The sequence below is a fragment of the Pseudomonas sp. MF6755 genome (assembly GCF_016405635.1).
Classification (GTDB): Bacteria; Pseudomonadota; Gammaproteobacteria; order Pseudomonadales; family Pseudomonadaceae; genus Aquipseudomonas; species Aquipseudomonas haemolytica.
Genome location: NZ_JAEKDA010000005.1, coordinates 57,174 through 114,149, shown reverse-complemented (window position 1 = coordinate 114,149; position 56,976 = coordinate 57,174). Strand labels below are relative to the sequence as shown.

54 protein-coding genes (2 of these 54 running past the window's edge) are annotated in these 56,976 nt (G+C 60.4%); 28 read left to right on the top strand and 26 right to left on the bottom strand.

The genetic code is table 11. The annotated features are described in order from the left end of the window. Positions 1-966, top strand: partial view of a glycine-betaine demethylase subunit GbcB gene (gbcB, locus tag JFT66_RS07700; protein ID WP_034116144.1) — the 3' portion only. The gene continues 135 nt to the left of window position 1, outside the view; only the last 966 of its 1,101 coding nucleotides appear in the window; the start codon falls outside the window, past its left edge; the stop codon is at positions 964-966. 117 nt (positions 967-1,083) lie between these two features. Here gbcB and JFT66_RS07695 read toward each other — a convergent pair whose 3' ends face one another. Continuing rightward, entirely contained in the window at positions 1,084-1,284 is a 201-nt protein-coding gene (locus JFT66_RS07695; RefSeq protein WP_198859064.1) for a hypothetical protein, read from the bottom strand. Positions 1,285-1,467: 183 nt separating this feature from the next. Next, a complete protein-coding gene (locus tag JFT66_RS07690) occupies positions 1,468-2,508 on the bottom strand; it encodes a threonine aldolase family protein (RefSeq protein ID WP_034116142.1) in 1,041 nt (346 codons plus the stop codon). Positions 2,509-2,598: 90 nt separating this feature from the next. Between JFT66_RS07690 and JFT66_RS07685 the strand changes: the two genes are divergently transcribed. The 8 genes from JFT66_RS07685 (at position 2,599) to fdhA (ending at position 12,484) form a co-directional block, all read left to right on the top strand. Continuing rightward, entirely contained in the window at positions 2,599-3,327 is a 729-nt protein-coding gene (locus tag JFT66_RS07685) for a TraX family protein (protein ID WP_198859063.1), read from the top strand. 236 nt (positions 3,328-3,563) lie between these two features. Next, positions 3,564-4,817, top strand: coding sequence for a serine hydroxymethyltransferase (glyA, locus tag JFT66_RS07680; protein WP_153837505.1), 1,254 nt, complete (start codon positions 3,564-3,566; stop codon positions 4,815-4,817). Between the two features lie 22 nt (positions 4,818-4,839). Then, entirely contained in the window at positions 4,840-6,090 is a 1,251-nt protein-coding gene (locus JFT66_RS07675) for a sarcosine oxidase subunit beta (RefSeq protein ID WP_010207084.1), read from the top strand. Positions 6,091-6,120: 30 nt separating this feature from the next. Then, a complete protein-coding gene (locus tag JFT66_RS07670; protein ID WP_034116139.1) occupies positions 6,121-6,423 on the top strand; it encodes a sarcosine oxidase subunit delta in 303 nt (100 codons plus the stop codon). Continuing rightward, complete coding sequence (locus JFT66_RS07665) at positions 6,420-9,437, top strand: sarcosine oxidase subunit alpha (RefSeq protein WP_198859062.1); 3,018 nt, start codon at positions 6,420-6,422, stop codon at positions 9,435-9,437. Before JFT66_RS07670 ends, JFT66_RS07665 begins: the two co-directional genes overlap by 4 nt. Before the next feature lie 145 nt (positions 9,438-9,582). Further along, positions 9,583-10,215: a sarcosine oxidase subunit gamma gene (locus JFT66_RS07660; protein WP_153837507.1), complete on the top strand. Its 633-nt coding sequence runs from the start codon at positions 9,583-9,585 to the stop codon at positions 10,213-10,215. Positions 10,216-10,225: 10 nt separating this feature from the next. Then, the gene (purU, locus tag JFT66_RS07655) at positions 10,226-11,083 is read left to right on the top strand and encodes a formyltetrahydrofolate deformylase (RefSeq protein WP_198859061.1); all 858 of its coding nucleotides are present in this window, start codon (positions 10,226-10,228) and stop codon (positions 11,081-11,083) included. Between the two features lie 201 nt (positions 11,084-11,284). Next, positions 11,285-12,484, top strand: coding sequence for a formaldehyde dehydrogenase, glutathione-independent (gene fdhA / locus JFT66_RS07650; RefSeq protein ID WP_153871414.1), 1,200 nt, complete (start codon positions 11,285-11,287; stop codon positions 12,482-12,484). A 49-nt stretch (positions 12,485-12,533) separates the two neighbouring features. Here the strand turns inward: fdhA and JFT66_RS07645 are convergent, their stop codons facing one another. The 4 genes from JFT66_RS07645 to JFT66_RS07630 form a co-directional block, all read right to left on the bottom strand. Continuing rightward, positions 12,534-12,896, bottom strand: coding sequence for a hypothetical protein (locus tag JFT66_RS07645; protein WP_198859060.1), 363 nt, complete (start codon positions 12,894-12,896; stop codon positions 12,534-12,536). After that, positions 12,897-13,871, bottom strand: coding sequence for a hypothetical protein (locus JFT66_RS07640; protein WP_034116133.1), 975 nt, complete (start codon positions 13,869-13,871; stop codon positions 12,897-12,899). Between the two features lie 121 nt (positions 13,872-13,992). Next, positions 13,993-14,253 carry a hypothetical protein gene (locus JFT66_RS07635; RefSeq protein ID WP_233094278.1) on the bottom strand — a complete coding sequence of 87 codons (261 nt, stop codon included), beginning with the start codon at positions 14,251-14,253 and terminating at the stop codon, positions 13,993-13,995. Between the two features lie 216 nt (positions 14,254-14,469). After that, positions 14,470-14,928 (bottom strand): anti-sigma factor domain-containing protein, encoded by a 459-nt coding sequence (locus JFT66_RS07630; RefSeq protein ID WP_034116131.1) that lies wholly within the window; start codon positions 14,926-14,928, stop codon positions 14,470-14,472. A gap of 136 nt (positions 14,929-15,064) precedes the next feature. Between JFT66_RS07630 and JFT66_RS07625 the strand changes: the two genes are divergently transcribed. Next, positions 15,065-15,637 carry a DUF2780 domain-containing protein gene (locus tag JFT66_RS07625; protein ID WP_034116130.1) on the top strand — a complete coding sequence of 191 codons (573 nt, stop codon included), beginning with the start codon at positions 15,065-15,067 and terminating at the stop codon, positions 15,635-15,637. Between the two features lie 185 nt (positions 15,638-15,822). After that, a complete protein-coding gene (locus tag JFT66_RS07620) occupies positions 15,823-16,410 on the top strand; it encodes a hypothetical protein (RefSeq protein WP_198859059.1) in 588 nt (195 codons plus the stop codon). Between the two features lie 37 nt (positions 16,411-16,447). Here the strand turns inward: JFT66_RS07620 and JFT66_RS07615 are convergent, their stop codons facing one another. Further along, the gene (locus JFT66_RS07615) at positions 16,448-17,338 is read right to left on the bottom strand and encodes an acyltransferase (protein WP_034116128.1); all 891 of its coding nucleotides are present in this window, start codon (positions 17,336-17,338) and stop codon (positions 16,448-16,450) included. A 171-nt stretch (positions 17,339-17,509) separates the two neighbouring features. Here JFT66_RS07615 and rloA2 point away from each other — a divergent pair, with 171 nt between their 5' ends. From rloA2 to creD, 4 genes are read left to right on the top strand one after another with little or no spacing between them, the layout of a single operon-like run. Further along, positions 17,510-18,025 carry a retropepsin-like aspartic peptidase RloA2 gene (gene rloA2 / locus JFT66_RS07610; RefSeq protein WP_198859058.1) on the top strand — a complete coding sequence of 172 codons (516 nt, stop codon included), beginning with the start codon at positions 17,510-17,512 and terminating at the stop codon, positions 18,023-18,025. 8 nt (positions 18,026-18,033) lie between these two features. Then, positions 18,034-18,702, top strand: coding sequence for a two-component system response regulator CreB (gene creB, locus JFT66_RS07605; protein ID WP_034116126.1), 669 nt, complete (start codon positions 18,034-18,036; stop codon positions 18,700-18,702). Next, on the top strand, positions 18,702-20,141 hold the full coding sequence (creC, locus tag JFT66_RS07600; protein WP_153837515.1) for a two-component system sensor histidine kinase CreC: 1,440 nt from the start codon (positions 18,702-18,704) through the stop codon (positions 20,139-20,141). The genes creB and creC overlap by 1 nt, the downstream gene beginning before the upstream one ends. Before the next feature lie 51 nt (positions 20,142-20,192). Beyond that, positions 20,193-21,542, top strand: coding sequence for a cell envelope integrity protein CreD (gene creD, locus JFT66_RS07595; protein WP_034116124.1), 1,350 nt, complete (start codon positions 20,193-20,195; stop codon positions 21,540-21,542). Positions 21,543-21,716: 174 nt separating this feature from the next. Here creD and JFT66_RS07590 read toward each other — a convergent pair whose 3' ends face one another. The 8 genes from JFT66_RS07590 to JFT66_RS07555 all read right to left on the bottom strand — a co-directional run bounded on the left by JFT66_RS07590 (position 21,717) and on the right by JFT66_RS07555 (position 30,633). Further along, on the bottom strand, positions 21,717-22,346 hold the full coding sequence (locus JFT66_RS07590) for a glutathione S-transferase (RefSeq protein ID WP_198859057.1): 630 nt from the start codon (positions 22,344-22,346) through the stop codon (positions 21,717-21,719). Between the two features lie 82 nt (positions 22,347-22,428). Then, a complete protein-coding gene (locus JFT66_RS07585; RefSeq protein WP_034116122.1) occupies positions 22,429-22,611 on the bottom strand; it encodes a hypothetical protein in 183 nt (60 codons plus the stop codon). Beyond that, on the bottom strand, positions 22,608-23,711 hold the full coding sequence (locus tag JFT66_RS07580; RefSeq protein ID WP_198859056.1) for a PepSY-associated TM helix domain-containing protein: 1,104 nt from the start codon (positions 23,709-23,711) through the stop codon (positions 22,608-22,610). Before JFT66_RS07580 ends, JFT66_RS07585 begins: the two co-directional genes overlap by 4 nt. Before the next feature lie 62 nt (positions 23,712-23,773). Beyond that, positions 23,774-26,203, bottom strand: a complete 2,430-nt coding sequence (locus tag JFT66_RS07575; RefSeq protein ID WP_153837519.1) for a TonB-dependent siderophore receptor — start codon at positions 26,201-26,203, stop codon at positions 23,774-23,776. Positions 26,204-26,422: 219 nt separating this feature from the next. Beyond that, positions 26,423-27,391 carry a FecR domain-containing protein gene (locus tag JFT66_RS07570; RefSeq protein WP_198859055.1) on the bottom strand — a complete coding sequence of 323 codons (969 nt, stop codon included), beginning with the start codon at positions 27,389-27,391 and terminating at the stop codon, positions 26,423-26,425. Next, entirely contained in the window at positions 27,388-27,906 is a 519-nt protein-coding gene (locus JFT66_RS07565; RefSeq protein ID WP_034116118.1) for an RNA polymerase sigma factor, read from the bottom strand. Before JFT66_RS07565 ends, JFT66_RS07570 begins: the two co-directional genes overlap by 4 nt. Positions 27,907-28,006: 100 nt before the next feature. After that, positions 28,007-28,714, bottom strand: coding sequence for a 3'-5' exonuclease (locus tag JFT66_RS07560; protein ID WP_162524803.1), 708 nt, complete (start codon positions 28,712-28,714; stop codon positions 28,007-28,009). Then, complete coding sequence (locus JFT66_RS07555; protein ID WP_198859117.1) at positions 28,711-30,633, bottom strand: putative nucleotidyltransferase substrate binding domain-containing protein; 1,923 nt, start codon at positions 30,631-30,633, stop codon at positions 28,711-28,713. The genes JFT66_RS07560 and JFT66_RS07555 overlap by 4 nt, the downstream gene beginning before the upstream one ends. 246 nt (positions 30,634-30,879) lie before the next feature. Here JFT66_RS07555 and JFT66_RS07550 point away from each other — a divergent pair, with 246 nt between their 5' ends. Further along, on the top strand, positions 30,880-31,326 hold the full coding sequence (locus tag JFT66_RS07550) for a response regulator (protein WP_034116116.1): 447 nt from the start codon (positions 30,880-30,882) through the stop codon (positions 31,324-31,326). A 109-nt stretch (positions 31,327-31,435) separates the two neighbouring features. Here JFT66_RS07550 and JFT66_RS07545 read toward each other — a convergent pair whose 3' ends face one another. Next, the gene (locus JFT66_RS07545) at positions 31,436-33,613 is read right to left on the bottom strand and encodes a malate synthase G (RefSeq protein ID WP_198859054.1); all 2,178 of its coding nucleotides are present in this window, start codon (positions 33,611-33,613) and stop codon (positions 31,436-31,438) included. 267 nt (positions 33,614-33,880) lie between these two features. On the opposite strand from JFT66_RS07545, the gene JFT66_RS07540 reads away from it, so the two are divergent. After that, on the top strand, positions 33,881-34,393 hold the full coding sequence (locus JFT66_RS07540) for a glycine cleavage system protein R (RefSeq protein ID WP_034116114.1): 513 nt from the start codon (positions 33,881-33,883) through the stop codon (positions 34,391-34,393). 222 nt (positions 34,394-34,615) lie between these two features. Here the strand turns inward: JFT66_RS07540 and rarD are convergent, their stop codons facing one another. The 5 genes from rarD to JFT66_RS07515 all read right to left on the bottom strand — a co-directional run bounded on the left by rarD (position 34,616) and on the right by JFT66_RS07515 (position 40,364). Beyond that, complete coding sequence (gene rarD / locus JFT66_RS07535) at positions 34,616-35,500, bottom strand: EamA family transporter RarD (protein ID WP_034116113.1); 885 nt, start codon at positions 35,498-35,500, stop codon at positions 34,616-34,618. Between the two features lie 183 nt (positions 35,501-35,683). After that, positions 35,684-36,658 (bottom strand): serine/threonine protein kinase, encoded by a 975-nt coding sequence (locus JFT66_RS07530; protein WP_198859053.1) that lies wholly within the window; start codon positions 36,656-36,658, stop codon positions 35,684-35,686. Positions 36,659-36,826: 168 nt separating this feature from the next. Next, positions 36,827-38,725, bottom strand: coding sequence for a PhoX family protein (locus JFT66_RS07525; protein ID WP_198859052.1), 1,899 nt, complete (start codon positions 38,723-38,725; stop codon positions 36,827-36,829). A gap of 79 nt (positions 38,726-38,804) precedes the next feature. Next, on the bottom strand, positions 38,805-39,569 hold the full coding sequence (locus tag JFT66_RS07520; RefSeq protein ID WP_034116110.1) for a TOBE domain-containing protein: 765 nt from the start codon (positions 39,567-39,569) through the stop codon (positions 38,805-38,807). Positions 39,570-39,626: 57 nt separating this feature from the next. Beyond that, positions 39,627-40,364 carry a ComF family protein gene (locus JFT66_RS07515; RefSeq protein WP_198859051.1) on the bottom strand — a complete coding sequence of 246 codons (738 nt, stop codon included), beginning with the start codon at positions 40,362-40,364 and terminating at the stop codon, positions 39,627-39,629. 92 nt (positions 40,365-40,456) lie between these two features. On the opposite strand from JFT66_RS07515, the gene bioB reads away from it, so the two are divergent. The 9 genes from bioB (at position 40,457) to JFT66_RS07470 (ending at position 51,073) form a co-directional block, all read left to right on the top strand. Further along, positions 40,457-41,512, top strand: a complete 1,056-nt coding sequence (bioB, locus tag JFT66_RS07510) for a biotin synthase BioB (RefSeq protein WP_014720209.1) — start codon at positions 40,457-40,459, stop codon at positions 41,510-41,512. Positions 41,513-41,656: 144 nt separating this feature from the next. Further along, positions 41,657-42,838, top strand: a complete 1,182-nt coding sequence (gene bioF, locus JFT66_RS07505) for an 8-amino-7-oxononanoate synthase (RefSeq protein ID WP_153837523.1) — start codon at positions 41,657-41,659, stop codon at positions 42,836-42,838. Next, positions 42,831-43,562 (top strand): alpha/beta fold hydrolase, encoded by a 732-nt coding sequence (locus tag JFT66_RS07500; protein WP_198859050.1) that lies wholly within the window; start codon positions 42,831-42,833, stop codon positions 43,560-43,562. The genes bioF and JFT66_RS07500 overlap by 8 nt, the downstream gene beginning before the upstream one ends. Further along, a complete protein-coding gene (gene bioC / locus JFT66_RS07495) occupies positions 43,555-44,367 on the top strand; it encodes a malonyl-ACP O-methyltransferase BioC (protein ID WP_153837525.1) in 813 nt (270 codons plus the stop codon). Before JFT66_RS07500 ends, bioC begins: the two co-directional genes overlap by 8 nt. Next, complete coding sequence (gene bioD, locus JFT66_RS07490) at positions 44,364-45,044, top strand: dethiobiotin synthase (RefSeq protein ID WP_198859049.1); 681 nt, start codon at positions 44,364-44,366, stop codon at positions 45,042-45,044. The genes bioC and bioD overlap by 4 nt, the downstream gene beginning before the upstream one ends. A 106-nt stretch (positions 45,045-45,150) precedes the next feature. Continuing rightward, positions 45,151-45,432 carry a hypothetical protein gene (locus JFT66_RS07485; protein ID WP_034116104.1) on the top strand — a complete coding sequence of 94 codons (282 nt, stop codon included), beginning with the start codon at positions 45,151-45,153 and terminating at the stop codon, positions 45,430-45,432. Between the two features lie 332 nt (positions 45,433-45,764). Further along, positions 45,765-47,570, top strand: a complete 1,806-nt coding sequence (locus JFT66_RS07480) for a phenylacyl-CoA dehydrogenase (RefSeq protein ID WP_034116103.1) — start codon at positions 45,765-45,767, stop codon at positions 47,568-47,570. Between the two features lie 204 nt (positions 47,571-47,774). After that, entirely contained in the window at positions 47,775-49,064 is a 1,290-nt protein-coding gene (locus tag JFT66_RS07475) for a GGDEF domain-containing protein (protein ID WP_198859048.1), read from the top strand. Positions 49,065-49,294: 230 nt separating this feature from the next. Then, positions 49,295-51,073, top strand: a complete 1,779-nt coding sequence (locus JFT66_RS07470; RefSeq protein ID WP_034116101.1) for an acyl-CoA dehydrogenase C-terminal domain-containing protein — start codon at positions 49,295-49,297, stop codon at positions 51,071-51,073. Positions 51,074-51,299: 226 nt separating this feature from the next. Here JFT66_RS07470 and JFT66_RS07465 read toward each other — a convergent pair whose 3' ends face one another. Then, complete coding sequence (locus JFT66_RS07465; protein ID WP_034116100.1) at positions 51,300-52,199, bottom strand: LysR family transcriptional regulator; 900 nt, start codon at positions 52,197-52,199, stop codon at positions 51,300-51,302. Between the two features lie 209 nt (positions 52,200-52,408). Between JFT66_RS07465 and JFT66_RS07460 the strand changes: the two genes are divergently transcribed. Both JFT66_RS07460 and JFT66_RS07455 read left to right on the top strand, forming a co-directional pair. Next, entirely contained in the window at positions 52,409-53,677 is a 1,269-nt protein-coding gene (locus JFT66_RS07460; protein ID WP_198859047.1) for an aspartate aminotransferase family protein, read from the top strand. A gap of 183 nt (positions 53,678-53,860) precedes the next feature. Further along, the gene (locus tag JFT66_RS07455) at positions 53,861-54,019 is read left to right on the top strand and encodes a YqaE/Pmp3 family membrane protein (protein ID WP_003194776.1); all 159 of its coding nucleotides are present in this window, start codon (positions 53,861-53,863) and stop codon (positions 54,017-54,019) included. 5 nt (positions 54,020-54,024) lie between these two features. Here JFT66_RS07455 and pqqE read toward each other — a convergent pair whose 3' ends face one another. The 4 genes in view from pqqE to pqqB are tightly spaced (at most 11 nt apart) and all read right to left on the bottom strand, a layout consistent with a single transcriptional unit that may run on beyond the window. Beyond that, entirely contained in the window at positions 54,025-55,155 is a 1,131-nt protein-coding gene (gene pqqE, locus JFT66_RS07450) for a pyrroloquinoline quinone biosynthesis protein PqqE (protein ID WP_015886197.1), read from the bottom strand. Continuing rightward, entirely contained in the window at positions 55,148-55,423 is a 276-nt protein-coding gene (gene pqqD / locus JFT66_RS07445) for a pyrroloquinoline quinone biosynthesis peptide chaperone PqqD (RefSeq protein ID WP_153871428.1), read from the bottom strand. The genes pqqE and pqqD overlap by 8 nt, the downstream gene beginning before the upstream one ends. Beyond that, on the bottom strand, positions 55,420-56,172 hold the full coding sequence (gene pqqC, locus JFT66_RS07440) for a pyrroloquinoline-quinone synthase PqqC (RefSeq protein ID WP_153837529.1): 753 nt from the start codon (positions 56,170-56,172) through the stop codon (positions 55,420-55,422). The genes pqqD and pqqC overlap by 4 nt, the downstream gene beginning before the upstream one ends. 11 nt (positions 56,173-56,183) lie before the next feature. After that, positions 56,184-56,976, bottom strand: partial view of a pyrroloquinoline quinone biosynthesis protein PqqB gene (gene pqqB / locus JFT66_RS07435; RefSeq protein WP_034116095.1) — the 3' portion only. It continues 119 nt past the right edge of the window; the window shows 793 of its 912 coding nt (coding positions 120-912); its start codon lies off the right edge, out of view; its stop codon occupies positions 56,184-56,186.

Genomic DNA, 56,976 nt, shown 5'->3' with positions numbered 1-56,976 from the left:
TTCTTTTTCAAGCCTGGGCAATTCGTCACCCTGGAGCTGGAAATCGAAGGCCAGCCGATCATGCGTTCGTACACCATCTCCAGTTCACCGTCGGTGCCCTACAGCTTTTCGGTGACCATCAAGCGCGTACCGGGTGGGCGAGTCTCCAACTGGCTGCACGACACGTTGCATGAGGGTCAGGAGCTGGCGGTGCACGGCCCGGTCGGGTTGTTCAATGCCATCGATTTCCCAAGCCCGAAAGTGCTGTACCTCAGTGGTGGCGTCGGCATCACCCCGGTGATGTCCATGGCCCGCTGGTTCTATGACACCAACGCCAACGTCGATATGACGTTTATCCACAGCGCCCGCTCGCCCAAGGACATCATCTACCACCGCGAGCTGGAGCACATGGCGTCGCGGATCGACAACTTCAGCCTGCACCTGATTTGCGAAAAGCACGGGTTGGGCGAGCCCTGGGCCGGTTACCGCGGTTACCTGAACCACAAGATGCTGGAACTGATGGTGCCGGACTTCCTGGAGCGCGAAGTGTTCTGCTGCGGGCCTACGCCGTACATGAGCGCGGTGAAGCGTCTGCTGGAAGTCGCCGGTTTTGACATGACGCGCTATCACGAAGAGTCCTTCGGCGCGACGCCGCCGGAAGCGCGTGCCGATGCGGTGGAACAAGCCGAGCAGGCGGCGGATGCGCCGGAGGTCGACCTGGCGGACCTGCACCAGGTGGAATTTATCGCTTCAGGCAAGAGCATTCGCGTGGCACCGGGGGAAACGGTGCACGCGGCGGCCGCCAAGCTTGGCCTGCTGATCCCCAAAGCCTGCGGCATGGGCATCTGTGGGACATGCAAGGTGATGAAACTGGGCGGCGAGGTCGAGATGGAGCACAACGGCGGGATTACTGAGGAGGATGAAGCTGAAGGCTACATCCTGTCGTGCTGCAGTGTGCCCAAGGGCGATGTGCGCATCGAATTTTAAGGTTGTTGATCGTTCCCATGCTCTGCGTGGGAATGCCTTTTGGGACGCTCCGCGTCCCGCTCGCTCAGGCTGTGCACGTAGTGATACAGAGCGTGGGAACGATCATTCACTTGGTGGTTACTGGGCGTAGATATGCACGACGAAATGCTGGCCTGATGCTGTCAATTCATACACCTTGTCGTGGATCCTCAGCGTCCTCGAGGGTTCGCGGATGGTATCCCCGACTTTGGCGTATTTCCTGAACTCATCCCAATCAATCACCGTGGTGCTGATAGTGCCATCGCCCTGAAGGGTGGTGCTGTTGCTTTGATATTCCATGGTTTAGCTCTCTGCTGGATTTCCGTTTCCGGCCGATTATTCGGCAGGCAGTTGTCCCCGCAAGGTGGCCTCTGCAGCGGCTTTTTCCTTGCGGGTAACCAGAGGCTAGTCAATGAAATCCAAGCGTGCTGCTGTCAGAAATATCAAAAAACAGTCTCGGCACTCCGCCAGTATTCGTTAGTTTCAGGCCCCCATGACTGTCCGAATATCCGCAGCCAATTCTCTTACACGTTCCTCCTCGGTATCCCACGCACACATGAAGCGCGCACCGCCTTTACCGATGAAGGTGTAGAAGCGCCAGCCCTTGGCTGTCAGCGCCGCAATGGCCGGTTCCGAGAGTTGCAGGAACACGCCGTTGGCCTGTACCGGGAACATCAGTTCCACGCCGGGAATGTCTGCTACCAGGCTGCTCAGCAACTGCGCGCAGTGGTTGGCGTGGCGTGCATGCTTGAGCCAGGCGTCGTTTTCCAACAGGCCCACCCACGGGGCGGAGAGGAAGCGCATTTTCGACGCCAACTGGCCGGCTTGTTTGCAGCGGTAGTCGAAGTCTTCGGCCAGCTTGTGGTTGAAGAACAGGATGGCTTCACCTACCGCCATGCCGTTCTTGGTGCCGCCAAAGCACAACACGTCCACACCGGCTTTCCAGGTCAGGTCGGCGGGTGAACAGCCGAGGAACGCGCAGGCGTTGGAGAAGCGCGCGCCGTCCATGTGCAGGTTCAGGCCCAGTTCCTTGCAGGTGGCGCTGATGGCGCGGATTTCTTCCGGGGTATATACGCTGCCGACCTCAGTGGCCTGGGTCAGAGTCACGACGCGGGGCTTGGGGTAGTGGATGTCCTGGCGCTTGAGGGCGATCTCGCGGATCGATTCCGGGGTCAGCTTGCCGTTTTCAGTGCGAGCGACGAGCAGCTTGGAACCGTTGGAGAAAAACTCGGGTGCGCCGCATTCATCAGTTTCGACGTGGGCGGTTTCCGAGCAAATCACGCTATGGTAGCTCTGGCACAGCGAAGACAGCGCCAGGGAGTTGGCCGCCGTACCGTTGAAGGCGAAGAACACCTCGCAGTCGGTCTCGAACAGATTGCGGAAACCGTCGGCGGCGCGGTGGGTCCATTCATCATCACCGTAGGCGCGTTGATGGCCCTGGTTGGCTTGTTCCATGGCGGCCCAGGCTTCCGGGCAAATGCCGGAATAGTTGTCGCTGGCGAATTGTTGGCTCTTGTCGGTCATGGCCCATTCCTATGGTCGATGTTGGTGCGCACTTTAACCAAGATTGTTAGGGGGGCGCACGCACTGTAAATGCAAAGTCACTGGGGAATTATGCACGGTACTGTAACGGCTCCTGTAGGAGGCGTCCGCGATGGCGCTTTGGACTTGCTCAAGTGGCTGGCGCTGCTCTGCATGGTGCTGGATCACCTGCGCTACGTCGGGTTGAGCCTGGATGGCCTGTACGTGCCAGGGCGCCTGGCTTTCCCGTGGTTTTGCCTGGCGATTGCGGCGAACCTGCACCGGGTTCGAGGCGCGCAGGTGAGCGGTCAATGGCGGTATCTGGGGTGGCTGCTGCTGTTCAGTGCGATCAGCGAAGTGCCGTACCGAATGTTTATCGACGATGCCGATACATTGAACGTGTTACCGACGCTGGCATTGGGCCTGCTGGTTGCCAGAGGATGGCAGCAGAAGACGCTTGTTGATCGAGGATTGGCGCTGATCGCCCTAACATTAGGCGCGGTATTTTCCACGCAGCTGATGTTCGGTTTTTTTGGGGTGTTGCTGCCGCTGGCGATGCTCATGGTGTTTCGTCGGCCTTGGTATTTCAGCCTGTTGCCTGGCCTGGTCTGCGTGGCGGCCAACCAATGGCAGATACTGCTCAATAGCGGCACGCTGGTGGCGCTATTGGGATTGGCCGCGTGCCTGATCGCGCCATTGGGGGGCTTGGTCTTATTGCGACAGGCCAGACACATGGCGCCGCCGGCCATGCGCCGCTGGGCGTATGGCCTTTATCCGCTGCATTTCCTGTTGTTGCTACTCGTGCGCAAGATCATCGCCTAACCCCTGTGGGAGCGGGCTTGCTCGCGATAGCGGTGGGCCGGCCAGCACCTGTATTGACTGACCCGCCGCCTTCGCGAGCAAGCCCGCTCCCACATTTGTTCTGCGTCGTTCATCCGATGTCGTAAACGCACCTTTGCGTGGCGTCCGTAGGCATTTGGTATATCTGCACCAGCCCTACCATCGCATCAAAGGGCCCTGCACGGGCCTCAACAATACGAAAGGCTGGGAGAGACGCGATGTTCAGCAAACAAGACCAGATCCAGGGATATGACGACGCGCTGCTGGCGGCGATGAATGCCGAGGAGCAGCGTCAGGAAGACCATATCGAGCTGATCGCGTCGGAGAACTACACCAGCAAGCGCGTGATGCAAGCCCAGGGCAGTGGCCTGACCAACAAATACGCCGAAGGCTACCCAGGCAAGCGCTACTACGGTGGCTGCGAACATGTGGACAAGGTCGAAGCCCTGGCCATCGAACGCGCCAAGCAATTGTTCGGCGCCGATTACGCCAACGTGCAGCCGCATTCGGGCTCATCGGCCAACAGTGCGGTGTACCTGGCGCTGTTGAACGCCGGTGACACCATCCTCGGCATGAGCCTGGCCCACGGCGGCCACCTGACCCACGGCGCCAAAGTGTCGTCCTCGGGCAAGCTGTACAACGCGGTGCAATACGGTATCAACACCGACACTGGCCTGATCGACTACGACGAAGTCGAGCGCCTGGCCGTGGAGCACAAGCCGAAGATGGTGGTAGCCGGTTTCTCTGCCTACTCCAAAACCCTGGATTTCCCACGCTTTCGCCAGATTGCCGACAAGGTCGGTGCGCTGCTGTTCGTCGACATGGCCCACGTCGCCGGCTTGGTCGCCGCCGGCCTGTACCCGAACCCGCTGCCGTACGCCGATGTGGTCACCACCACTACCCACAAGACCCTGCGCGGTCCGCGTGGCGGCCTGATTTTGGCCCGAGCCAACGAAGAAATTGAAAAGAAACTCAACGCCGCGGTATTCCCCGGCGCCCAGGGTGGCCCGCTGATGCACGTCATCGCCGGCAAGGCGGTGTGCTTCAAGGAAGCCCAGGAGCCAGGCTTCAAGGCCTACCAGCAACAAGTGATCGACAACGCCCAGGCCATGGCCAACGTGTTCATCAAGCGCGGGTATGACGTGGTGTCCGGCGGCACTGACAACCACCTGTTCCTCGTTAGTCTGATCCGCCAGGGCCTGACCGGCAAAGAGGCGGACGCCGCCCTCGGTCGCGCCCACATCACCGTCAACAAGAATGCTGTACCGAACGACCCGCAATCGCCGTTCGTGACTTCGGGCCTGCGCATCGGCACTCCAGCGGTGACCACCCGTGGTTTTAAAGTGCCGCAATGCATCGAACTGGCGGGCTGGATCTGCGACATCCTCGACAACCTCGGCGACGCCGATGTCGAGGCCAACGTGGCCAAGCACGTGTCTGCCCTGTGCGCTGATTTCCCGGTTTATCGCTGAGCGCGGTTTTGGAGTAATGACTATGCAACGCTACTCGGGCTTCGGCCTCTTCAAGCACTCACTCAGCCATCACGAAAACTGGCAGAAGATGTGGCGCACGCCGACCCCTAAAAAGGTCTACGACGTGGTCATCGTCGGCGGCGGCGGGCATGGTCTGGCGACCGCTTACTACCTGGCCAAGGAGCACGGCATCACCAACGTGGCGGTGGTCGAGAAAGGCTGGCTGGGCGGCGGTAACACCGCACGCAACACCACCATCGTGCGCTCCAACTACCTGTGGGACGAGTCGGCGCATTTGTACGAACACGCGATGAAACTCTGGGAAGGTTTGTCCCAGGACTTGAACTACAACGTGATGTTCTCCCAGCGCGGCGTCTACAACCTGTGCCACACCCTGCAGGACATCCGTGATTCCGAGCGTCGCGTCAGCGCCAACCGCCTCAACGGCGTGGACGGTGAACTGCTGAATGCCAAGCAGGTGGCCGACGAAATTCCGTACCTGGACTGCTCGAAAAACACCCGCTACCCCGTGCTCGGCGCCACCGTGCAACGGCGCGGCGGCGTGGCACGTCACGATGCCGTGGCCTGGGGCTTCGCCCGTGCCGCTGATGCCTTGGGTGTGGACTTGATCCAGCAGACCGAAGTCATCGGTTTCCGTAAGGAAAACGGCGTGTGCATCGGTGTGGAAACCAACAAGGGCTTTATCGGTGCCAAGCGCGTCGGTGTGGTCACCGCCGGTAACTCCGGGCACATGGCCTCGCTCGCGGGTTTCCGCCTGCCGATCGAATCCCACCCGCTGCAAGCGTTGGTGTCGGAGCCGATCAAACCGATTATCGACAGCGTGATCATGTCCAACGCCGTGCACGGCTATATCAGCCAGTCCGACAAGGGCGACCTGGTGATCGGTGCCGGTATCGACGGTTACAACGGCTACGGCCAGCGCGGCTCCTACCCGGTGATTGAACACACCATCCAGGCCATCGTCGAGATGTTCCCGGTGCTGTCCCGCGTGCGCATGAACCGCCAATGGGGCGGCATCGTCGACACCACGCCGGACGCCTGCCCGATCATTTCCAAGACGCCGGTACCGAACATGTTCTTCAACTGCGGTTGGGGCACCGGTGGCTTCAAGGCCACCCCGGGCTCAGGCAACGTGTTTGCCGCCAGCCTCGCCAAGGGTGAAATGCACCCATTGGCCGCGCCTTTCTCCATCGACCGTTTCCACAACGGTGCGCTGATCGACGAACACGGCGCTGCGGCCGTCGCCCACTAGCTCTCGGCGTATAAAGAGGAGAAATTCCCTATGTTGCATATCTTCTGCCCTCACTGCTTTGAGCTGCGCTCCGAAGAGGAATTCCACGCGTCCGGCCAAGCGCACATCCCGCGCCCGCTGGACCCGAATGCCTGCACCGATGAAGAGTGGGGCGACTACATGTTCTTCCGCGACAACCCCCGTGGCCTGCACCACGAACTGTGGATCCATGCCGCCGGTTGCCGCCAATATTTCAACGCCACCCGCGACACCCTGACCTACGAAATTCTTGAAACCTACAAGATCGGCGAGAAGCCGCAATTCACCGCCAAGGCTTCTGGAGAGAAGGTATGAGCCAGATCAATCGCCTGTCCAACGGTGGCCGCATCGACCGCAATAAAGTCCTGACGTTTACGTTCAACAGCCAGAGCTACAAAGGCTTTGAAGGTGACACCCTGGCTGCTGCGTTGCTGGCCAATGGCGTCGACATCATTGGCCGCAGCTTCAAGTACTCGCGGCCTCGCGGGATCTTCGCCGCTGGCGCCGAAGAGCCCAACGCGGTGTTGCAGATCGGTGCCACTGAAGCTACGCAAATCCCGAACGTGCGCGCTACGCAACAGGCGCTGTATCAGGGCCTGGTCGCTACCAGCACGAACGGCTGGCCGAGCGTCAACAACGACATGATGGGCATTCTCGGCAAGGTCGGTGGCAAACTGATGCCGCCGGGTTTCTACTACAAAACCTTCATGTATCCGCAGTCGTTCTGGATGACCTACGAGAAGTACATCCGCAAGGCCGCAGGTCTGGGGCGCTCGCCGACCGAGAACGACCCGGACACCTACGACAACTTCAACCGTCACTGCGATGTGCTGGTGGTGGGCGCCGGTCCCGCCGGCCTCGCCGCAGCTTTGGCCGCGGCCCGCAGCGGTGCGCGGGTGATCATCGCCGATGAGCAGGAAGAGTTCGGCGGCTCCTTGCTCGACTCCCGCGAAAGCCTCGACGGCAAGCCGGCCACCGAGTGGGTTGCCAGCGTGATCGCTGAACTCAAGGCCCTGCCGGACGTGGTGCTGCTGCCCCGCGCCACCGTCAACGGCTACCACGACCATAACTTCCTGACCATTCACGAACGCCTCACCGATCACCTCGGTGACCGTGCGCCGATTGGCGTGGTGCGCCAGCGTATTCACCGGGTACGCGCCAAGCGCGTCGTACTGGCGACCGGTGCGTGCGAGCGTCCGCTGGTGTATGGCAACAATGACGTGCCGGGCAATATGCTCGCCGGTGCTGTGTCGACTTACGTACGCCGCTACGGCGTGGCGCCGGGTAAAAAGCTGGTGCTGTCGACCAACAACGATCACGCCTACCGCGTGGCGCTGGACTGGTTCGATGCTGGCCTTACCGTGGTGGCAGTGGCCGATGCGCGCCACAACCCACGCGGCGCTTTGGTTGAAGAAGCCCGGGCCAAGGGCATTCGTATCCTCACCGGCAGTGCCGTGATCGAAGCCCGTGGCAGTAAGCATGTGAGCGGCGCTCGCGTAGCGGCCATTGACGTCAAGGCACACAAAGTCACCAGCCCCGGTGAATGGCTGGACTGCGACCTGGTCGCCAGCTCCGGTGGCTACAGCCCGGTGGTCCACTTGGCTTCGCACCTGGGCGGCAAGCCGACCTGGCGCGAGGATATTCTCGGTTTTGTGCCCGGCGAAGCACCACAGAAACGCGTGTGCGTCGGTGGTATCAACGGCGTCTACGGCCTTGGCGATTCCCTCGCCGATGGTTTTGAAGGCGGCGTGCGCGCGGCCAGCGAAGCCGGGTTTGCCCCGGTGGAAGGTACCCTGCCCAAGGCCTTGAGCCGTCTGGAGGAACCGACCCTGGCGCTGTTCCAAGTACCGCATGAAAAAGCCACTGCACGGGCGCCGAAGCAATTTGTCGACCTGCAAAACGACGTCACCGCCGCCGCCATCGAACTCGCCACCCGCGAAGGTTTCGAGTCGGTGGAGCACGTCAAACGCTACACCGCGCTGGGGTTCGGTACCGACCAGGGCAAGCTCGGCAACGTCAACGGCCTGGCGATTGCCGCCCGTTCGTTGAACGTAACCATCCCGCAGATGGGCACCACCATGTTCCGCCCCAACTACACGCCGGTGACCTTCGGCGCCGTCGCGGGCCGCCACTGTGGGCATATCTTCGAGCCGGTGCGCTACACCGCGCTGCAAGCCTGGCATGTGAAAAACGGTGCCGAGTTTGAAGACGTTGGGCAGTGGAAACGCCCGTGGTATTTCCCGCGCAACGGTGAAGACCTGCACACGGCGGTGAAGCGTGAGTGCCTGGCGGTGCGCGACAGCGTCGGCCTGCTCGATGCGTCGACCCTGGGCAAGATCGACATCCAGGGCCCTGACGCCCGTGAATTCCTCAACCGCATCTACAGCAACGCCTGGACCAAGCTCGACGTGGGCAAGGCGCGCTACGGCCTGATGTGCAAGGAAGACGGCATGGTCTTCGATGACGGTGTCACCGCCTGTCTCGCCGACAACCATTTCCTGATGACTACCACCACTGGCGGCGCCGCCCGCGTGTTGCAGTGGCTGGAAATCTACCAACAGACCGAATGGCCAGACCTCAAGGTGTACTTCACCTCGGTCACCGACCACTGGGCGACCATGACTCTGTCCGGCCCCAACAGCCGCAAGCTGCTGGCAGAAGTGACTGATTTCGACCTGGACAAGGACGGCTTCCCGTTCATGACCTGGAAAGAAGGCCTGGTCGGCGGCGTACCGGCGCGGGTGTTCCGTATCTCGTTTACCGGTGAGCTGTCGTACGAGGTCAACGTGCAGGCCGACTACGCCATGGGCGTGCTGGAACAGATCGTCGAGGCTGGCAAGAAATACAACCTGACCCCGTACGGCACCGAGACCATGCACGTACTGCGCGCCGAGAAAGGCTTCATCATCGTTGGGCAAGACACCGATGGCTCGATGACCCCGGACGACCTGAACATGGGCTGGTGTGTAGGCCGGACCAAACCGTTCTCGTGGATCGGCTGGCGTGGCATGAATCGCGAAGACTGCGTGCGTGAAGAGCGCAAGCAACTGGTGGGTTTGAAGCCGATCGATCCAGCCGTGTGGCTGCCGGAAGGCGCGCAGTTGGTGTTCGATCCGAAGCAGGCGATTCCGATGAAGATGGTCGGTCATGTCACGTCAAGCTATGCGCACAACTCCCTCGGCTATTCGTTCGCGATGGCGGTGGTGAAGGGCGGCTTGAAGCGTATTGGCGAGCGGGTGTTTTCACCGCAGGCGGATGGCAGCGTGATCGAAGCAGAGATTGTGTCTTCGGTGTTCTTTGACCCGAAAGGTGATCGGCAGAACATCTGATAGACCGCGGCGCGGCCATCGGGAGCAAGCCCCCTCCCACATTTGAAGGTATTCACAAATCAAAATGTGGGAAGGGCGGGGCGACGATTCGACTTTCTCCCGATGAGGCCATCAGCCTCACAACAGAATTCAGGAAAGGTGCTTTATGCCAGCAGCCAATGTTTACCAACAACGCCCCACCACCGGCGCCAAGGCCGAGTCGTCGCTGCACCATGCCGACCTCGCCAGCCTGGTCGGCAAGGGCCGCAAGAACGCCGGCGTGACCGTGCGTGAAAAGAAACTCCTCGGCCACCTGACCATCCGTGGTGATGGTCATGATGCGGCTTTCGCTGCCGGCATGCACAAAGCGCTGGATATCGAATTGCCCGGCGCCTTGCAAGTCATCGTCAAAGGCGAAACCAGCCTGCAATGGCTCGGCCCGGATGAATGGCTGCTTATTGTTCCAAGCGGTGAAGAATTCGCCGCCGAGCAAAACCTGCGTGCCGCGCTGGGTGATCTGCATATACAAGTCGTCAACGTCAGCGGCGGCCAGCAGCTCCTTGAGCTCAGCGGCCCGAACGTGCGTGACGTGCTGATGAAGTCCACCAGCTATGACGTGCACCCCAATAACTTCCCAGTGGGCAAGGCGGTGGGCACGGTGTTCGCCAAATCGCAGCTGGTGATTCGCCACACGGCTGAAGATACCTGGGAGCTGGTGATCCGTCGCAGCTTCTCGGACTACTGGTGGTTGTGGTTGCAGGATGCCTCGGCCGAATTCGGCCTGAGTGTCCAAGCCTGAGGAGTGACCCATGAGCCGCGCACCTGATACATGGATTTTGACCGCCGATTGCCCCAGCGTGCTCGGCACGGTGGACGCGGTCACCCGCTACCTGTTCGAGCAAGGTTGCTATGTCACTGAACACCACTCGTTCGATGACCGCCTTTCGGGCCGGTTTTTCATTCGCGTGGAGTTCCGCCAGCCCGACGGTTTCGACGAGCAGGCTTTTCGTGCTGGCCTGGCGACGCGTGGTGAAGCCTTCGGGATGATCTTCGAGCTGACGGCGCCGAACTACCGGCCAAAAGTGGTGATCATGGTCTCCAAGGCCGATCACTGCCTGAATGACCTGTTGTATCGCCAGCGCATCGGCCAATTGTCGATGGAGGTGGTCGCGGTGGTCTCTAACCATCCCGACCTCAAGCCTTTGGCCGACTGGCACCAGATTCCCTACTACCATTTTGCGCTGGACCCCAACGACAAGCCGTCCCAGGAGCGTCAGGTATGGCAGGTGGTGGAAGACACCGGCGCCGAACTGGTGATCCTTGCGCGCTACATGCAGGTGTTGTCGCCCGAGCTGTGCCGCAAGCTGGACGGCAAGGCCATCAATATCCATCACTCGTTGCTGCCGGGGTTCAAGGGCGCCAAGCCGTATCACCAGGCGTACAACAAGGGCGTGAAACTGGTGGGCGCCACGGCGCATTACATCAACAACGATTTGGACGAAGGCCCGATTATCGCCCAGGGCGTGGAAGTGGTGGATCACAGCCACTATCCGGAAGATTTGATTGCCAAGGGGCGGGATATTGAGGGGCTGACGTTGGCCCGGGCGGTGGGGTATCACATTGAGCGGCGGGTTTTTCTGAACGCCAATAGAACAGTGGTGCTCTGACTGACGCCATCGGGAGCAAGCCCCCTCCCACATTTGAAGGTATTCACAAATCAAAATGTGGGAGGGGCGGTGCGACGATTCGACTTGATCCCGATGAGGCCCTTGCAAACAACGCAAAAACAGCATCTGTACCCGAGCACTTAACGCGCTGCCCACCCAATGGGCAACGCAGTTCCATAAAAACAACAGCGAGGTGAAAGCATGTCTGGTAATCGTGGTGTCGTGTATCTCGGCAACGGTAAGGTCGAAGTACAGAAAATCGACTATCCCAAAATGCAGGACCCCCGTGGCAGGAAGATTGAGCACGGCGTCATCCTGCGCGTGGTTTCCACCAACATCTGCGGCTCCGACCAACACATGGTGCGCGGCCGTACCACTGCCCAGACCGGCCTGGTGCTCGGGCATGAAATCACTGGCGAAGTGATCGAGAAGGGCAGTGACGTTGAGAACCTGAAGCTCGGCGACTTGGTGTCAGTACCCTTCAACGTGGCCTGCGGCCGCTGCCGCTCGTGCAAAGAGCAACACACCGGCGTATGCCTGACCGTCAACCCGGCCCGTGCCGGTGGTGCCTACGGCTATGTGGACATGGGCGACTGGACCGGCGGCCAGGCCGAATACGTGCTGGTGCCGTATGCCGACTTCAACCTGCTCAAGCTGCCGGACCGCGACAAGGCCATGGAAAAAATCCGTGACCTGACCTGCCTCTCCGACATCCTGCCCACCGGTTACCATGGCGCGGTCACGGCTGGCGTTGGCCCAGGCAGCACCGTGTACATCGCCGGCGCCGGCCCTGTCGGCCTGGCGGCAGCCGCGTCGGCTCGCCTGCTGGGCGCGGCAGTTGTGATCATTGGCGACGTCAACCCGATCCGCCTGGCCCATGCCAAGGCCCAGGGTTTTGAAATCGCCGACCTGTCCAAGGACACCCCGCTGCACGAACAGATCGCCGCACTGCTGGGCGAGCCGGAAGTGGACTGCGCCGTCGATGCCGTAGGCTTCGAAGCCCGTGGTCATGGCCATGAAGGCGCCAAGGCGGAGGCTCCGGCCACCGTGCTCAACTCGTTGATGGGCGTGGTGCGGGTGGCAGGCAAGATCGGTATTCCTGGCCTGTACGTGACCGAAGACCCCGGCGCGGTGGATGCCGCCGCAAAAATGGGCAGCCTGAGCATTCGTTTCGGTTTGGGTTGGGCCAAATCCCACAGCTTCCACACCGGGCAGACACCGGTGATGAAGTACAACCGCCAGTTGATGCAGGCAATTATGTGGGACCGGATCAACATTGCTGAAATCGTCGGCGTGCAAGTCATCAGCCTGGATGATGCGCCCCGTGGGTACGGGGAGTTCGATGCGGGCGTGCCGAAGAAGTTTGTGATTGATCCGCATAAGTTGTTCAGTGCGGCGTAAGGTTGAGGGTCAGTATGAGGGCGCCTCTGTGCGCCCTTGTATTAGGTGGTTAGTAGAAGTACAAAAAATACGAACTGATCATCATGGTTGTAACGGAAGTTAAAAGGAGGAGTGATGGTATAACCATCCAATATTTGAGCGTTCGTGGGATTTTTTCAACGTCTTCGACAAGTGCCAAGCGCCGCCATTGAAATATTCTCGGGATAAGAATGACAGTCGCCATGGCTAATACGCGTTGCGGCCTCCCATCAAACGGGGTATTGCGAAAAGTATGCCTGTTCCCGACTATGTAAGCGCTGAATTGCATATAGCGTTCTGCGGCTTCAAGTTTTTTAAACATGACATAAGCGATGAGCGGAAAGCTTAGTAACATGATGGCGCCCGCGCACATGCCGATATATTCCAAGGCCATTTAATCCCTCACAGTCTTATAGAGGAGTTTACCCGCGCCTTCTCCCATTGCGCTTCCTAGCTTTCCGACTGCGAGCCCACCTGCGGCGCCGCCGACGATTGCGCAGGCCAATGCTCCGGCGCCCGCTGTCGGTATGCCAAAAACGAGCATACAGACGCCAGTACCGACATGGGCCCCAATTATCCCACCTGCTGATGCGCCGCTTACGCCAAGCACTAATTTCCCTCCTTCGACATATTTTGCCTGGGTACATTCTTGCTCACGTCCTGTCGAGCATGCCTCTGTGATTTCCAGCGCTGTTGCCCCGACATCCAGCGCGATACCAATGTAGGTCCCCTGCTTCAACATCTGTGAAGCCTTGGCCACACGTTTAACGGTTTCTTCATACCCACGAATCTCCCCATGCTGCCAGTAACGTTTACTGGAAATCCCCAGCATTTTTTTAATCGCCCCCTCGTTTTTCAAACCTGTTCCAAACCGAGCCACCCCGGATATCTGCCCGTCGAGCTTTGCAAACAGCGCACGACGTTTGACCAAAAATTCATCTCTCGCAGTTGTGGTGCCCCTGCTCAAGTACTTCTTATGCAAATCATCGATTTCCTTGAGGGTTGTCTCGATTTGCGCCAAGTGCTTGCTCCAAGCGCTGCTGGCGCTACCAATTCCGATAGAGGCGTTGGACATGATGGCCTGCAACTGATCATAGTTTTTGATCAGGAATTGATCGGCAGCAGAGTGCGCCATCAGGTCATGTTTGACGCTCTGCGCTGAACGCATCAGCCAGGCCTCTTCAGTGGTGCAAGATGCTGTGCGTGGGTCAGGGATGATCACCAACTGCCCAGGCAACACCACGGTGTTGCGGATATGCTGGTTAAGGGTGTCGAATTTGGTTTGCGTATGAGGATTGAGAGAAAGGCTTTGCTTGAGTGCCGGATAAGGTTGCTGTTGATCGTTGATAAATGCATAGGGTCCCTGCATCGCGTACACCTCCTAAGTAGCTGAGGCGCTCGACTATAAGAAGGTGCTACAGGCGAGGTAAGGCGCGTGCAGGGGCGTTTTTAACGTTTCAGAAAGGGACTACTTAAGTCCAGACTCATGCCTACGGCTGTAACCGCCTGCTGATCACATCCAGCAAATCGCACCCATCCCGCAACGGAATTGCACAGAGCAAGGCAAAGTCCTGGAGGACGATGTTGTCGGTTTGCAGTCCCTCGCGAAACGCCAGGTTTTCCATGACTTGGGTCACCGCGCGGATGCGGTAGACGGCGGCGTCGTGGAGAACTTCGAGAGGCACTTGGGTGTCGATGAGCAGGGAAGGAGTGGTGCTGTCGTGGCCGGTGAGCGGCATGTATCGATTCATGTTTTAAACCCATTCAAATAGAAGTGGGCTACACACTTTATTCGTCGCCAAACGAATTGGATGGCAGCTGTACGCAGGTTGGCGAACCGGGAATGGAACCGGCAGACCCGAAGGTCTCCCGCGCACAGCCACCATGAAGGCAGCTATTTAGGCTGACTGACACTCGGCATTCGCGAGCAAGCCCGCTCCCACAGGGGATCTTGGGTGGTGCAGGTTTCAGCGAGCGGCCAATGCACCTTGATAGATCGTCGGGCCGGTTGGCTGCTTGCTCAATGAGCCTCCCTTGGTTTCCGCACTCACCATCAACTCTACCGGCTTGCTGATGGATTCCTGCTGACGTGGGTTCAAGCCGATGATGCCCTTGCCGTCTTCCGGCAACAGGCCAAGAGAGACCGGCGAACCGCCTTCCGGAATGGCCCACAACTCCAGGCTTTGGTCGGGTGCAGTAGCAGTGGCCGCAATCGGCTGCACTTCCAGGTAGTCCTTGTGGGCCATGATCTGTGCCGCTGGCTGCTGGGTAGTGGTCACCAGCGTGGCGGCGGCCTTGACGCTGTCCTGGGTGTAGAGGGCGCCGCCAATGCCGGCAATCACCACTGCACAGGCGCCAACGAACAGGCGCGGGCGGCTCCAGAACGGAGGCTTTTGCTCAATCACTTGGGGTTGGATCGCAGTCATAAGTCTCTTCCTGACAAATTTTGTAGTCAGTGCATGGACCCACTTATCCCGAATGGGTTCCGGTGACGCCTTGGAACAACCGACGAGATACCCAGTCCAACGCCTGCTTTTGTTCCTACATTCAGAGGTTGTCTTGATGAAGATTTCACGCGGTTTTGCCCTTTCTTGCCTGATGACCCTGGCGGCTGGCCCGGTGTTCGCCGCAGGCTTCAACCTTGGCGATGCGGCCAATGCCATCTCGGGCATGCAAGGCGGTAACAACAAGGCCGCAGCCGCTGCACCGTCGTCCGAGACAGCCGGCCTGCTCAGCGCACTGACCTCGCAACTCAACATCACCCCAGAACAGGCTGTCGGCGGTACTGGCGCCATGCTGGGCCTGGCCAAGAACCAACTGAGCAGCACTGACTACTCGCAACTGGGCAAGAGCATACCTGGCCTCGACCAGTTGTCGGGTAATAACGCACTGGGCAGTCTTGGTGCCTTGAGCGGCATGCTCGGTCAGAACGGTGGTAGCAAGACCAGCGGCCTTGATGGTTTGCTGGGTAATGTGAAGAACACCAATGACCTGAACACGGCGTTCAGCGCCTTGGGCATGGATGGCGGGATGGTGAGTCAGTTTGCCCCGGTGATCCTGCAATACCTGGGGGGCCAGGGTGCCAGCAGTTCAGTGCTGGGTAAGCTGGCTCAGGCGTGGGGCACAGGCGGTTAGTAGCGTCTCACAGATGACGATTATGTTTGTTGACGTTAGAAAATGAAAAATCATACGAGATGAAATTGTCTGAGTCGTAGGGAACCGTAAGAAAAACGATGCCACATATTGTTACCTTCCAGGATTATCGCGGTTAGCGGACTTGGAAGGTTTCATCTTTTTTAAGTCATCACCGTGGTGTCGTAATGATAGAAAATGATTTTTCACGCGTAAAAAGAAATATCGATGTGCCTGAAATTCCGCAGAGTGAAGACGCTGAGATTAGGGAATACCTCGAATCACTGGGAATCAACTATGAGACTTCCGAATACAACCGGAATAGATCACGTTCGCCCAGGAGTATCCAAGAGTCCCAGACTGATCTTCGTTTTGCTGTGCAGGAGGGTATCGACGGTGCCGCAAAGGCAAGGAACCCTGAACATCCCCTTGGCCAGATACTCGCTGGCTTGGCGGATTTCATCGCCCCAGGTGCAGCAGACCGATTTGATTCCAAGGGGCAGCTTGACCATCTGCGAACTGCCTTGGGAGGGGAGGGAGGCGCTTCTAACGGCACGCGATCCCTACCAGGCGAGCAAAAACAGCCTGACCCACAAACGTACGATAAAGTCGCAGGCGATTTGGCCCAGAGTTTTCGCCTGTTCGCAGACTCAAATTCAAATCTCGGAGCGTTGTTCGAGTCGCTGAAGGGCGCATTCAGCGAAGCGAACCAGGCCGGTCTGGAGACTGAAAAGTTGCTTGCTGGCCTTGCGGGCGCGTTAAAAAAGCCTGCGTGACCCCCGTACCACCGACCGTGGAAAAGCGCAGGTGGCTTCACTCCACCAGCGCGTCAAGCCTCTGGTCCTTCTCCCTCCAGAGCTGATTCACCCAGTTCTGGACGGTCTGGCGAAACGCCGGATCATTCTCGTAATCGCCCTGCCACAACGCGGGGTCCAACTCGCGGGTGCGGATATCAATGATCACTTTTGGCACCGCGCCGCTGATCAAGTCCCAGAACCCCGGAATCTTTTGCTGCTGCTTTTGAGATGGATAGACCACCGTCACGTCGAGTACCGCGTCCAGCTGTTCACCCATCGCCGCCAGTACAAACGCCACGCCCCCGGCCTTGGGCTTGAGCAGGTGCTTGAACGGCGAGGCCTGCTGTTTGTGTTTGGCCGCGCTGAACCGCGTGCCTTCCAGGTAATTGACCACGGTCACCGGCTGGCGCTTGAACAGCTCACACGCCTGCTTGGTGATCTTCAGGTCCTGGCCGGCCAGTTCCGGGTGCTTGGCCAGGAATGCCTTGGTGTAGCGCTTCATGAACGGGTAATCCAGCGCCCACCACGCCAGGCCGAGGAAGGGCACCCAGATCAGCTCTTTTTTCAGGAAGAATTTGAAGAACGGCGTACGCCGGTTCAACGCCTGGATCAGCGCCGGGATATCGACCCAGGATTGGTGGTTGCTGATCACGAGGTAGGAGGTGTCACCGCGCAGGTCGCCGCCGCCACGGATGTCCCATTGGGTGGGGATACACAGCGAGAAGATCAGCTTGTCGATCTCGGCCCAGGTCTCGGCGATCCACATCACCGCCCAGGACGCGTAATCGCGGAAGCGACCCGGGGCCACCAGCTTGAGCAGGGCAAACACCATCAGCGGTCCGAACAGCACCAGGGTGTTGAGCAGTAGCAGCAGTGTGACAAAACAGCCGGTGAGCAGGCGGCGCATAAATAACTCTTGGGATCTTGTGGGCGGGTCATGATAAGCAAGGTGAGTCTAGAGGCCAAATCCCAAATCGGCGGACGAATGTTTCACAATGTGCCTTGTATGCTCGGTCATCCAACTAAGTGCTGTGTTTGCGGTCTAGAATCCGCCCACTTCTTTCGAGGAAATCATGCCGTGAAATTGCTCCTTGCTGTGTTCGCCCTAGCTGTTCCCATTATGGCTGCTGTGCCTGTGATGGCCGCCGAGCCGACCCTCTACGGTCGCTACGAATACATTCAGTTGCCGGAGATCGGCGAAACCTTCAAGGCCAAGATGGACACTGGCGCGCTGACTGCCTCGCTGTCGGCTCGGGACATCGAGACCTTCACCCGCGACGGCGATGAGTGGGTGCGCTTCCGCCTCGGCGGCAAAGACGCCGGCAACAAGGTCTACGAGCACAAGGTGTCGCGAATCAGCAAGATCAAGAGCCGCGCCGATGAGGACGATGACAAGGACGAGCCGTCCGTGGCCAAGCGTCCGGTGGTCGACCTGGAAATGTGCCTGGGCAACGTCAAGCGCACCGTCGAGGTCAACCTCACCGACCGCAGCAGCTTCAACTACCCGCTGTTGATCGGCGCCAAGGCCCTGCGTGAATTTGGCGCAGCGGTAAACCCGGCACGTCGCTACACTGCCGACAAACCGGACTGCTGATAGAGCCCATGCCGCACATCCTGATTGTCGAAGACGAAGCGGCGATTGCCGACACGCTGATCTTTGCCCTGCAAGGCGAGGGCTTCACCACCACGTGGCTGACCCTCGGCCAGGCGGCGTTGGAGCATCAACGCCAAACCCCGGCCGACCTGATCATCCTCGACATCGGCCTGCCGGACATCACCGGCTTTGAAACCTGCAAGCAATTGCGCCGGTTCAGCGAAGTGCCAGTGATGTTCCTCAGTGCCCGCGATGCCGAGATTGACCGCGTGGTGGGGCTGGAGATCGGCGCCGATGATTATGTGGTCAAGCCCTTCAGCCCTCGGGAAGTGGCGGCGCGGGTCCGGGCGATTCTCAAGCGTGTCGGCCCGGGTGTGGCGCCAACGCTGTTCCAGGTGGATCTTGAGCGCATGCAGATCAACTATCGCGGGCAGCCCTTGAGCCTCACGCGCCATGAGTTCCGCCTGCTGCAAAGCCTGTTGGACCAACCCGAGCGGGTCTTCAGCCGTGAGCAACTGCTGGACGCGGTCGGCGTGCCTGCCGATGCCGGCTACGAGCGCAACATCGACAGCCACATCAAAAGCCTGCGCAGCAAACTGCGTAGCGTGGCAGCCGATGCCGAACCGATCCAGACCCATCGCGGCCTGGGCTACAGCTACAGTCCGAGCACCAGCTGATGCGCCTGGGGCTGCGGATTTTCCTGGTGTATGCGCTGTTTATCGGTCTGACCGGCTACTTCGTGCTCAACACCGTCATGAAGGAAATCCGTCCCGGCGTGCGCCAGTCCACCGAAGAAACCCTGGTGGACACTGCGAACCTGCTGGCCGAAATCCTGCGCGCGGACGTGAAGAATGGCACCCTCGGCCAGAGCCATTGGCCAGAGTTGCTCAAGGCCTACGGCAGCCGCCAACCGGGCGCGACGATCTGGGGCCTGCCGAAAAACCAGGTCAACCACCGTATCTACGTCACCGATGCCAAGGGCACGGTGCTGCTCGATTCCACGGGCGAAGCGGTGGGCCAGGACTATTCGAAATGGAACGACGTGTACCTGACCCTGCGTGGCGAGTACGGTGCACGGTCAACCCGTAGCGAACTGGACGATCCCGCTTCGTCGGTGATGCACGTGGGCGCACCGATTCGCGATAACGGCCAGATCATCGGCGTGGTCACCGTGGCCAAGCCCAACAGTTCACTGCAACCCTATGTGGACCGCACCGAGCGCCGCCTGCTGTGGTACGGCGCAGGGCTGGTGGTGCTCGGCTTGCTGCTGGGCGCGGTGTTGTCGTGGTGGTTGAGCGTTGCGCTGCGCCGGTTGACGGCGTACGCCGAGGCGGTCAGCGAAGGGCGCCGCGCCGAGTTGCCCCATTACCGTGGCGGCGAGTTGAAGCAGTTGTCCACCGCTGTGGAGCACATGCGCACGCAACTGGAGGGCAAGGCCTACGTCGAGCATTACGTGCACACCCTGACCCATGAACTGAAAAGCCCGTTGGCAGCGATTCGCGGCGCGGCGGAGCTGTTGCAGGGCGAGATGAGCCGTGAACAGCAGCAGCGTTTTATCGGCAATATCGACAGTGAAAGCGCACGCCTGCAGCAGTTGATCGAGCGTCTGCTGAACCTGGCGCAGGTGGAGCAACGCCAAGGGCTGGAAGAGCAGTCGAGCATCCCGCTGGCCGCCTTGGTCGAGGATGTTCTCAAGGCCCAGTGTGCGCGGATCGAAGGCGCCGCTTTGCAAGTTGAGCAGGCGATTACTGCCGACGTGCGGGTGTTTGGCGAACCCTTCCTGCTGCGCCAGGCCCTGGGCAACCTGCTGGACAACGCCCTGGATTTCACCCCGCCCGGCGGTGCGCTGCGGTTCAGTGCGCAGGTGCGGCATAACGATGTGCAGGTCAGCCTGTTCAACCAGGCCGCACCGATTCCCGATTACGCTTTGCCGCGCCTGAGCGAGCGTTTCTACTCGCTGCCACGCCCAGCCAGCGGGCGTAAAAGCACCGGCCTGGGGCTTAACTTTGTCGAAGAAGTGATGAAGCTGCACGGCGGCGCGCTGCAGATTGGCAATGTGCCAGGCGGGGTGCAAGCGGTGCTGCATCTCCACACAGTCTCCACATTGCCCACATAAATCTCCCATACGTATTCCCCAGACTCTCCCCATCAAAACAGGGAGAGACCCATGAACCGCAGCCTGCTTTTCAAACTTGGCGCGATTGCGCTGCTGATCCTGCTGTTGCTGATTCCGTTGCTGATGATCAACGGCATCATCAGCGACCGCCAGCAATTGCGCGACGGCGTATTGATGGACATCGCCCGCAGTTCCAGCTACGCCCAGCGCCTTACCGGGCCAGTGATGGTGGTGCCGTACCGAAAGACTGTGCGCGAGTGGAAGCTCAATGAAAAACTCAATAAACGCTATGAAGAAACCCGTGAAGAGCGCGGTCGTCTGTATTTCCTGCCGGAGCGTTTCGAGCTCGACGGCAAGGTGCAAACCGAACTGCGCTCGCGGGGCATCTACCAGGCGCGATTGTTCCACGCCGACAACCGTATCAGCGGGCGTTTCGAGTTGCCTGCGCAGTTAGGGATCACGGAAAACTTCGCGGATTATCGCTTTGAACCGGCGTTTCTGGCGGTGGGCATCAGCGATATTCGCGGCATCGAAAACGCGTTGAAACTGGAACTGGGCGACCAGCGCCTGGAGTTCTCCCCAGGCTCTCAAGTGGACTGGCTGGGCGAGGGGGTGCATGTAGCGTTACCGCAGCAGGACGGCGAGAAACCCGCTGTGCTGGAGTTCGCCTTCGACCTGCGCCTGCAAGGCACCGAACAACTGCAAGTGGTGCCGGTGGGCAAGACCAGCCAAGTGTCACTGGCCTCCAACTGGCCGCACCCGAGTTTTATCGGCAACTTCCTGCCGGCTCAACGGGAAGTCACCGACAAAGGGTTTACCGCCAACTGGCAGACCTCATTCTTCTCCACCAACCTCGAACAAGCCCTGCAAAGCTGCCTGGACCGGCAAGGCTGTGAGGACTTCACCAACCGCAGCTTTGGCGTGAACTTCATCGACCCGGTGGACCAGTACCTCAAGAGCGACCGTGCGATCAAATATGCGCTGTTGTTTATCGCCCTGACCTTTGCCGGCTTCTTCCTGTTCGAGGTGCTCAAGAGCCTGGCGGTGCACCCCATCCAGTACGCGTTGGTGGGTGTTGCGCTGGCGTTCTTCTACCTGCTGCTGTTGTCGTTGTCCGAGCATGTGGGCTTTGCCCTGGCGTACCTGATATCGGCCAGTGCCTGTGTGGCGTTGATCGGGTTCTACGTGTGCCATGTGCTGCGCAGCGTCGCTCATGGGCTGGGGTTCTCGGCGGGGTTGGCGGCGTTGTATGGCCTGTTGTACGGGTTGCTGAGTGCCGAGGATTACGCGCTGCTGATGGGCTCGTTGTTGCTGTTCGGCCTGCTGGGCACGGTGATGGTGCTGACGCGCAAACTGGATTGGTATGGGGTGGGCAAGCGTAAGGTGGAGGAAGTGCAATGATTGGGTTGCGCGAAGATCAGCAAATGAAGGTGAGGATGGTCAACTTCCTCAATCACACCGCCGCCGAATGTGGGAGGGGGCTTGCTCCCGATTGCGGCGTGTCATTGGGCACATCTGTTTCTGAACCACCGCTATCGGGAGCAAGCCCCCTCCCACATTCGGCGGCGGTGAGTTTTAGATGGACGGTTGGGTCTGCCGCATCGAAGGCCGTTGGCTGACCTCGGCGTACCAGGCGGCGAGCTTGGGATTATCTGCGCGCCATTGCAGGTCCGGATGACGAAAGTCCAGGTAACCCAGGGCACAGGCGACGCTGATGGCGGCGATGTCGAAGTGGCTGGCCAGTTCGGCAATGGCGCCCTGTTCCAGCTCGGCGAGGGCGCGGCGGATCTTGTTGCGCTGTTCATCCAGCCATCGGTCCCAGTGTTTTTCCGTCGGGCGCATGGCGGTTTCGTAACGCACCAGCACGGCGGCATCCATGATGCCGTCGGCCAGCGAGGCCAGGGTCAGGCGCCGCCAGCGGGCCGAGCCATCGCGGGGGATCAGCGGGTTGCCGACGTGCTGGTGGTCGAAGTAGTCGAGGATCACCCGGCTGTCGTGCAGTACCGAACCGTCGGCCAGGCGCAGGGCTGGGATCTTGCCCACGGGGTTACCTTGCAGCACCTGGGCGTCCGGGTTGACCGGCGTCGGCATGCAGGCGTGCAGGGCCACGCGGTCTTGCTGGCCGGTCTCGATCAGCAGCACGCGGACTTTGCGCACGAACGGCGATGCGGGGTTGTGGAGCAAGGTCATGCTGGGTACGGACATGGGCATTCCTCGAAATGGACTGTGGTTAGCGTAGAGGCTTGCGCAGTGGCTGGCGAGGGGATTTTCGGTGATTCTGAGGCCCTCAGCTGCGCCGCTGGACCAACGCCCAAACACCAATGACAGCAGGTATGCCCAACCCCACCCAACTCAACGAATCCCACACCCCATCCCCCAGCAACGCCGCAAACAAGCCGGCGGCACTGAGCAGGCCAATCCCCAGCGGAATGCCAAAGACCTTCCAGAAGTTCGACTGCCGCGGCTTCATACCTTGGCCGCCTTGCGCCGCACGATCCACAAGTAAATTCCGCTCACCAGCACGACGATGGTCAGCACATCCAGCACCGCCCACAGGATCTTCATCGGCATGCCGCCGTAATCACCGAAGTGCAGCGGTTGGGACATGCCCATGGCGTCCATGTACCACGGCCGTTCGGCGGTGGCGGTAACGGCCAGGGTGCTGGCGTCGATCAGCACCGGCGTCAGCAGATGGGAGGTCAGGTGCGTGCTGCCTTTCATGAACACGGCGTAGTGATGCTCACTGGAAAACCGCGTGCCGGGGAAGGCGATAAAGTCTGGCTCCATGCCCGGCGCGGCCTTGGCGGCAATGCTCAGCAGCTCGGTGGCAGGCGCGCGATGGCTCAGCGGCGGGGCGTTTTTATACGGTTCGATCATCGCGCTGAGGCTGTCCTGGCGCCAGGCGGCGATGATCAGGTCAGCGCTGGCGCTGATCACGCCGGTCACGCCCACCACCAGCGCCCAGGTCAGGGTCACCACGCCAATCAGGTTGTGCAGGTCGAGCCAGCGCAGGCGAGTGGACTTGTCCTGGCGCACGGTGGCGAACTTCAAGCGGCGCATGAACGGCAGGTACAACACCGTGCCGGAAATAATCGCCAGCACAAACAGAATGCCCATGAGCGCCAGCAACAACTTGCCCGGCAGCCCGGCGAACATATCCACATGCAGGCGCAGCAGGAACAGGGTCAAGCCGCCATTCGCCGCCGGTGTCTCCACCGCTTCACCCGTGCGGGCATCGAGCATGAAGGTATGGGACGAGTTTGGTTCGGTACCGGCCGTAGCCGCCATGATCGCGATCACACCGTTCTTGTCGTCTTCGTCCCAGGCCAGGTATTGCATGGCATCACCGGGGCGATGGGCCTCGGCCTTGGCCACGAGCTGCTCAAGGTTGAGCTGTGGCGTATCGGCGGGCATCTGCGCAAGCTCAGGCTCGTTGCCCAGCAGATGGTCGATCTCATGGTGGAACACCAGCGGCAGGCCGGTGAGGGCGAGCAGCAGCAGGAATACGGTGCAGATCAGGCTGGTCCACGTGTGAATGAAGGACCAGCGGCGGATGGTTTTGCTTTTCATTTTCTAGCCTTCAGACACACCGAAGCCGCCCTCTGGGGCGGCCTGGTTGTTAACTCAACCGATTACCACTGGTAGGTGGCGCTGGCGACTACGCTGCGCTGGTCGCCGAAGTAGCAGTAGGAACCATCACAGGTGGAAATGTAGTCCTTGTTGAATAGGTTGGTCGCGTTCACTTTCACCGACGCCCCTTTGAGGCTGTTATCCAGGCGGCCGAGGTCGTAGTGCACGGCGCCGTCGAAGACGGTGTAGGCGTTGGCTTTGCCGGCCCAGGTATTGGCCTGGTCGCCATAGGTATTGCCAGTGTAGCGGGCGCCAAAACCAATGCCGAAACCGTCGAGTGCGCCGGTGTGCCAGGTGTAGTCGGTCCACAGCGAGGCTTGCTGGTTTGGCATCAGTTGCAGGCGGTTGCCTTTGAAATCGCCTTTTTGCACTTCGGATTTGGCCAGGGTGTACGCCGCGATCACCTTGAGGTTTTCGGTTACGTCGGATACGGCTTCCAGCTCCAGGCCCTTGACCTTCACTTCGCCGGACTGGTCGGTGACCGATACGCCGCCGGACTGGAAGCTGGTGACTTGCACGTTCTTCTGGGTCAGGTCGTAGACGGCTGCACTGAGTAGGGTGTTGGAACCGGGTGGTTGGTATTTGATCCCCAACTCCCACTGCTTGCCTTCTGTTGGTTTAAACGACTTCACGGGGTCTACGCTGGCGTTGCTCGCAGGCTGGAACGACTCGGCGTATGAGAGGTAGGGCACAAAGCCCGAGTCAAACACATAGCTCAACGCCGCGTTGCCACTGAAATTCTTGCTGCGGTCGGTGTTGGTTGCGTCGTTCTTGTTGAAGTAGGTGGTGCCCTGGTGCACCCAATCTTCCCGACCGCCCAGGGTCAGGCGCCATTGGTCCAGCGCCATCTGATCTTGCACGTAGAGGCCGGTCTGTACGGTTTTCTGGTTGTAATCGTAGAACGCCGTGGAGCGCGCCGGGCGCACGATCGGTTGGCCGTAGACCGGATTGAAGATGTTGGTGGTGCCGCCGTCGCCGAAAATCGCCAGATACGAGGTGTCGGTGCGCTGATGATCCAGGCCGAGCAGCACGGTATGGGTGATGTCGCCGGTGGCGAAGTCTGCCTGGAAGTGGTTATCCACCGCGAATTGACCAATATCCTCGTCCACATTGGTCGAGGAGCGGCTGATATTGCCGTTGGCGTCAGCCGGGGAGAAGGCATAGGAGCCAACGGTCAGTTGTTGGAAGGCCAGTTCCGATTTGGTGTACCGCAGGTTCTGACGGAACTGCCAAGTGTCATTGAAACGATGCTCAAAGGCATAGCCCAGTGCGTAGTAAGTGCGGTCGTAGAAGTCGTAATCCGGATCGCCCAGGTTCTTGTGGTGCGAGACTTCTCCCAGCGGCGATTTGATCTTGGTGCCCTGGATCGGCAGGAACTGGCTGGTAGCTCCGGTATCGTCACGGGTGAACTGCGAGAGCAAGGTCAACTTGGTATCGGTATCGATGTTCCAGGTCAGGCTCGGCGCGATGTTGTAGCGCTTGTTGTCGATGTGATCGACCTGTGTACCGGCATCGCGCACTACACCGCTGACACTGTAGAGAAACTCGCCTTCATCATCGATCTTGCCGGTGCTGGCGAAATTGATCTGGCGATAGTTGTCACTGCCGTATTGCAGTTGGATGGCGTTGCTCGATTCTGCGCTTGGACGGCGGCTGACCATGTCCAACAGGCCACCCGGTGGAGTTTGGCCATAGACCGACGAGGCCGGGCCGCGCAGCAGAGCTAGACGATCCAGGTTCCAGGTTTCGGCTTTCGGGTTGGCGTACACGCCGCGGGGTAGCGGCAGGCCATCGAGGAATTGGGTGGGTTCGAAACCGCGCACGCGCATCCAGTCGTAGCGGGTGTCGCTGCCGTAGCTGGCGGACACGATACCAGGCATGTATTTGACTGCGTCGTCGAGGTTCTGGACGTTACGGTCCTGCATCTGCTCGCGGGTGGCCACCGAGATTGAACGTGGCGCCTCGACCAGCGCGGTGTCGGTTTTGGTGCCGGCAGCGGTGCGCTTTGCCAGGTAGCCGTCCACCGGCCCCCAAGCGCTTTCATAATTGCCCTGGGCAATGATGCTGGTTTCCGGTAACGCAACTACACCGTCTGGAATCGCCACCAACGTAAAAGTCCCCGCCGTGCTCTGCTCCAACTGCAACCCCGTCCCGCGCAACGCCTCACGCAACGCGCCCTGCGCATCGAACTGGCCCTTGACCGGGGTTGAGGTCTTGCCGGCGGCGAGTGTCGGGTTGAGGGTCAGCGCCAGGCCGGCCTGGCTGGCGATCTGGTTGAGGGTGGCGGCCAATGGCGCGGCCGGCAGGTTATAGGCGCGCACGCTGGAGGCTTGTTCAGCAGCGATCAGCGAAGTGCTGGCCAGCGGGGCGCTGAGGGCGATAGCCAGGGCTAACAGGCTGGGGCGCAGCAAAGTGTCTAGCGTGCGGGACATAGGGGCGGCTCCTGAATGGAAATATTTCTCAATTGCCTAGGTGCCGAACGAGAAGCAGAAAGTGATAGGGCCGGGTGTAACTATTTTTTCCAGGGGGTTCTTGAGGGCCTCTTCGCGAGCAAGCCCGCTCCCACACTTGACCGCGTTCAGTCAGGCAAAACACCGTCAAATGTGGGAGCGGGCTTGCTCGCGAAAGCAATCGCCCAGCCACCTCAAACCTTAAGGCTTGCCGGTAACGGTCACCCACCACGGCGTATGCTGCTCGATCTGCACCGGCAAGGTCGGTAACAGCGCGTTCAACGCCAGGGTGGTGTCGTGCAGCGGGAAGCTGCCGGTGATGCGCAGGTCGGCCACGTCTTTATCCACACCCAGGTAGCCAGTGCGGTAGCGACTCAGTTCATTGATCACATCGCCCAGGCGAGCGTTGTCGACCACCAACATGCCGCGGGTCCAGGCATCGGAAGCGGGGGTGACAGCCAAGGTAGGGCCGAGGCCATCGCTGCGCATCAGCACTTGCTGGCCTGCCTTGAAAATCTGTTCCTGGTGCAGTGCCTCAGGCTGGGCGGCCACGGCCGATTGCAGCACGCTCAGGCGCGTCGCGTCGTCTTCGCGTTTGACGATAAAACGCGTGCCCAGCGCCCGCAGGCTGCCGTCGCGGGTTTGCACATAGAAAGGGCGTGCATCGTCATGGCCGGTTTCGACGAGGATTTCGCCTTCCTGCAACACGATCAACCGGCGTTTTTCATCGAAGCGCACATCAATCGCGCTATGGGTGTTGAGGTTGATCAACGTACCGTCGGCCAGTTTCAGCGTGCGTTGCTCGCCGGTAGCCGTGCGCTGGTCGGCCAGCCAATAGTGGATCGGCACGTAGCGCTCGCCGGCAAACAGCGCCAGGCCGCATACCAGTACGATACTCGCCAGGCCACGGCCCAATTTGCGCACGCGCTGGCGAATGCCTTGGCGCGATTGCAGCAAGGCCGCCCTTGCCGGGCCCGAGGCTGCGCTGAAACGTTGGTCGAGCATGCCCAACTGGCGCCAGGCGCGGGCATGTTCCTCATCGCTGGCCAGCCATTTGGCGAACTCTTCCTGTTCCACCGTGCTGCCGTCACCCGAGTCGAGGGACAGTTGCCAGGCAATCGCGGCATCCAGCACCCGCGCCGACACCGGTCTGGAACCGATGGCCGTCACGAAGGCTCGCCATACAGCGCGATGTAGCACTGGCGAATGCCCTGGGCCAGGTACTGGCGCACACGGGGCACCGACACGCCGAGGCGTTGGGCGATTTCTGCGTGGCCCAGGCCGTCGAGGCGGTTATAGAGGAAAGCGGCGCGGGCCTTGCTCGACAGCGTGCCGAGCAGGCGGTCGATGGCTTTCAAGTCTTCCAGGATCAGTTGCTGTTCTTCCGGCGAAGGGTGTTCGCTTTCGGGGATCAGCATTAATTCGGTGAGATACGCTTGTTCAAGGGCGGCGCGACGGAAGTAGTCGAACAGCAGGCCCTTGGCGATGGCCACCAGGAACGCCCGGGGTTCACGGGGTTCGCGCAGCTCATCACGGCCCAGCAGGCGCATGAAGGTGTCCTGGCTCAGGTCTTCGGCGCGGCTCGGGCAGGCCACATTGCGCCGCAGCCAGGCCAGCAGCCAGCCGCGATGGTCGCGATACAACGCGCCAACAAGCTCACTGTGTGGGGTCTGGACCGACGACAAGGCATCACCGAATAAACGAGGGGTTTAAACTAACGAGAATTATTCGCGATTGTGTCAGAGGCGTAGGGTGGGCGCAATTGGCGTCTGTCGGGAGATGACATTAAAACGATGGCGCTTGTTGACGCCGTTTCCACTGGGCCAAACGCTCCTGCAGCGCGCGGGGCGTGTCGATCTGCTGCAGCCTGGCACGGCTGAACAGGATCAGCATCAGCTCCGCCGTAGCCAGAGCATCGGCGCTGGCGTGATGGCGTTCGCCGGCCTGGAGCTTGAAATGGTTGAGCCAGTCGTCCAGCCCGGCCTCGCGTAGCGTGGTGTCGGGGCACAACAGCGGCGCCAGGTCGGCCACGTCCAGAAAGGGATGGGCCAGGCGATAACCCAGGCTGTCCTTGAGCGCCCGGCCTAGCATGTGTTGATCGAAGGGCGCATGGAAGGCCAGCAACGGGCTGTCGCCCACAAACGCCATGAAATCCAGCAACGCCTCGGCCGGATCGCTGCCGGCAGCGATGGCACTGGGGCCCAGCCCGTGGATCAGCACGCTGGGGCTGAGCTTGGTGTCGGAGCGTTGCAGGGTGCGTTCAAACAGTTGGGAGAAATCCACCGCACCGTCCTCGATGACCACGGCGCCGATGGACAGCACCTGGTCACGGTTAAGGTTCAGGCCGCTGGTTTCCAGGTCCACCACCACCCAGCGCTGGCTGCGCAATGAGTCGTCGCCCAATACGCGAGGCTTGGGCAATTGCGCCAGGCGCTGTTGCTGCACCGCGCTCAGTCCAGGTTTTTTCTTATGCAACCAGCCGAACAAACTCACAGTTGATACCGCAAGGTCAGGCTGCTTTGCAGGCGCTGGGCCTGGCGCAGGGATTCACGCAGGATGCGCCGGTCAAGATGGTTGAGGCTATCGGGGTCGACGCGGTTGGAATAGGGCTGGTTCTCGCGGGTCTGCAACTGGTGCTGCTGCATGCGCGTCTGCTGGATAAAGTGGTAGGCCTCTTCATAGGCGGCGCCATCCAGCGGCTCGATCACTTGCTTGTCCACCAACTGGCGCAGGCGCTCCAGGGTGTTATTGGCGTGGATGCCATTGGCCAGGGCCAGCAGGCGCGCACCGTCTACGAACGGGGTAAGGCCCTGCACCTTGAGGTCGAGGGTGGCTTTTTCGCCGCCTTTGCGGGTCAGCACGAACTCGCGGAAACGCCCTACCGGTGGGCGCTGGCGTAACGCGTTTTCGGCCAACATGCGCTGGAACAGGGGGTTATCCGCGACTTGGTCGAGAATGCCCTGGCGCAATTGCTCGCAACCCTGCTCGTCGCCCCACACCACACGCAAATCAAAGTAGATGCTCGAGCCCAGCAGGTTCTCCGGCGTTGCTTCACGGATAAACGCACCGAAGCGCCGCGCCCATTCCACTCGGGACAAGCACAGCTCGGGGTTGCCGGCCATGATATTGCCCTTGCACAGGCTGAAGCCGCACAGCGCCAGGCTCTGGTTGATGTGCTGCGCCAGAGGCAGCAAGCGGCCACGAATCTCGGCAGCTTCGACGGCGTCCTTGGCCTCGAACAGGATGCCGTTGTCCTGGTCGGTGTACAGCGTTTGTTCGCGGCGACCTTCGCTGCCGAAACACAACCAACTGAATGGCACGCCGGGGTCGCCTTTTTCAGCGAGGGTCAACTCGATCACCCGGCACACGGTGTGGTCGTTGAGCAGCGTAATGATGTGGGTGATCTGGGTGGACGACGCGCCATGGGCGAGCATGCGCTCCACCAACTGGCCGATTTCACCGCGAATCGCCACCAGGTTTTCCACCCGGGGCGCGTTACGGATGGTGCGGGCCAGGTGCACCAGGTCTACACGTTGCAAGGAGAACAGGTCACGCTCGGACACCACGCCACACAGACGCTGGTCTTTGACCAGGCACACATGGGCAATATGCCGCTCGGTCATGGCGATGGCCGCGTCGAAAGCGCTGTGGTCCGGGCTCAAGAAAAACGGCGCCTGAGTCATATGGGCTTCAATGCCCTGGCTGAAATCGCTGGTGCCATCAGCCACCACCTGGCGCAAATCACGCAGGGTGAAGATGCCCAGGGGCGCCTTGTGCTGGTCGACAATCACAATGCTGCCGACCTGCTGCTCGTGCATCAACGTCACCGCTTCACGCAACGGCGTGTATGGGCTGCAAGTGACCGGGTGGCGCATGGCCAATTCGCCCAGGCGGGTGTTCAGCGAGTATTGAGTGCCGAGGGTTTCCACGGCTTTTTGCTGCACCTGCTGGTTGACCTGATCGAGCAGGCTGCTGACCCCGCGCAAGGCGAAATCACGAAACGGGCTGGAAAGGGCGAACAGCTTGATAAAAGCTGGTTTGTTCAGTTGCAGGCAAAAGGTGTCTTCGGCCGCTTTGTGTTCGGTGCGGGTAGCGCGTTCACCCAGCAACGCGGCGAGGGGGAAGCACTCGCCAGTGGTGATTTCGAAGGTGGTGTCCGCCGAGTCTGGCCGTTCACCGACGACGCGGCCCTGCTTGACGATATAAAAGTGCTCAACCGGGCCACCAGACGGTTTGAGGATGCTGTCGCCGGGGCCGTAGAAGCGCAGTTGGCACTGTTCCACCAGAAACGCGAGGTGAGCCTGTTCCATCTGGTTGAAGGGCGGGAAGCGTTGCAGGAATTGCAGGGTGCCGTGAATGTTCTGCAACACAGCAGTTTTCCCTGCTTGTGCGAATGCATCAGCTTTACTCATAACAGTGACCGCAGTTTTTTTGTCGTTATCGTGCTGCATGGTCGACTCCTGCACGGCGGGTGCCCATTGGACGTAAGTCTAGGTGGATGAAAACCGCGCAAAACTAGGGAAAAACCTTACATGACTATCGTCCAAACCCCGTAGAACGCCCACTAGGCAAACTTTCCGACGAAGTGCACATTGTTCGCCCTTCCGCAGATGTCTGACGAGTGTGCTGGGAGATTGATTAGAACTGCTGAGAAACGTATGCCCGACCACGATATTTTGAGTGACGCCGAGCGCGAGGCGCTGAGCGCCGTGATGCTCGAGCCTGATTTACCGCCCCAACGTGTATTGATCGTGGACGACGACAAGGATGCGCGTGAACTGCTGGCGGAGATCCTGGGGTTGGACGGTATTCGCTGCATGACCGCCGACAGTGGTGAGGCGGCATGGGATTTGTTGAAATCAAGCAGCTCCATCGGTTTATTGATCACCGACCTGCGCATGGCGCCGAGCAATGGCCTGGAGTTGATCCGCCAGGTGCGCGAGTCGACCCGGGCGGCGCTGCCGATCATCATCATGTCGGGGGACGCGGAAGCGCCGGATGTGATCGATGCGATGCATTTGAGCGTGGTGGACTTTTTGCTCAAGCCGATTGATAGCGTGAAGTTGGCGAAGTTGGTCAAGCGGGAGTTGGGGATGGCTTCCTGATTTTTGTGAGGCTGTGATGGCCTCATCGGGAGCAAGCCCCCGATAGCGCCAGTTCAGTCAACCTCAAACCCACTAAAAAGCCCTGATCTCTCGATCAGGGCTTTTTCATTTACAGGCCGTTTTTAGCCTTGAACTCCCGCCGCCGACGGTGCAACACCGGCTCGGTATACCCATTAGGCTGCTTGGTCCCCTCAATCACCAACTCCACCGCGGCCTGGAACGCGATGTTGCTGTCGAAATCCGGAGCCAATGGGCGGTACAACGCATCCTCGGCGTTCTGACGGTCCACCACCGGCGCCATGCGCTTGAGGCTTTCCATCACCTGAGCTTCGTTGACGATGCCGTGGCGCAACCAGTTGGCGATGTGCTGGCTGGAAATTCGCAGAGTGGCGCGGTCTTCCATCAGGCCGACATCGTTGATGTCCGGCACTTTCGAGCAGCCGACGCCCTGGTCGATCCAACGGACCACATAACCCAGGATGCCTTGGGCATTGTTGTCCAGTTCGTTGCGGATCTCTTCCTCGGACCACTCGGTGTTGCTGGCCAGGGGAATGGTGAGGATATCGTCCACCGAGGCGCGCTCGCGCTTGGCCAGTTCGGCCTGGCGGGCGAACACATCAACCTTGTGATAGTGCAGTGCATGCAGCGCCGCCGCGGTAGGCGACGGTACCCAAGCGGTGTTGGCACCGGCCAGTGGGTGGGCGATTTTCTGTTCAAGCATCAAAGCCATCAGGTCGGGCATGGCCCACATGCCTTTACCGATTTGCGCACGACCTTGCAGGCCGGTGCTCAAGCCGATATCGACGTTCCAGTTCTCATACGCGCCGATCCATTTTTCCGCTTTCATGGCCGCTTTGCGCACCATCGCGCCAGCTTCCATGGAGGTGTGGATTTCGTCGCCGGTGCGGTCAAGGAAACCGGTGTTGATGAACACCACGCGCTCGCTGGCCGCTTTGATACAGGCCTTGAGGTTGACTGTGGTGCGGCGCTCTTCGTCCATGATCCCGACTTTCAGCGTGTTGCGCGGCAGGTTCAGCACCTCTTCGATGCGACCGAACAGCTCGTTGGTGAACGCGGCTTCTTCCGGGCCGTGCATCTTCGGCTTGACGATGTACACCGAACCGGTGCGGCTATTTTTGCGCGTGTTGTTGCCATTGAGGCTGTGGATCGCCGCCAGGCTGGTGAGCAGGCCGTCGAGGATGCCTTCCGGCACTTCGTTGCCGTCTTTATCGAGGATCGCGTCGATAGTCATCAGGTGGCCAACGTTACGCACGAACAGCAGCGAACGGCCGTGCAGCGTCACATCCTGGCCGTCCACGCCGGTGTAGACGCGATCAGGGTTCATGGTGCGAGTGAACGTCTTGCCGCCCTTGGCCACTTCTTCGGCCAGGTCGCCCTTCATCAGGCCGAGCCAGTTGCGGTAGATCACCACTTTGTCATCGGCATCCACAGCGGCGACGGAGTCTTCGCAGTCCATGATGGTGGTCAGCGCGGCTTCCATCAGCACGTCTTTGACGCCGGCCGCATCGGTCTGGCCGACCGGGGCGCTGGCGTCGATCTGGATTTCGAAGTGCAGGCCGTTGTGCTTGAGCAGAATCGCAATCGGCTCGGCCGCGGGGCCCTGGAAACCGATCAACTGGGCATCGTCACGCAGGCCGCTGTTGCTGCCGCCTTTAAGGCTGACGATCAACTTGCCATCGACGATTTTGTAGCCAGTGGAATCAACGTGGCTGCCGGCGCTGAGCGGCGCAGCTTCGTCGAGGAACCCACGGGCGAAGGCGATGACTTTGTCACCACGTACCTTGTTGTAGCCCTTGCCCTTCTCGGCGCCGCCAGCTTCGCTGATGGCGTCGGTGCCATACAACGCGTCATACAGCGAGCCCCAGCGTGCATTCGAAGCGTTGAGGGCGAAGCGGGCATTCATCACCGGCACTACCAACTGGGGGCCGGCCATGCGGGCAATTTCGTCGTCGACGTTTTGGGTCGAGGCCAGGAAGTCTGCGGCTTCTGGCAGCAGGTATCCGATGTCTTGCAGGAAGGCTTTGTAGGCCACCGGGTCGTGGGCTTTGCCTGCGTGTGTCTGGTGCCAGGTATCGATCCGCGCCTGGAAATCGTCGCGTTTGGCGAGTAGGGCTTTGTTCTTCGGTGCCAGGTCGTGGATGACCTTGTCGGCACCGGCCCAGAACTGGTCGGCAGTGATGCCGGTACCGGGAATGGCTTCGTTGTTCACGAAGTCGAACAGGACTTTGGCGACCTGCAGGCCACCGACTTGAACGTGTTCAGTCATTGCTTGCCTCACTCTGCGGAGCTTATGCGCTTTTTCAGATTTTCATTATGTAGTGCACGGTTGGGCATACTACATGATGACTTGCGGTTGTGAAAATTAGACTAAATACGTCGTTTAGCGACCCACTTTGGTCGTACGGTCACAGCGGAGAACCGGATGTTCTCAAAAAACCATTAGATTGTTCCAGATAAATATAAAAATGGTACACGATTTGTTTTCGAGTGCTCCCGGGTCCACCTTGTAGATTGAATTCCAGAGGGCTTTGCCATGGACCATCTTGTACTCACAATTATCGCCGCCGACAAACCCGGCCTGGTTGAACGCATTGCGCAGAACATTGCCGCCCACGGCGGTAACTGGCTGGAAAGCCGCATGGCCCACATGGCCGGGCAGTTTGCCGGGATCCTGCGGGTCAGCGTGCCGACAGAGCAGCGCCAGGCGTTGGTTGGCGCGCTGGAGGACTTATCCACACATGGCATTCGTGTGCTGGTGGGCGAGGGCAGCAGCGGGCAGGCATCGGCATCCAAACCGATCCTGATGACCTTGGTGGGCAATGACCGCTCGGGCATCGTGCGCGAGATCACCGCGCTGTTGAGCCAGCAGGGCGTCAACCTGGAGCGCCTGAGCACCGATGTACGGCCGGCGCCCATGAGTGGTGATCCATTGTTTAACGCCGAAGCGTTGCTGCAGGTGCCGGCGAGTATGTCGTTGGAAACCTTGCAGGCGGCGCTTGAGACCCTGGCCGATGACTTGATGGTGGAGTTGCGTCAGGAAGAGTAACGATCCACAAGGTTATGCATGGAAATCTTGCATGGGCCTGTGGATAACCTGTAGAAATCCGGCGCCAGGCCATGCTGGCCGGGCTTCTTCGTCAGCTGAGCAAAAAACGAACAGTTTCAAGGACTTGTGCACACATGGCGGGGATCAGGGTGTGGATAACCTTGGGGTGGAACGCTGCAAGCCACGAAAGCTGTGGCTTGCAGAGGTTTGTACGTTATTTGATCAGCGTTTGCGTATGCTCAGCCAGGCGTCCAGGCTGTATACCACCAGGCCGGCCCAGATAAAGGCGAACGCAATGAGCGTGCTGGGTGCCAGGTGTTCGCCGAATAGCAATACCGCTTCCAGCAGCACCAGGGTCGGCGCCACGTACTGCAAAAAGCCCAGTGCGGTGTAGGGCAAATGCCGGGCGGCGGCGTTGAAGCACACCAGTGGGATCAGGGTCACTGGGCCCGCTGCCACCAGCCACCAGGCTTCAGAGGTGCTCCAGAATTCCAGTTGGGCACTGTGGGCCGACGGATTGAACAGCAACCAGGCGACGGCAATCGGCACCAGCATCCAAGTCTCCACCACCAGCCCGGGCAATGCCTTGACCGGCGCCTGCTTGCGGATCAAACCGTAGAAGCCGAAGGTCAACGCCAACACCAGCGACACCCACGGCAAGCTGCCGACCTGCCAGACCTGTTGCGCCACGCCCACCGCTGCCAAACCCACCGCTATCCACTGCAGGCGCCGCAGGCGTTCACCGAGAATCAGCATGCCCAGCAGCACATTCACCAGCGGGTTAATGTAGTAACCCAGGCTGGCTTCGAGCATGCGCCCGCTGTTCACCGACCACACGTAGGTCAGCCAGTTAGCTGCGATCAGCGAACCGCTGAGTGCCAGGATCGCCAGGCGTTTGGGGTTGTCGCGCAATTCACGGAACCAGCCCGGGTGTTTCCACACCATCAGCAGCAAACCGCCGAACAGCGCCGACCACAGCACGCGGTGCACGATAATCTCTGCGGCGGGTACGCTGGCGATGGCTTTGAAGTAGAGCGGGAACAGACCCCAGATGACGTAGGCACTCAGGCCAAGAATGTACCCCTTGCGAGGGTTGGCGGCTTGCATTGCAGAATCCTTGCTTAGGCAGCTTACAAAGCGCAATTGTAAGGATATTTGTCCAGTCGTGGGACCTGCTTTGCTTTATGTGGGAGGGGGCTTGCTCCCGATGTCGGACTGCCAGTTTATAAATATGGCGCCTGACACCCCGCTATCGGGAGCAAGCCCCCTCCCACATTAAAAAAAAAGCAGTTAGAAGAGTTTCAGCGGTTCTTCGTTGAGCGCCGACAACTGCTCACGCAACGCCAGTACCTGATCGCCCCAATACCGCTCGCTGCCGAACCAAGGGAAGCTGTGGGGGAACGCCGGGTCATCCCAGCGCCGCGCCAGCCAGGCGCTGTAGTGCATCAGGCGCAGGGCGCGCAGGGGTTCGATCAGGGCCAGTTCGCGTGGGTCGAAGTCGTGGAATTCCTGGTAGCCGTCCATCAGTTCCGACAGTTGGCCCAGGCATTCCTGGCGGTCGCCGGCGAGCATCATCCACAGGTCTTGCACTGCCGGGCCCATGCGGCAGTCATCGAGGTCGACGATATGGAACATCTCGTCGCGGCACATCATGTTGCCGGGGTGGCAATCGCCGTGCATGCGGATGTTCTTGTGCGGCGTGGCCTTGTACACCTCTTCCACGCGCTTGAGCAGGTCACGGGCCACGGACTCGTAGGCCGGCAACAGGCTCTTGGGAATGAAGTTGCCTTCAAGCAGGGTGTTGAGGGAATCGTGACCGAAGTTCTTCACGCCCAGGGCTTCGCGGTGTTCAAACGGGCGGGTGGAACCCACCGCGTGCAAACGGCCCAGCAACTGCCCGAGCCGGTAGAGCTGGTCGAGATTACCCGGCTCCGGCGCCCGGCCGCCACGGCGCGGAAACAGGGTGAAGCGGAAACCCGCGTGTTCGAACAGGCTTTCGCCATTGTGAATCAGCGGCGCTACTACTGGGACTTCGCATTCGGCCAGTTCGAAGGTGAAGCGGTGCTCTTCGAGGATCGCCTCGTTGGTCCAGCGCTGGGGGCGGTAGAACTTGGCGATCAGCGGTTCGGCGTCTTCGATGCCCACCTGGTATACGCGGTTTTCGTAGCTGTTGAGCGCCAGAACGCGAGCATCGCTGAAAAAACCGATGCTTTCGACAGCGTCGAGAACCAGGTCAGGGGTGAGTGTTTCAAACGGGTGGGCCATGCGAACTCCTGCGCGCAGCAGGGCGCCGCGTCGGGCCGGGTATGGTAACGCACCGGGCTTGAGATAGGGGGCGGCTGTGCCATTGCCATCGGGAGCAAGCCCCCCCCACATTTTGACCGTGTGAACCCGATCAAGTGTGGGAGGGGGCTTGCTCCCGATGAGGCCCTATCAGGCGCCGACGATCCCACCATCATCCCGCCGAATCGCAATCACCGACGAACGCGGCTTGCCATTCGGCAGATGCTCCGGCCAGGTCGAACCACCGGTTTCACCCGGATGCTGAATCCCCACAAACAAGGTCTTCTGGTCCGGCGCAAAGCTGATCCCCGTCACCTCACAGGCTACTGGCCCGACCATGAAGCGGCGGATTTCCCCAGTGCTCGGGTCGGCACACAGCATCTGGTTGTTACCCATGCCGGCAAATTCGCCTGCGTTGCTGTAGTCGCCATCGGTGAGGATCCACAAGCGCCCGGCCTTGTCGAAACCCAGGCCATCGGGGCTGTTGAACATGTTCTGTTGGTTGATATTGGATGAGCCGCCCTTGGGTGTACCGCCGTGCACGCCTGGGTTGCCGGCCACCACGAACAGGTCCCAGCTGAAGTCCGTGGCGCCGTGGTTATCGGCGTCGGCTTTCCAACGCAGGATCTGGCCGTAGATGTTTTTCTCCCGTGGGTTAGGCCCGCCCACGGGCTGACCTTCCTCGCCACGTTTGGCGTTGTTGGTCAGGGTGCAATAGACCTGGCCGTCAGTGGGGCTGACCACGATCCATTCCGGGCGGTCCATGCGCGTGGCTTTGACTACGCTGGCGGCCAGGCGCGCGTGGATCAGCACCTCGGCCTGGTTGGCGAAACCGCTGCTGGCGTCGATACCGTTTTTACCGTGGGTCAACTCTACCCACTGGCCTTTGCCCTTGGGGTGGTCGGCGTTACCGTCGCCCGCGTCGAAGATCGCCACGTACAAAGTGCCGTGGTCCAGCAGGTGTTTATTGGCCTTGGCATTGTGATGGTTGATCGGGTCGCGGCTGACGAACTTGTAGATGAATTCACCGCGTTCGTCGTCGCCCATGTACACCACGGCGCGGCCGTCGCGAGTCTCGGCGAGAGCGGCGTTCTCGTGCTTGAAACGGCCCAATGCCGTGCGCTTGACCGGAGTGGATTGCGGGTCGAATGGATCGATTTCCACCACCCAGCCATGGCGATTGAGTTCGTTGGGGTTCTTGGCCATGTCGAAGCGTGGGTCATGCTGATGCCAGTTAATGTCTTTACTGGCGGCCACCACGCCGTAGCGCTTCTGCCCGGCGTCGAAGGCTTGCTGGGGGGTGCTGCTGCCGAAGCAGTCGGTGAAGTTTTCTTCGCAGGTCAGGTAAGTGCCCCATGGGGTCTTGCCGTTGGCGCAATTCTGGAACGTCCCGAGGGCTTTCTTGCCGGTTTTGTCGGCGCGGGTTTTCAGCCAGTCATGGCCGGCGGCGGGGCCGCTCAGGCGGATCGGTGAGTTGCCGTGGATGCGCCGGTTGTAGCGCGAGTCCTGTACGAACTGCCAGGTGTCGCCCTTGCGCCGCACTTCGATCACCGACACGCCTTCACTGGCCAGGGCCTTGCGCACGTCTTCGGCCGATTGCGGCGCGCCACCGTGGGGGAAAAGGTAGCGGTAGTTGGTGTATTCGTTGTTGATCGCCATCAGCGCGCGGTTGTTGTCGCCCGGGAAGGGAAACAGGCTCATGCCGTCGTTGTTGTCGCCGAACTGCTGTTCCTGGGCCTTGGCCGTGCCATTGCCGGACGGATCGAAAGCCGGCGCGTTCTTGTGCAGCGGCTGGCCCCAACTGATCAGCACCGACGCGCTGTAGCCAGGCGGCAAGGTGATGGTGTCGCTGGTGGCGGCGGCGATGCTGGTGAACCCCAGCAGCGGGCTGGCAGAGGCGGCATTCACGGCCAGGGCACTGCGGCTCAGCAGGTTGCCACCCAGAAACATCGCCGCACCGCACAGGGCGCCTGCGCCGATAAAGCGACGTCGGGTGAGGCCGACCATCTGTTCAAGGTCGGTGGCTTGGTTTTCTTCTAATAGGCTCATCTCAGGCTCCCTGCGGTTTTTGCAGACACCTTAAGCAGCGCTTGTGACCAGATTGTTGCAGCTTGAAGACGTTCGCCCGCTACACCGGCGTGCCGAGCAACACATTGCTGGGGGCAAATTGCACACGGACCGGCTGGCCTTCGCCAGCGTTGAGTGCCTGGAGTGCGGCGGGCTGGGCCAGCGCGCATAACACCTGGCCGTTGGGCAGAGAGATACGCACCTCACTGGGGCCATCTTCGGCGCCGAGAATCGTCTCGATCACACCGCTCATACAATTGTGTCCAGGTGTTTCAGGCTGCCCGATCGCCAGTAGTTCGAGCCATCCGGCCTTGATCAGGGCGACCACTTCCACGCCGGCCTGCAGTTCCAGTCGTTGGGTACTGTCGTGGGTGATCTGTGCATCAAGATGCAGGCCACCGGCCAACTGCAAGCGAATCATGTCATTGCGACCCTGGCTGTCGATAGCGCTGACCTGGCCGTGCAATTGGTTGCGCGCACTGGTGCGCAGCATCAGGCGCCCCAGCAGGTTGAAGTCGCTCGCCGCTTCGTCCGAACCCAGTACCTGGGCCTGCAACACTTGCAGGCGCTGATAGAGGCGCAGCACCCGTTGACCTTCTTGCGTCAGCCTGGCGCCGCCACCGCCCTTGCCACCGACGCTGCGTTCAACCAACGGTTTCTGCGCCAGGTTGTTCAGTTCGTCGATGGCGTCCCAGGCGGCCTTGTAACTCAACCCGGCGCTTTTAGCCGCACGGGTGATGGAGCCCTGCTCGGCGATATGCCCCAGCAAGGCAATGCGCTGGGGGCGACGGATGATGTGTTGGTTGAGAGGGCTGGGCAGAGACATGGGCATACGCTTGGATGAGATGAACGGACGTTGCCGCCCTGGCGCAAGGGAGTCAAGTCAGGTGCCGGGTTTGGGCGTGCGGGCCAGGCAATAAACGTCGACCTGGCGTGCACCGGCGGCCACCAAAAGCCGCGCCAGGGCGTGGGCCGTGGCGCCGGTGGTGAGTACGTCATCTACCAGCGCCAGATGTTGGCCTGCTACCTGAGTGCCGGGGGCCAGGGCGAAGGCGTTTAGCAGGTTGCGTTTGCGCGTCCTGGCATCAAGGTCTTGCTGTGCGACGGTTTCATGAGGTCGCAACAGCAGGTGTTCATTGTGGGGAATATCGAGGGCAGCACTGAGCCAACGCGCCACCATCAACGCTTGGTTAAAGCCGCGTTCGCGCAGGCGTTTGCGTGCCATGGGCACCGGCAGCAGGCAGTCCGGGCGGCTGAGTTCGGCGTTATCGAAGCGGTGTTGCAGATGTTGCGTGAGCAGGCGCGCGAGCATGTGCCCCAGCGGCCAACGCGCCTGATGTTTGAAGCGGCTGATCAGGGTGTCGATGGGAAAGCTGTAGGTCCAAGGGGCGACGACCTGGTTAAAGGCGGGTGGATGTTTTTGGCATTGGCCGCAGAGCAAGCCGTCCATCGGCAAGGGCAGGGCACAGCGTTCACACTGCTCCATCAGCCATGGCAGTTCTGTTTCGCAGACGTTGCACACATTTTCAGCCGATTCAGTGCATTCATCGCAGATCAGGCAGGTTTGTATGCTTTTTGACCAGATGTAAACTTGGTGCTTGTGCTCAGGTTGACAGTGCATGAATCTTCCTTAAATATGCCGAGCATCCGTGTCGTGCCTGTGGGTATTGCCCTTCCCGCAGCGCTTGCCAAAGCATAATCAAGGAATCGCCCATGAGCGCCAGCACCTCTGCCACCCTGCGTCACGATTGGTCTTTAGCCGAAGTCAAAGCCCTGTTCGTGCAGCCGTTCAATGACCTGTTGTTCCAGGCGCAGACCGTGCACCGCGCGCATTTCGACGCCAACCGCGTGCAGGTGTCGACCCTGCTGTCGATCAAGACCGGCGCCTGCCCGGAAGATTGCAAATATTGTCCGCAGTCGGGCCACTACAACACCGGCCTGGAAAAAGAAAAGCTGATGGAAGTGCAAAAGGTCCTCGAAGAGGCCGCCCGCGCCAAGGCCATCGGTTCGACGCGTTTCTGCATGGGCGCAGCGTGGAAACACCCGTCGGCCAAAGACATGCCCTACGTGCTGGAGATGGTCAAAGGGGTGAAGGCCATGGGCCTGGAAACCTGCATGACCCTCGGGCGCCTCGATCAGGACCAGACCGAAGCCCTGGCCCAGGCGGGCCTGGACTACTACAACCACAACCTCGATACGTCGCCGGAGTTCTACGGCTCGATCATCACCACCCGCACCTACAGCGAGCGCCTGCAAACCCTGGCCTACGTGCGTGATTCGGGGATGAAAATCTGCTCGGGCGGTATCCTCGGCATGGGCGAGTCCCTCGACGACCGTGCCAACCTGCTGATCCAACTGGCCAACCTGCCGGAGCATCCCGAGTCGGTGCCGATCAACATGCTGGTGAAGGTTGCCGGTACACCGTTGGAAAACGCCGACGACATCGACCCCTTCGATTTCATCCGCATGCTGGCGGTGGCGCGCATCCTGATGCCGCAATCCCACGTGCGGCTGTCCGCCGGCCGCGAAGCCATGAACGAGCAGATGCAGGCCCTGGCGTTTTTTGCCGGCGCCAACTCGATCTTCTACGGCGACAAATTGCTGACCACCGCCAACCCCCAGGCTGACAAGGACATGCAATTGTTTGCACGCCTGGGCATCCTGCCGGAAGCCCGTGAAGAGCACGCTGATGAAGTGCACCAGGCGGCGATTGAGCAGGCGTTGGTGGAGCAAAAGAGCAGCGAGCAGTTCTACAACGCTGTCGTCTGATTGAAATGGGATCCCAATGTGGGAGGGGGCTTGCTCCCGATAGCGGTGTGTCAGTCTCAGTATCTGTAACTGAACCACCGCTATCGGGAGCAAGCCCCCTCCCACATTATTTGATCCAGTTGAACCCGCCAAATCGAGGCCAGCATGTCTTTTGATCTCTCCGCACGCCTCGCTGCCCGCCGTGCCGAACACCTTTATCGTCAACGCCCCTTGCTGGAGAGCCCGCAGGGCCCGGAAGTGGTGGTGGATGGCCAACCGCTGTTGGCGTTCTGCAATAACGATTACCTGGGCCTGGCCAACCACCCGCAGGTGATCGAGGCCTGGCGCGCTGGTGCATCCCGCTGGGGCGTGGGCGGTGGTGCTTCGCATTTGGTAGTGGGGCACGCCGCGCCGCACCATGAGTTGGAAGAAGCTCTCGCCGACCTCACTGGGCGCCCGCGGGCACTGCTGTTCACCACCGGCTATATGGCCAACCTCGGTGCGGTAACAGCATTGGTGGGGCAGGGCGATACGGTGCTGGAAGACCGTCTCAATCACGCTTCATTACTGGATGCCGGTTTATTGTCCGGGGCGCGTTTCAACCGCTACCTGCATAACGACGCTGTCAGTCTGGCCAAGCGCCTGGAGAAGGCCACCGGCAATACGCTGGTGGTCACCGATGGTGTGTTCAGCATGGACGGCAATCTGGCCGACCTGCCCGCACTGGCCCGTGAAGCCAAGGCCAGAGGTGCCTGGCTGATGGTGGATGACGCCCATGGCTTCGGCCCGCTGGGCGCCCATGGCGGTGGCATTGTCGAGCATTTCGGCTTGAGCCAGGAGGAGGTGCCGGTGCTGGTTGGCACCTTGGGCAAAGCCTTCGGTACCGCCGGGGCGTTTGTGGCGGGCAGTGAGGCGTTGATCGAAAGCCTGATCCAATTTGCCCGCCCGTATATCTACACCACCAGCCAACCACCGGCACTGGCCTGCGCCACCCTGAAAAGCCTGGAGCTGCTGCGCAGCGAACATTGGCGGCGTGATCATCTCAACGGGTTGATCCGCCAGTTCCGCCAGGGCGCCGAGCAGATGGGCCTGGCATTGATGGACAGCTTTACGCCGATCCAGCCGATCCTGATTGGCGACAGCGCCCGGGCGTTGCGCCTATCGCACATGCTGCGTGAGCGTGGCCTGATGGTGACCGCGATCCGCCCGCCTACCGTGCCCGCCGGCAGTGCCCGTTTACGGGTGACATTGACCGCGGCCCACAGCGAGGCGCAGGTGCAGCTATTGTTAAACGGACTCGAAGAATGTTTCCGCTTGTTAGGCACCTCGGAGCCCGACCATGCGTAATCGACTGATATTGCTGCCCGGCTGGGGCCTTGGTGTGTCACCGCTGGAGCCGTTGGCCGCGGCATTGCATGGCCTGGACGAACACCTGCGGGTACAGGTCGAGCCTCTGCCAGCGCTGGACTCCAGTGATGTGGATGAGTGGCTCGACGAACTCGATGCGACGCTGCCGGACAACGTCTGGCTCGGTGGTTGGTCCCTGGGCGGCATGCTCGCTTCAGAGCTGGCAGCGCGCCGTGGCGAACGTTGCTGTGGTTTGCTGACCCTGGCGAGCAACCCGTGCTTCGTCGCCCATGACGGTTGGCCCCACGCGATGCCTGCCGAGACCTTCGACGCATTTCTGGCGGGCTGCCACGCCGACTCCCAAGTCACCCTCAAGCGCTTCGGCCTGTTGTGTGCCAAGGGCGCCGAAGACCCTCGCGGGCTGTCGCGGTTGCTGGTCAGCGGTGCGCCGAATACCGCCCCCAGCGTATTGATGCCCGGCCTGGAACTGCTGGCCCAACTGGATACGCGGGCGGCCTTGCAGGCATTTCGCGGGCCGCAGTTGCATCTGTTTGCCGGCCTGGATGGGCTGGTGCCTGCCGAAGCCGCCAGCGACCTGCTGGCATTGCTCCCTGATGTAGAAGTCGGCCTGATTGAACAGGCCGGTCACGCGTTTCTTCTGGAAGACCCCCACGGTGTAGCGGGGGCCATCCAGGCTTTTTTGCATGAGTGTGTTGATGACTGATTTATCCCATCCTCCCTTGCCAGGGGGCTTGCCGGACAAGCGCCAGGTCGCGGCCTCGTTTTCCCGTGCGGCGGCCAGCTACGACAGCGTGGCCGAGTTGCAGCGGGCGGTGGGGCATGAATTGCTCAGCCGTTTGCCATCCGACGTTTCGCCCCAACGCTGGCTGGATATGGGCTGCGGCACGGGTTATTTCAGCCGCGTATTGGGCGAGCGTTTGCCTGCCAGCCAAGGTGTGGCGCTGGATATCGCCGAGGGCATGCTCAACCATGCGCGGCCATTGGGTGGCGCCGCGTATTTTGTCGCCGGTGACGCCGAGCGCCTGCCGTTGCAGACGAGCAGTTGTGGACTGATCTTTTCCAGCCTGGCGGTGCAGTGGTGTGCACATTTTGATGCCGTGCTCAGCGAGGCTTCTCGTGTGCTGCAACCGGGCGGTGTGTTGGCGTTCGCGAGCCTGTGCGTCGGTACCTTGGGTGAGCTGCGCGAAAGCTGGCGGGCCGTGGATGGCCTGGTTCACGTCAACCGCTTCCGCACTTTCGACGCTTATCAACAGCTCTGTGCGGCCAGTGGTTTGCGAGTGGCAAGCCTGGAGCGACAGCCCCATGTGCTGCATTACCCGGACGTGCGCAGCCTGACCCACGAACTCAAGGCGTTGGGCGCCCATAACCTCAACCCGGGCCGCCCGGGAGGGTTGACGGGGCGCGCGCGGATTGTTGCACTGGTAGACGCTTACGAGCAGTTCCGTCAGGCTCAGGGCTTGCCCGCCACCTATCAAGTGGTGTACGCCGTATTGGAGAAACCTTTATGAGCGCCGCTTACTTCATCACCGGCACCGACACCGATGTGGGCAAGACCACCATCGCCGCTGGCCTGTTGCATGCGGCCAGGCTGGCGGGTAAAAGCACGGCGGCAGGAAAACCGGTGGCGTCGGGCTGCCAACTGACTGCCCAAGGACTGCGCAATGCCGATGCGTTGGCGCTGCTGGCCGAATGTTCAGTACCGCTGAGTTATACCGAGGTCAACCCGGTGGCATTCGAGCCGGCGATCGCGCCGCATCTGGCCGCGCGCGAGGCGGGTGTCGCGCTGACGGTGCAATCGTTGCTCAAACCGATGCAGCACCTCCTGGCACGTGGAGCGGATTTCACCTTGATCGAAGGCGCGGGTGGCTGGCGCGTGCCCTTGGCTGACCAGGCCAACCTGTCGGACCTGGCCATGGCGCTCAAGCTGCCGGTGATCCTGGTGGTGGGCGTGCGCCTGGGGTGTATCAGCCACGCACTGCTCACCGCTGAAGCCATCGCCCGGGACGGCTTGCCGCTGGCGGGCTGGGTGGCGAACATCATCGACCCCAAGACCTCTCGTCTGGAAGAAAACCTCGCCACCCTGGCTGAGCGCTTGCCGGCGCCTTGCCTGGGGCGGGTGCCAAAACTCAAGCACGCCGGGGCCGCAGCGGTGGCCGAGTACCTGGAACTGGACCTGCTTGACTGATTTTGGCTATCACTAAGGCAATATGCCATTAGTGTTTTTGACGGGCCTTTTGCCAGGATGTCTGCTTCAATTCACTTTCACGATTCTCTAAAGGCAGGCTTACGCCATGGAAATCTCTGGAAGCAGCGCGTTTTATTCGGGCCTGAGCAGCATTCAGACCGGGCAGAACCGTGTCGACCAGGCGGCCGGCAAGATTGCCAGCGCCGCGACGACCCAGCCATCGGGTGCACAAAGTGACCGTCTGCAAGCCAATGACCGCGCCCAGCCGTCCAACTCGGCGAGCAATATGGTGGAAATGGCCCAGGGCAAGTTTCAAGTCGAGCTGGGGGCGAAAGTCGCCAAGGCTTCGGATGAAATGCTCGGCACCTTGATCGATACCTACGCTTAATCCCTCTCTAAATTCATGCCTGCTCTTCTGTGGGAGCGGGCTTGCTCGCGAAGGCGAATCTTCAGCCAGCATTGCAGCTGACTGACGCACCGCTTTCGCGAGCAAGCCCGCTCCCACATTTGTCCTGCGTCATTCTGCTGAACCTCTTCGAATCATGCGGCGTCTTGCCGCAAGCATTGGCGTGCCTGAGATTGACCCGCATCAAGACAAACGGCATCCGGCCGACGCTTGACAACCCTGGGTCGTAAACGTATGTTTCAAACACCTGTTTGACCGCCATAACAAATCCACGCGGTTGTTCATCCCAGCTACATCAGCAGAGGTTTATCGCTATGCCTGACTACAAGGCCCCCTTGCGTGATATTCGCTTCGTTCGTGACGAACTGCTCGGTTATGAAGCGCACTATCAGAGCCTGCCGGCTTGCCAGGACGCTACCCCGGACATGGTTGACGCCATTCTCGAAGAAGGTGCCAAGTTCTGTGAGCAAGTACTGGCACCGTTGAACCGCGTGGGCGACATCGAAGGGTGTACCTGGAGTGAGTCAGGCGTTAAGACCCCTACCGGCTTCAAAGAAGCCTACAAACAATTCGTCGAAGGCGGCTGGCCGAGCCTGGCCCACGATGTGGAGCACGGCGGCCAAGGCCTGCCGGAATCCCTGGGCCTGGCGGTGAGCGAAATGGTGGGTGCCGCCAACTGGTCGTGGGGCATGTACCCGGGCCTGTCCCATGGTGCGATGAACACTATCTCCGAGCACGGCACCCCAGAGCAGCAAAACGCCTACCTGACCAAACTGGTGTCGGGCGAATGGACCGGCACCATGTGCCTGACCGAGCCGCACTGCGGCACCGACCTGGGCATGCTGCGCACCAAGGCCGAGCCTCAGGCTGACGGTTCCTACAAAGTCTCCGGCACCAAGATCTTCATCTCGGCCGGTGAACACGACATGGCCGATAACATCGTCCACATCGTGTTGGCCCGCCTGCCGGACGCACCGGCTGGCACCAAAGGCATCTCGCTGTTTATCGTGCCGAAGTTCCTGCCTAACGCCGATGGTTCGGTGGGCGAGCGCAACGCAGTGACCTGTGGTTCCCTGGAACACAAGATGGGTATCCACGGCAACGCCACCTGCGTGATGAACTTCGACGCGGCCACCGGTTTCCTGATCGGCCCGGCGAACAAAGGCCTGAACTGCATGTTCACCTTTATGAACACCGCTCGCCTGGGTACCGCGCTGCAAGGCCTGTCCCACGCCGAGATCGGCTTCCAGGGTGGCTTGAAATACGCCCGTGATCGCCTGCAGATGCGCTCGCTGACTGGCCCGAAAGCACCAGACAAGGCCGCTGACCCGATCATCGTGCACCCTGACGTGCGCCGCATGTTGCTGACCATGAAAGCCTTCGCCGAAGGTAACCGTGCGATGGTGTACTTCACCGCCAAGCAAGTGGACATCGTCAAGTACGGCACTGACGACGAAGCCAAGAAACAGGCTGATGGCCTGCTGGCGTTCATGACCCCGATCGCCAAGGCGTTCATGACCGAAGTCGGTTTTGAATCGGCCAACCACGGCGTGCAGATCTACGGTGGCCACGGTTTCATCGCCGAGTGGGGCATGGAGCAGAACGTTCGCGACAGCCGCATTTCGATGTTGTACGAAGGTACTACCGGCATCCAGGCGCTGGACTTGCTCGGCCGTAAAGTACTGATGACCCAAGGCGAAGCGCTCAAGGGCTTCACCAAGATCGTGCACAAGTTCTGCCAGGCCAACGAAGGAAACGAAGCCGTCAAAGAGTTCGTTGCACCGCTGGCGGCACTGAACAAAGAGTGGGGCGAGTTGACCATGAAGGTCGGCATGGCCGCGATGAAAGACCGTGAAGAAGTCGGGGCCGCCTCGGTGGATTACCTGATGTACTCCGGCTACGCGTGCCTGGCTTACTTCTGGGCCGACATGGCGCGCCTGGCGGCTGAAAAGCTGGCTGCCGGCACCACCGAAGAGGCGTTCTACACCGCCAAGTTGCAGACCGCACGCTTCTACTTCCAGCGCATCCTGCCGCGTACTCGTACCCATGTGGCGACCATGCTGTCGGGTGCCAACAACCTGATGGACATGAAAGAAGAAGACTTCGGCCTGGCTTACTAAGCCTTACCGGGGCCTTTGAAAACCGCCGTCTCCTTAGGGAGGCGGCGGTTTTTTATGGCCGGTTAAAAAACCACAGCACAGCACTCAGGGATTAGGAGCGCCTGCCGTTAAAGTGATGGCAATGTGATACGTGTCGGTCGGTTGTGCTTAACTGATCGAATAGAGGCACAGTGCCATTATTTTTTACGGGTCGGAGTTTTACCCTTGTCACGCGTGTCCGCTGTACGTTTCAGTCATTTCCTACCTTCGCTGCTGCTGTTGCTGGCTGGGCTCTCGGCTGCGTACGTCAAGGACCTCAACGTCTTCTTCACCTCGCTGTTTAACGTGCTGCCGACCTTGGTGTTGCTGCTCGGCGGTGCGTATTGCGCGGTGTATCGGCGCCAGCGTGAACTGTTCTTGATGATCACGGTGTACGTCGCCTATTTCCTGCTGGATACCCAGACCGATTTCTACCGTGACAATGGCCGTGTGCGCGAAGACGCCGCGGTGGTCTTTCATCTGTGTTGCCTGCTGTTGCCACTGCTGTTCAGCATCTACGCGGTGTGGCAGGAGAAAACCCACCTGTTCCGTGACTTCGTCGCACGCGGCGCGGTGTTACTGGCGGTGGGCAGCGTGGCGTTGGCCTTGGAGCAAAGTTATCCCCAGGCGCTCCTAAACTGGCTGGCGGAGATCCGCTGGCCACTGTTGCATGGCGCCTGGATGAGCCTGATCCAACTCTCTTACCCGATGTTCCTGATTGGTTTCCTTACCCTGGCCGCACAGTACTGGTATCAGCCGCGCCCGCTGCACGCCGCGCAACTGGTAGGGTTGTTGGGCTTGTTCTGGATGCTGCCGCAAACCTTCATTCTGCCATTCACCCTTAACATCATGTGCAGCCAGGTCATGTTGATGATCGCTGCCGGTGTGGCTCATGAAGCCTATCAAATGGCGTTCCGCGACGAATTGACTGGCTTGCCGGGGCGGCGAGCCCTCAACGAGCGCATGCAGCGTTTGGGGCGCAACTATGTGCTGGCGATGAGTGACGTTGATCACTTCAAGCGTTTCAACGACACCCATGGCCACGACGTGGGTGACCAGGTATTGCGGTTGGTGGCGAGCAAGCTGTCCAAGGTCAACGGCGGCGGGCGTGCCTATCGTTACGGCGGTGAAGAGTTCGCCGTGGTGTTTGCCGGCAAGACCCTGGATGAATGCATGCCGCACCTCGAGGAGATCCGCGAGATCATTGCCAGCTACGATATCAAGTTGCGTAATCCGGACCGCCCCCATGATGATCATCAGGGTCGGCAGCGGCGTGCGGGTAGTGGCGCTTCCAGTGTGTCGGTGACGGTCAGCATCGGCGTGGCCGAGCGCCAGGCCGAGCAGCGTAGCCCCGAAGAAGTGCTAAAGTCCGCTGACCAGGCGCTGTATGCCGCCAAGGGGGCCGGGCGCAATTGTGTCGTCGCAGCAGGGCAAAACCGACGGGGTGCGGTACGCATGGAAAGCACTGCCGGTTGAGTAATGGCGGTGTATTCAGCAACGCTATAGTGAATGCCTGACGCGACTGCCTGCCGACGTTTGTCCCCTACGGCTGCAAGCTTGGTAATCCAAAGGAAAAGGCTGGCATGACTTGTAAATACTTATGGGTCACAACTGGACTCTATGTGTCTTAAAAGTTGTTCGGTTACACTCGGAGCCTGTAAAACCGATCCTGTCGAATTACTTTTCACGTTCTCACGAGGTTTGCCATGGCTGATTACAAAGCGCCGTTGCGTGATATGCGCTTCGTCCTCAACGAAGTTTTTGAGGTCGCCAAGACTTGGTCCCAATTGCCGGCATTGGCAGACGCCGTTGACGCCGAAACCGTTGAGGCGATCCTCGAAGAAGCCGGCAAGGTCACCGCCAAATCCATCGCCCCACTCAGCCGCGGTGGCGATGAGCAAGGCTGCCACTGGACGGACGGCGCAGTCAGCACCCCTGACGGTTTCCCCCAGGCCTACAGCACCTACGCCGAAGGCGGTTGGGTTGGAGTGGGCGGCGACCCGACCTATGGCGGCATGGGCATGCCCAAGGCGGTGTCGGCGCAGGTCGAGGAAATGATCAACTCCTCGAGCCTGGCATTCGGCCTATACCCGATGCTGACCTCCGGTGCCTGTGTATCGATCAACACCCACGCCAGTGAAGAGCTCAAGGCCACCTACCTGCCGAATATGTACGCCGGCACCTGGGCAGGCTCCATGTGCCTGACCGAAGCCCACGCGGGCACTGACCTGGGGATGATCCGCACCAAAGCCGAGCCTCAGGCGGACGGTTCCTACAAAGTCAGCGGCACCAAGATCTTCATCACCGGTGGCGAACATGACCTGACCGAAAACATCATTCACCTGGTGCTGGCCAAACTGCCGGATGCACCGGCCGGGCCCAAGGGCATTTCGCTGTTCCTGGTGCCCAAGTTCCTGGTCAATGCCGATGGCAGCCTGGGCGCGCGTAACCCGGTAACCTGCGGCTCTATTGAACACAAGATGGGCATCCAGGCGTCCGCGACCTGTGTGATGAACTTCGACGAAGCCGTGGGTTACCTGGTAGGTGAGCCCAACCGTGGCCTGGCGGCGATGTTCACGATGATGAACTATGAGCGCCTGGGGGTGGGTATCCAGGGCTTGGCGTCCGGCGAGCGCTCCTATCAGAACGCGATTGAATATGCCCGTGACCGTCTGCAGAGCCGCTCCCCGCTGGGTGCACAGGCCAAGGACAAAGTGGCCGACCCGATCATCGTGCATCCCGATGTACGCCGCATGCTGCTGACCATGAAGGCGGCGAACGAAGGTGGCCGGGCGTTCTCCACCTACGTGGCGACGCAGTTGGACATTGCCAAGTTCAGCGAAGATGCGGCTGCTCGCGAGCGCGCGGATAACCTGGTGGCGTTGCTGACGCCTGTCGCCAAGGCGTTCCTTACGGATCTGGGCCTGGAAACCACCGTGCTCGGCCAGCAAGTGTTTGGCGGCCATGGTTACATCCGCGAGTGGGGCCAGGAGCAGTTGGTGCGTGACGTGCGCATCACTCAGATCTACGAAGGCACCAATGGCATTCAGGCCCTGGACTTGATGGGACGCAAGATCGTCGGCAGCGGCGGTGCGTTCTACACCCTGTTCGCCGATGAGATCCGCCAGTTCATCGCTGAGTCGGGCCCTGAGTTGGCCGAGTTCACCAAGCCGCTCAGCGTGGCGGTGGATAACCTGGATGAATTGACGGCCTGGGTGCTGGACCGCGCCAAGAGCAACCCGAATGAAATCGGCGCAGCGTCGGTGGAATACCTGCATGCGTTCGGCTACATGGCCTATGCCTACATGTGGGCGCGCATGGCCAAGGCCGCGTTGGGCAAAGAGGCCGAGGAGGCGTTCTACGCCAGCAAACTGGGCACCGCACGTTTCTACTTTGCCCGTCTGTTACCGCGTATCCACTCGTTGAGTGCGTCGGTAAAGGCCGGTAGCGAATCGCTGTTCCTGATGGATGAAGCCCTGTTCTAAGGGCGGGGAGGGCGTGTAAGCATTCTCTTACATCACGTGCTGCTATTCGTCCTCTATCGCCACATTGGATCCACGGCTAATCTACTTCACATGGACGTCGCGCAGGAAGCGCAAAGCAACAACACGGACACGTAGGATTCTGCCAGGATGGCGGAGTGAAATGGATGTCAGGGAAACAGTCTGCAAAGCCCCGCTTCGGCGGGGTTTTCTTTTGCCCGCGAAAAAGTCAGGCGCTCGCCTGCGGGGCATTCATCACGTCCTCCAGCAAGGTACGCAGCAGCGCTACCGTCGCCTGCTGGCGCTGCACATCGCGGCACACCAGCCCCACTTTCAGCGACACCCTGGGTTCACTCAAGGGTTTCCACAGCAGTGCCTTGCTGTTGTGTTCGTCCTGGGAGCGCCCTGGCAGCACCGTCGCCAACCGGGTGTGGGGCAGGCTGTCGAGGATGCCCACCATGGTATTGAGCTCTGCCTGTACTTGCGGGCGTCGTCCCAGGTTGGCCAACTGGCCCTGCCAGATCTGCCTGACTTGAAACTCTTCCCCTAGCAGCAACATCGGCAACTCGGCTGCCTGTTTCAGCGAGACTTTCTTGAATTCGCGTAGCGGATGGTCTTCGGGAATCACCAGCTTCAACTCATCTTCATACAACAACACACCGTGCAGGCCTGGCTGACGTGGCGGCAGGTAGCTGATGCCAATGTCGAGGGAGCCGTTGAGCAGTCGGCGTTCAATTTCGTGCCCCGTCAACTCGTAGATCTGCACCACCAGGTGGGGCTGGGCCTTGCGCACGCGCTCAAGCATCTGCGGCACCAGGCTGGTGTGTACGGTTTGCAGCACGCCGATGGCCAAGGTCCGCATAGCCTGGCCCTTGAAGTTGCGCAGCGCCTCGACAGCCTGCTGCATGCCATCGATGAGCGGCAACGCATGGTTGTATAAGGTATGTGCCGCCAACGTCGGTAGCAGGCGCTTACTGCTGCGTTCGAACAGGCTCACGTCGAGGTTCTGTTCCAGTTGGCGGATTTGTTGCGACAAGGCTGGCTGGGAGATCGACAGGCGCTCCGCTGCACGACCTACGTGGCCTTCCTCATACACCGCGACGAAATAACGCAGTTGCTTGAAATCCATAAGGTTTGCTTATCGAAAAAGCTGGAAAATCGAAATGGCCGTTGGCCCCCGAGACGCCTAGTCTAGCGCCTATTCGCAGGGCTTACAGGGCCGGATCGGACAATGAATAACCTTTGTGTTGATAGCGTTTACATAGGCAATACAAAAAATTCCCAGGTGGATTGGCCGGGGTGCACCGACCAAGGTCCGGTTGCCATCGGGGGTAACTTGTGAACCTGTTCAATATGCGCCGCCCCGCTCCGAGCCTGGATGACCTTATCCTGGATTCAACACGCAACAATCACTGCGCCGAGTCCCTGATGCCCGCGGTGGCCCGCCCACCTCAAGTGTTCGTACGTGGCCAGGGCTCCTGGCTCTGGGACAGCGAAGAGCGTGCGTATCTGGATTTCAGCCAGGGCAATGCCGCCAACAGCCTCGGCCACAGCCCACAGGTGTTGATCAAGGCCCTGGCTGAACAAACCCAAGTGCTGATCAACCCCGGCAACGGCCTGCATAGCCGCGCACAGCTCAATCTCGTCGAGCGTCTTTGCCGGCAGACTGGCAGCGACCAGGCTTACCTGCTCAACAGTGGCGCACAGGCCTGCGAGGCGGCGATCAAGCTGGCGCGCAAATGGGGACAACTGCATCGCGGCGGTGCCTATCGCATTATCAGCGCGAGCAACGGTTGCCATGGTCGTAGCTTCGCCGCGCTGGCAGCTTCGGCCGGGGCGCTGGGCAACCGCTTCGAACCGCAACTGCCGGGCTTCAGCCACGTCCCTTTCAATGATCTTCCTGCCCTGCATGCCGCTGTGGATGCCCAGACGGTAGCTATCATGCTGGAGCCGATCCAGAGCGCTGCTGGCGTTATCCCGGCGACCGAGCACTATCTCAAGGGCGTCGAGCGGCTATGTCGCGAACTGGGGATCCTGCTGATCCTCGACGAAGTGCAAACCGGCATCGGTCGCTGCGGCACCTTGCTCGCCGAGCAACAGTACGGCGTACGCGCCGACATCATCACCCTGGGCAAAGGCTTGGGCGGCGGTGTGCCGTTGGCGGCGCTGCTGGCTCGGGGCAAAGCCTGTTGCTTTGATGCCGGCGAGTTGGACGGCACCCACCTTGGCAATGCGCTGATGGCCTCGGCCGGGTTGGCCGTAACCGATACGGTGCTGGAGCACGGCTTTCTTGAGCATGTACGCGAGTCGGGCTGCTACTTGGGCGAAGGCCTCGCCCGTCTGGCGTATCGCTACGACCATGGCCAATTGCGCGGAAATGGCCTGATGTGGGGGCTGACGTTGTCGGATGATTCTGCGGATGCAGTGGTAAAAGCCGCCTTGCATGAGGGGCTGATCCTTAACGCGCCGCAATCCGACTGCCTGCGCTTCACGCCGGCTCTCACGGTAAGCAAAAGCAATATCGACGAAATGCTCCTGCGCCTGGCCCGCGCTTTTTCACGGGTGCGCACCGCCCAACTGCAATGCCGCCGGGGCATTGCGGTTTAACCGCTTATTCCAGAACCGTCTCGCGGCATACGCGGCGCCCTCAGCCTGATTTTTTTGGCTGGGGGCGTTTTTTTTCCGGTTCAGTAAAGGATGGCGCAGTGCCAGATCCCACTGAACCCTCACGAACGTCCAAGGTCGATTAGCTACACGGCTCACACGAGCCGATTTTTATGGAGCTGACCCATGGACATCATTCGTATCATCATCGCCATTCTGCTGCCGCCACTGGGTGTGTTCCTGCAAGTAGGTTTCGGCGGTGCATTCTGGCTGAATATCCTGCTGACCCTGTGCGGTTACTTCCCCGGCATCATTCACGCGGTGTACATCATCGCCAAGCGTTAAGGCGCTCAGCCTTTTGCAATGAGCCGTGAGTTGCGCTCATTGCGAAAGGCCAGTTGCTCGATGGTCTGGGTGGCGTGTTCGGCTTCTTCCCGTGCCTGAAGAATGATGCCGTGCTGTTCGGACTTGCTGCACACCGGGTCGGCATTGCTGGCATCACCGGTGAGCATGAACGCCTGACAACGGCAGCCGCCGAAGTCCTTTTCCTTTTCATCGCATGAGCGACATGGCTCGGGCATCCAGTCGTAGCCACGAAAGCGATTGAAGCCAAACGAGTCGTACCAGATGTGCTGCATGCTGTGGTCACGCACATTGGGAAATTGCACCGGCATCTGTCGAGCACCGTGACAGGGCAGGGCGGTGCCGTCCGGTGTCACCGTCAGAAAGATGCTGCCCCAGCCATTCATGCAGGCTTTCGGGCGTTCCTCGTAATAGTCCGGAGTGACGAAGATCAGCTTGCACGGGTGGCCTTCGGCCTCCAGCTTGGCGCGGTATTCGTTGGTGATGCGTTCGGCACGCACCAGTTGTTCCCGGGTCGGCAACAAACCCACACGATTGAGCTGCGCCCAGCCGTAGAACTGGCAGGTGGCGAGCTCGACAAAATCCGCTTCCAACGCAATGCACAGTTCGATAATGCGGTCGATCTTGTCGATATTGTGCCGATGGGTGACAAAGTTCAGCACCATCGGGTAGCCATGTGCTTTTACCGCACGGGCCATTTCCAGTTTTTGCGCGAAGGCTTTTTTCGAGCCGGCCAGCAGGTTGTTCACCTGTTCGTCGCTGGCCTGGAAGCTGATCTGGATGTGGTCCAGGCCAGCCTTTTTGAAGTCGCTGATTTTCTGCTCGGTCAGGCCAATGCCGGAGGTGATCAGGTTGGTGTAGAAGCCCAGCTTGCGCGCTTCTGCGATCAGCTCGGCCAAGTCCTGTCGCACCAGCGGTTCGCCGCCGGAAAAACCCAGCTGCGCGGCGCCCATCTCGCGGGCTTCGCGAAACACCTTGATCCACTGTTCGGTGCTCAGCTCCTTGCCCTGTTCAGCGAAATCCAGCGGGTTGGAGCAATACGGGCATTGCAACGGGCAGCGATAGGTCAGCTCGGCCAGTAGCCATAGCGGCAGGCCGATGGCCGGTTTTTCAGGCAAGGGTGATCCAGTGCTCAGCACGGGCGACCTCCATGAATTGCTCGATGTCTTCACCGAGTTCAGGCACACCGGGAAACTGCTTATCCAGCTCGGCAATGATTGCTGCCACGTCGCGCTTACCGTCGATCAAGCCACCGATCAATGCGGCGCTGTCGTTGAGTTTGATCATGCCCTCGGGGTAGAGCAACACATGGCCTTTCTGTGCGGGTTCGTACTGGTAGCGATAGCCTTGGCGCCAGGTCGGTGTTCTGCTGCGATCAAAGCTCATAGGGTGATCCCTTTATGCCAGACCCGCTGTTCGGTCACGCTGTGATACGGCGGGCGTTTCAGTTCGTAAGCCATGCTCATGGCATCGAGCATGCTCCACAGGATGTCCAGTTTGAACTGCAGAATCTCCAGCATGCGCTCCTGGCCTTCACGGGTGGTGTAGTGCTGCAGCGTTATCGCCAAGCCGTGCTCTACATCGCGCCGCGCCTGGCCCAGGCGGGTGCGGAAGTACTCGTAGCCGGCCGGGTCGATCCACGGGTAATGCTGCGGCCAGCTGTCGAGGCGTGACTGGTGGATCTGCGGCGCGAACAGCTCGGTCAGGGAGCTGCTGGCGGCTTCCTGCCAACTGGCGCGGCGGGCGAAGTTGACGTAGGCGTCCACTGCGAAACGCACGCCGGGCAGCACCAGTTCCTGGGAGCGCAGTTGATCCGGGTCGAGGCCGACAGCCTGGCCCAGGCGCAGCCAGGCTTCGATACCGCCGTCTTCACCGGGGGCGCCGTCGTGGTCAAGCAGGCGCTGGATCCACTCACGGCGAATTTCACGGTCCGGGCAGTTGGCCAGGATCGCGGCGTCTTTCAAGGGAATGTTCACCTGATAGTAGAAGCGATTGGCGACCCAGCCCTGGATCTGCTCGCGGGTGGCGCGGCCTTCGTACATCGCCACATGGTAGGGGTGATGGATGTGGTAGTAGGCGCCCTTGGCCCGCAGGGCTGCTTCGAACTCAGCGGTAGTCAGCGGTGTGTCAGTCATTTCGATCGCTCCTACAATTCAATACTCATGCCGTCGTAAGCCACTTCCACATTGCGCCGCACCAGCTCGGCCCGCTCGGGCGAGTCTTCATCGAGGATCGGGTTGGTGTTGTTGATGTGGATAAGCACCTTGCGCTGCTTCGGTAACTGCTCCAGCACTTCAAGCATGCCGCCAGGGCCGTTCTGCGCCAGGTGGCCCATTTCGCGACCGGTGCGAGTGCCGACGCCACGGCGCTGCATTTCGTCGTCGTCCCACATCGTACCGTCCACCAGCAGGCAATCGCTGCCGGCCATGATTTCCAGCAACGGCGCGTCAACCTTGCCCAGGCCCGGGGCGTAGAAGAGTTTGCCGCCAGTGCGCAGGTCTTCGACGATCAGGCCGATATTGTCGCCTGGGTGTGGGTCGAAGCGGTGCGGCGAATAGGGCGGCGCGGCGCTGCGCAACGGCAGCGGGGTGAAACGCAGGTTGGGGCAGGCCGGGATGGTAAAACTGGCATCTAGCTCAATGCGGTTCCAGGCCAGGCCACCGTTCCAGTGGGTCAGCATGGTGAACAACGGGAAACCGGTGCTCAGGTCTTCATGGACCATGTCGGTGCACCACACCTGGTGCGGGCAGCCTTCGCGCAGGCTCAACAGGCCGGTGGTGTGGTCGATCTGGCTGTCCATCAGGATGATCGCGCTGATGCCTGTATCGCGCAGGGCGCGGCCTGGTTGCATGGGCGCAAAGCCCTGGAGTTGTGCGCGGATATCCGGTGACGCATTGCACAGCACCCAGTTCACGCCATCGTCGGAGATCGCGATGGAC

Excerpts from the sequence above, each read along its gene's own strand:
- JFT66_RS07695 (WP_198859064.1), bottom strand. The coding sequence starts at position 1,284 with ATGGAATATCAAAGCAACAGCACCACCCTTCAGGGCGATGGCACTATC.
- JFT66_RS07635 (WP_233094278.1), bottom strand. The coding sequence starts at position 14,253 with ATGAATCGATACATGCCGCTCACCGGCCACGACAGCACCACTCCTTCC.
- JFT66_RS07500 (WP_198859050.1), top strand. The coding sequence starts at position 42,831 with ATGCGTAATCGACTGATATTGCTGCCCGGCTGGGGCCTTGGTGTGTCA.
- JFT66_RS07520 (WP_034116110.1), bottom strand. The coding sequence starts at position 39,569 with ATGTCTCTGCCCAGCCCTCTCAACCAACACATCATCCGTCGCCCCCAG.
- creB (WP_034116126.1), top strand. The coding sequence starts at position 18,034 with ATGCCGCACATCCTGATTGTCGAAGACGAAGCGGCGATTGCCGACACG.
- JFT66_RS07645 (WP_198859060.1), bottom strand. The coding sequence starts at position 12,896 with ATGGCCTTGGAATATATCGGCATGTGCGCGGGCGCCATCATGTTACTA.
- JFT66_RS07575 (WP_153837519.1), bottom strand. The coding sequence starts at position 26,203 with ATGTCCCGCACGCTAGACACTTTGCTGCGCCCCAGCCTGTTAGCCCTG.
- pqqC (WP_153837529.1), bottom strand. The coding sequence starts at position 56,172 with ATGACTGACACACCGCTGACTACCGCTGAGTTCGAAGCAGCCCTGCGG.
- purU (WP_198859061.1), top strand. The coding sequence starts at position 10,226 with ATGAGCCGCGCACCTGATACATGGATTTTGACCGCCGATTGCCCCAGC.
- glyA (WP_153837505.1), top strand. The coding sequence starts at position 3,564 with ATGTTCAGCAAACAAGACCAGATCCAGGGATATGACGACGCGCTGCTG.
- JFT66_RS07540 (WP_034116114.1), top strand. The coding sequence starts at position 33,881 with ATGGACCATCTTGTACTCACAATTATCGCCGCCGACAAACCCGGCCTG.
- bioF (WP_153837523.1), top strand. The coding sequence starts at position 41,657 with ATGTCTTTTGATCTCTCCGCACGCCTCGCTGCCCGCCGTGCCGAACAC.
- JFT66_RS07465 (WP_034116100.1), bottom strand. The coding sequence starts at position 52,199 with ATGGATTTCAAGCAACTGCGTTATTTCGTCGCGGTGTATGAGGAAGGC.
- JFT66_RS07590 (WP_198859057.1), bottom strand. The coding sequence starts at position 22,346 with ATGTCCGTACCCAGCATGACCTTGCTCCACAACCCCGCATCGCCGTTC.
- JFT66_RS07555 (WP_198859117.1), bottom strand. The coding sequence starts at position 30,633 with ATGAGTAAAGCTGATGCATTCGCACAAGCAGGGAAAACTGCTGTGTTG.
- JFT66_RS07625 (WP_034116130.1), top strand. The coding sequence starts at position 15,065 with ATGAAGATTTCACGCGGTTTTGCCCTTTCTTGCCTGATGACCCTGGCG.
- creC (WP_153837515.1), top strand. The coding sequence starts at position 18,702 with ATGCGCCTGGGGCTGCGGATTTTCCTGGTGTATGCGCTGTTTATCGGT.
- fdhA (WP_153871414.1), top strand. The coding sequence starts at position 11,285 with ATGTCTGGTAATCGTGGTGTCGTGTATCTCGGCAACGGTAAGGTCGAA.
- JFT66_RS07660 (WP_153837507.1), top strand. The coding sequence starts at position 9,583 with ATGCCAGCAGCCAATGTTTACCAACAACGCCCCACCACCGGCGCCAAG.
- JFT66_RS07580 (WP_198859056.1), bottom strand. The coding sequence starts at position 23,711 with ATGAAAAGCAAAACCATCCGCCGCTGGTCCTTCATTCACACGTGGACC.
- bioB (WP_014720209.1), top strand. The coding sequence starts at position 40,457 with ATGAGCGCCAGCACCTCTGCCACCCTGCGTCACGATTGGTCTTTAGCC.
- JFT66_RS07530 (WP_198859053.1), bottom strand. The coding sequence starts at position 36,658 with ATGGCCCACCCGTTTGAAACACTCACCCCTGACCTGGTTCTCGACGCT.
- JFT66_RS07455 (WP_003194776.1), top strand. The coding sequence starts at position 53,861 with ATGGACATCATTCGTATCATCATCGCCATTCTGCTGCCGCCACTGGGT.
- bioC (WP_153837525.1), top strand. The coding sequence starts at position 43,555 with ATGACTGATTTATCCCATCCTCCCTTGCCAGGGGGCTTGCCGGACAAG.
- JFT66_RS07545 (WP_198859054.1), bottom strand. The coding sequence starts at position 33,613 with ATGACTGAACACGTTCAAGTCGGTGGCCTGCAGGTCGCCAAAGTCCTG.
- JFT66_RS07640 (WP_034116133.1), bottom strand. The coding sequence starts at position 13,871 with ATGCAGGGACCCTATGCATTTATCAACGATCAACAGCAACCTTATCCG.
- JFT66_RS07615 (WP_034116128.1), bottom strand. The coding sequence starts at position 17,338 with ATGCGCCGCCTGCTCACCGGCTGTTTTGTCACACTGCTGCTACTGCTC.
- JFT66_RS07620 (WP_198859059.1), top strand. The coding sequence starts at position 15,823 with ATGATAGAAAATGATTTTTCACGCGTAAAAAGAAATATCGATGTGCCT.
- JFT66_RS07630 (WP_034116131.1), bottom strand. The coding sequence starts at position 14,928 with ATGACTGCGATCCAACCCCAAGTGATTGAGCAAAAGCCTCCGTTCTGG.
- pqqD (WP_153871428.1), bottom strand. The coding sequence starts at position 55,423 with ATGAGCTTTGATCGCAGCAGAACACCGACCTGGCGCCAAGGCTATCGC.
- JFT66_RS07515 (WP_198859051.1), bottom strand. The coding sequence starts at position 40,364 with ATGCACTGTCAACCTGAGCACAAGCACCAAGTTTACATCTGGTCAAAA.
- rarD (WP_034116113.1), bottom strand. The coding sequence starts at position 35,500 with ATGCAAGCCGCCAACCCTCGCAAGGGGTACATTCTTGGCCTGAGTGCC.
- JFT66_RS07685 (WP_198859063.1), top strand. The coding sequence starts at position 2,599 with ATGCACGGTACTGTAACGGCTCCTGTAGGAGGCGTCCGCGATGGCGCT.
- JFT66_RS07690 (WP_034116142.1), bottom strand. The coding sequence starts at position 2,508 with ATGACCGACAAGAGCCAACAATTCGCCAGCGACAACTATTCCGGCATT.
- JFT66_RS07675 (WP_010207084.1), top strand. The coding sequence starts at position 4,840 with ATGCAACGCTACTCGGGCTTCGGCCTCTTCAAGCACTCACTCAGCCAT.
- creD (WP_034116124.1), top strand. The coding sequence starts at position 20,193 with ATGAACCGCAGCCTGCTTTTCAAACTTGGCGCGATTGCGCTGCTGATC.
- JFT66_RS07665 (WP_198859062.1), top strand. The coding sequence starts at position 6,420 with ATGAGCCAGATCAATCGCCTGTCCAACGGTGGCCGCATCGACCGCAAT.
- JFT66_RS07585 (WP_034116122.1), bottom strand. The coding sequence starts at position 22,611 with ATGAAGCCGCGGCAGTCGAACTTCTGGAAGGTCTTTGGCATTCCGCTG.
- JFT66_RS07550 (WP_034116116.1), top strand. The coding sequence starts at position 30,880 with ATGCCCGACCACGATATTTTGAGTGACGCCGAGCGCGAGGCGCTGAGC.
- JFT66_RS07470 (WP_034116101.1), top strand. The coding sequence starts at position 49,295 with ATGGCTGATTACAAAGCGCCGTTGCGTGATATGCGCTTCGTCCTCAAC.
- JFT66_RS07485 (WP_034116104.1), top strand. The coding sequence starts at position 45,151 with ATGGAAATCTCTGGAAGCAGCGCGTTTTATTCGGGCCTGAGCAGCATT.
- JFT66_RS07480 (WP_034116103.1), top strand. The coding sequence starts at position 45,765 with ATGCCTGACTACAAGGCCCCCTTGCGTGATATTCGCTTCGTTCGTGAC.
- bioD (WP_198859049.1), top strand. The coding sequence starts at position 44,364 with ATGAGCGCCGCTTACTTCATCACCGGCACCGACACCGATGTGGGCAAG.
- JFT66_RS07670 (WP_034116139.1), top strand. The coding sequence starts at position 6,121 with ATGTTGCATATCTTCTGCCCTCACTGCTTTGAGCTGCGCTCCGAAGAG.
- JFT66_RS07525 (WP_198859052.1), bottom strand. The coding sequence starts at position 38,725 with ATGAGCCTATTAGAAGAAAACCAAGCCACCGACCTTGAACAGATGGTC.